This is a genomic window from Paenibacillus etheri (assembly GCF_001012825.1).
In the GTDB taxonomy this organism is placed as follows: domain Bacteria; phylum Bacillota; class Bacilli; order Paenibacillales; family Paenibacillaceae; genus Paenibacillus_AQ; species Paenibacillus_AQ etheri.
The window spans coordinates 531,807-589,477 of record NZ_LCZJ02000018.1; the positions used below are offsets into that span (position 1 = coordinate 531,807).

General features: G+C 41.9%; 49 protein-coding genes (2 of these 49 cut by a window edge). 40 read left to right on the forward strand and 9 right to left on the reverse strand.

All coding sequences use genetic code 11. The features are described 5' to 3' along the window. Both UQ64_RS07945 and UQ64_RS07950 read right to left on the reverse strand, forming a co-directional pair. On the reverse strand, positions 1-298 hold the 5' end (the start) of the coding sequence (locus UQ64_RS07945) for an AraC family transcriptional regulator (RefSeq protein WP_060622908.1). 476 nt of this gene lie to the left of the window's left edge; the window shows 298 of its 774 coding nt (coding positions 1-298); the start codon lies at positions 296-298; its stop codon lies off the left edge, out of view. A gap of 19 nt (positions 299-317) precedes the next feature. Then, positions 318-899 carry a LysE family translocator gene (locus UQ64_RS07950; protein ID WP_060622909.1) on the reverse strand — a complete coding sequence of 194 codons (582 nt, stop codon included), beginning with the start codon at positions 897-899 and terminating at the stop codon, positions 318-320. A gap of 86 nt (positions 900-985) precedes the next feature. Between UQ64_RS07950 and UQ64_RS07955 the strand changes: the two genes are divergently transcribed. From UQ64_RS07955 to hcp, 14 genes are all read left to right on the forward strand, one after another. Continuing rightward, positions 986-1,528: a GNAT family N-acetyltransferase gene (locus UQ64_RS07955; protein WP_060622910.1), complete on the forward strand. Its 543-nt coding sequence runs from the start codon at positions 986-988 to the stop codon at positions 1,526-1,528. Positions 1,529-1,676: 148 nt separating this feature from the next. Next, on the forward strand, positions 1,677-2,663 hold the full coding sequence (locus UQ64_RS07960; RefSeq protein WP_060622911.1) for a Gfo/Idh/MocA family protein: 987 nt from the start codon (positions 1,677-1,679) through the stop codon (positions 2,661-2,663). Positions 2,664-2,711: 48 nt separating this feature from the next. Continuing rightward, a complete protein-coding gene (locus tag UQ64_RS07965; protein WP_245237885.1) occupies positions 2,712-3,629 on the forward strand; it encodes a helix-turn-helix domain-containing protein in 918 nt (305 codons plus the stop codon). 17 nt (positions 3,630-3,646) lie between these two features. Then, positions 3,647-4,729, forward strand: a complete 1,083-nt coding sequence (locus UQ64_RS07970) for a Gfo/Idh/MocA family protein (protein WP_060622912.1) — start codon at positions 3,647-3,649, stop codon at positions 4,727-4,729. 397 nt (positions 4,730-5,126) lie between these two features. Further along, on the forward strand, positions 5,127-8,168 hold the full coding sequence (locus UQ64_RS07975) for an RCC1 domain-containing protein (protein WP_167348462.1): 3,042 nt from the start codon (positions 5,127-5,129) through the stop codon (positions 8,166-8,168). Between the two features lie 305 nt (positions 8,169-8,473). Further along, on the forward strand, positions 8,474-11,650 hold the full coding sequence (locus tag UQ64_RS07980; protein WP_060622914.1) for a GNAT family N-acetyltransferase: 3,177 nt from the start codon (positions 8,474-8,476) through the stop codon (positions 11,648-11,650). Beyond that, complete coding sequence (locus UQ64_RS07985) at positions 11,637-12,512, forward strand: amidohydrolase family protein (RefSeq protein WP_060622915.1); 876 nt, start codon at positions 11,637-11,639, stop codon at positions 12,510-12,512. Before UQ64_RS07980 ends, UQ64_RS07985 begins: the two co-directional genes overlap by 14 nt. Before the next feature lie 64 nt (positions 12,513-12,576). Continuing rightward, complete coding sequence (locus UQ64_RS07990) at positions 12,577-13,188, forward strand: LysE family transporter (protein ID WP_245237886.1); 612 nt, start codon at positions 12,577-12,579, stop codon at positions 13,186-13,188. 124 nt (positions 13,189-13,312) lie between these two features. Beyond that, a complete protein-coding gene (locus UQ64_RS07995) occupies positions 13,313-14,713 on the forward strand; it encodes an ADP-ribosylglycohydrolase family protein (protein WP_060622917.1) in 1,401 nt (466 codons plus the stop codon). Between the two features lie 72 nt (positions 14,714-14,785). After that, the gene (locus UQ64_RS08000) at positions 14,786-15,604 is read left to right on the forward strand and encodes a CAP domain-containing protein (RefSeq protein ID WP_245237887.1); all 819 of its coding nucleotides are present in this window, start codon (positions 14,786-14,788) and stop codon (positions 15,602-15,604) included. 410 nt (positions 15,605-16,014) lie between these two features. After that, positions 16,015-16,440 carry a MarR family winged helix-turn-helix transcriptional regulator gene (locus UQ64_RS08005; protein ID WP_042189684.1) on the forward strand — a complete coding sequence of 142 codons (426 nt, stop codon included), beginning with the start codon at positions 16,015-16,017 and terminating at the stop codon, positions 16,438-16,440. A 154-nt stretch (positions 16,441-16,594) separates the two neighbouring features. Continuing rightward, on the forward strand, positions 16,595-17,980 hold the full coding sequence (locus tag UQ64_RS08010) for an MFS transporter (protein WP_060622918.1): 1,386 nt from the start codon (positions 16,595-16,597) through the stop codon (positions 17,978-17,980). A gap of 166 nt (positions 17,981-18,146) precedes the next feature. Next, on the forward strand, positions 18,147-19,547 hold the full coding sequence (locus tag UQ64_RS08015) for an MFS transporter (RefSeq protein ID WP_060622919.1): 1,401 nt from the start codon (positions 18,147-18,149) through the stop codon (positions 19,545-19,547). 93 nt (positions 19,548-19,640) lie between these two features. Further along, on the forward strand, positions 19,641-20,933 hold the full coding sequence (hcp, locus tag UQ64_RS08020) for a hydroxylamine reductase (RefSeq protein WP_060622920.1): 1,293 nt from the start codon (positions 19,641-19,643) through the stop codon (positions 20,931-20,933). A 202-nt stretch (positions 20,934-21,135) separates the two neighbouring features. Here the strand turns inward: hcp and UQ64_RS08025 are convergent, their stop codons facing one another. Beyond that, positions 21,136-22,026: a LysR family transcriptional regulator gene (locus UQ64_RS08025; RefSeq protein WP_060622921.1), complete on the reverse strand. Its 891-nt coding sequence runs from the start codon at positions 22,024-22,026 to the stop codon at positions 21,136-21,138. Positions 22,027-22,183: 157 nt separating this feature from the next. Between UQ64_RS08025 and UQ64_RS08030 the strand changes: the two genes are divergently transcribed. Together UQ64_RS08030 and UQ64_RS30715 are read left to right on the forward strand one after the other, a co-directional pair. Beyond that, positions 22,184-22,768, forward strand: a complete 585-nt coding sequence (locus UQ64_RS08030) for a sugar O-acetyltransferase (RefSeq protein ID WP_060623266.1) — start codon at positions 22,184-22,186, stop codon at positions 22,766-22,768. 86 nt (positions 22,769-22,854) lie between these two features. Then, the gene (locus UQ64_RS30715) at positions 22,855-23,022 is read left to right on the forward strand and encodes a hypothetical protein (protein ID WP_156417488.1); all 168 of its coding nucleotides are present in this window, start codon (positions 22,855-22,857) and stop codon (positions 23,020-23,022) included. A 57-nt stretch (positions 23,023-23,079) separates the two neighbouring features. Here UQ64_RS30715 and UQ64_RS08035 read toward each other — a convergent pair whose 3' ends face one another. Then, positions 23,080-23,553 (reverse strand): hypothetical protein, encoded by a 474-nt coding sequence (locus UQ64_RS08035; protein WP_060622922.1) that lies wholly within the window; start codon positions 23,551-23,553, stop codon positions 23,080-23,082. After that, positions 23,550-23,843: a hypothetical protein gene (locus UQ64_RS08040; RefSeq protein WP_060622923.1), complete on the reverse strand. Its 294-nt coding sequence runs from the start codon at positions 23,841-23,843 to the stop codon at positions 23,550-23,552. The genes UQ64_RS08035 and UQ64_RS08040 overlap by 4 nt, the downstream gene beginning before the upstream one ends. A 152-nt stretch (positions 23,844-23,995) precedes the next feature. On the opposite strand from UQ64_RS08040, the gene UQ64_RS08045 reads away from it, so the two are divergent. The 20 genes from UQ64_RS08045 (at position 23,996) to UQ64_RS08135 (ending at position 48,232) form a co-directional block, all read left to right on the forward strand. Next, positions 23,996-25,264, forward strand: a complete 1,269-nt coding sequence (locus UQ64_RS08045; RefSeq protein WP_060622924.1) for a hypothetical protein — start codon at positions 23,996-23,998, stop codon at positions 25,262-25,264. Between the two features lie 413 nt (positions 25,265-25,677). Then, on the forward strand, positions 25,678-27,216 hold the full coding sequence (locus UQ64_RS08050; protein WP_060622925.1) for a flavocytochrome c: 1,539 nt from the start codon (positions 25,678-25,680) through the stop codon (positions 27,214-27,216). 165 nt (positions 27,217-27,381) lie between these two features. Further along, positions 27,382-28,989 (forward strand): DcuS/MalK family sensor histidine kinase, encoded by a 1,608-nt coding sequence (gene dcuS / locus UQ64_RS08055; protein WP_060622926.1) that lies wholly within the window; start codon positions 27,382-27,384, stop codon positions 28,987-28,989. After that, positions 28,986-29,693: a response regulator gene (locus tag UQ64_RS08060; protein WP_060622927.1), complete on the forward strand. Its 708-nt coding sequence runs from the start codon at positions 28,986-28,988 to the stop codon at positions 29,691-29,693. Before dcuS ends, UQ64_RS08060 begins: the two co-directional genes overlap by 4 nt. 179 nt (positions 29,694-29,872) lie before the next feature. Further along, a complete protein-coding gene (locus UQ64_RS08065) occupies positions 29,873-31,216 on the forward strand; it encodes a 2-hydroxycarboxylate transporter family protein (RefSeq protein ID WP_060622928.1) in 1,344 nt (447 codons plus the stop codon). 245 nt (positions 31,217-31,461) lie between these two features. Further along, positions 31,462-32,646, forward strand: a complete 1,185-nt coding sequence (locus UQ64_RS08070) for an NAD(P)-dependent malic enzyme (protein ID WP_156417503.1) — start codon at positions 31,462-31,464, stop codon at positions 32,644-32,646. A 209-nt stretch (positions 32,647-32,855) separates the two neighbouring features. Beyond that, the gene (locus tag UQ64_RS30720) at positions 32,856-32,996 is read left to right on the forward strand and encodes a hypothetical protein (RefSeq protein WP_156417489.1); all 141 of its coding nucleotides are present in this window, start codon (positions 32,856-32,858) and stop codon (positions 32,994-32,996) included. A 288-nt stretch (positions 32,997-33,284) separates the two neighbouring features. Next, on the forward strand, positions 33,285-33,839 hold the full coding sequence (locus UQ64_RS08075; protein WP_060622930.1) for a MarR family winged helix-turn-helix transcriptional regulator: 555 nt from the start codon (positions 33,285-33,287) through the stop codon (positions 33,837-33,839). 109 nt (positions 33,840-33,948) lie between these two features. Beyond that, entirely contained in the window at positions 33,949-35,757 is a 1,809-nt protein-coding gene (locus UQ64_RS08080) for an ABC transporter ATP-binding protein (RefSeq protein WP_060622931.1), read from the forward strand. Positions 35,758-35,769: 12 nt separating this feature from the next. Next, positions 35,770-36,978 (forward strand): MFS transporter, encoded by a 1,209-nt coding sequence (locus tag UQ64_RS08085; protein WP_060622932.1) that lies wholly within the window; start codon positions 35,770-35,772, stop codon positions 36,976-36,978. 438 nt (positions 36,979-37,416) lie between these two features. Beyond that, complete coding sequence (locus tag UQ64_RS08090) at positions 37,417-37,941, forward strand: GNAT family N-acetyltransferase (protein WP_060622933.1); 525 nt, start codon at positions 37,417-37,419, stop codon at positions 37,939-37,941. A 224-nt stretch (positions 37,942-38,165) separates the two neighbouring features. Then, positions 38,166-38,741, forward strand: a complete 576-nt coding sequence (locus UQ64_RS08095; protein ID WP_060622934.1) for a hypothetical protein — start codon at positions 38,166-38,168, stop codon at positions 38,739-38,741. A gap of 475 nt (positions 38,742-39,216) precedes the next feature. Continuing rightward, a complete protein-coding gene (locus tag UQ64_RS08100) occupies positions 39,217-39,672 on the forward strand; it encodes a hypothetical protein (protein WP_245237888.1) in 456 nt (151 codons plus the stop codon). A gap of 285 nt (positions 39,673-39,957) precedes the next feature. Further along, positions 39,958-40,788 carry a hypothetical protein gene (locus UQ64_RS08105; protein WP_060622936.1) on the forward strand — a complete coding sequence of 277 codons (831 nt, stop codon included), beginning with the start codon at positions 39,958-39,960 and terminating at the stop codon, positions 40,786-40,788. Between the two features lie 43 nt (positions 40,789-40,831). Continuing rightward, on the forward strand, positions 40,832-41,362 hold the full coding sequence (locus UQ64_RS08110) for an SMI1/KNR4 family protein (RefSeq protein WP_060622937.1): 531 nt from the start codon (positions 40,832-40,834) through the stop codon (positions 41,360-41,362). 308 nt (positions 41,363-41,670) lie between these two features. After that, entirely contained in the window at positions 41,671-42,270 is a 600-nt protein-coding gene (locus UQ64_RS08115) for a short chain dehydrogenase (protein WP_060622938.1), read from the forward strand. A 514-nt stretch (positions 42,271-42,784) separates the two neighbouring features. Further along, a complete protein-coding gene (locus UQ64_RS08120) occupies positions 42,785-43,495 on the forward strand; it encodes a response regulator transcription factor (protein WP_060622939.1) in 711 nt (236 codons plus the stop codon). A gap of 21 nt (positions 43,496-43,516) precedes the next feature. Next, positions 43,517-44,947, forward strand: a complete 1,431-nt coding sequence (locus tag UQ64_RS08125) for a sensor histidine kinase (protein ID WP_060622940.1) — start codon at positions 43,517-43,519, stop codon at positions 44,945-44,947. A 96-nt stretch (positions 44,948-45,043) separates the two neighbouring features. Further along, on the forward strand, positions 45,044-45,802 hold the full coding sequence (locus tag UQ64_RS08130; protein WP_060622941.1) for an ABC transporter ATP-binding protein: 759 nt from the start codon (positions 45,044-45,046) through the stop codon (positions 45,800-45,802). Between the two features lie 6 nt (positions 45,803-45,808). After that, a complete protein-coding gene (locus UQ64_RS08135) occupies positions 45,809-48,232 on the forward strand; it encodes an ABC transporter permease (protein ID WP_060622942.1) in 2,424 nt (807 codons plus the stop codon). 164 nt (positions 48,233-48,396) lie between these two features. Here the strand turns inward: UQ64_RS08135 and UQ64_RS31580 are convergent, their stop codons facing one another. Then, on the reverse strand, positions 48,397-48,720 hold the full coding sequence (locus UQ64_RS31580; protein WP_209445734.1) for a hypothetical protein: 324 nt from the start codon (positions 48,718-48,720) through the stop codon (positions 48,397-48,399). 673 nt (positions 48,721-49,393) lie between these two features. Here UQ64_RS31580 and UQ64_RS08145 point away from each other — a divergent pair. Together UQ64_RS08145 and UQ64_RS08150 are read left to right on the forward strand one after the other, a co-directional pair. Beyond that, entirely contained in the window at positions 49,394-49,999 is a 606-nt protein-coding gene (locus UQ64_RS08145; RefSeq protein ID WP_081388925.1) for a YkoP family protein, read from the forward strand. 30 nt (positions 50,000-50,029) lie between these two features. Further along, a complete protein-coding gene (locus UQ64_RS08150; protein WP_209445735.1) occupies positions 50,030-50,728 on the forward strand; it encodes a polysaccharide deacetylase family protein in 699 nt (232 codons plus the stop codon). Positions 50,729-50,749: 21 nt separating this feature from the next. On the opposite strand, the gene UQ64_RS08155 is transcribed toward UQ64_RS08150, so the two are convergent. Further along, positions 50,750-51,589, reverse strand: a complete 840-nt coding sequence (locus tag UQ64_RS08155; protein WP_060622944.1) for an AraC family transcriptional regulator — start codon at positions 51,587-51,589, stop codon at positions 50,750-50,752. A 276-nt stretch (positions 51,590-51,865) separates the two neighbouring features. Between UQ64_RS08155 and UQ64_RS08160 the strand changes: the two genes are divergently transcribed. Both UQ64_RS08160 and UQ64_RS08165 read left to right on the forward strand, forming a co-directional pair. Then, positions 51,866-52,738 (forward strand): chitosanase, encoded by an 873-nt coding sequence (locus UQ64_RS08160; RefSeq protein ID WP_060623269.1) that lies wholly within the window; start codon positions 51,866-51,868, stop codon positions 52,736-52,738. A gap of 88 nt (positions 52,739-52,826) precedes the next feature. After that, positions 52,827-55,415, forward strand: coding sequence for a metallophosphoesterase (locus UQ64_RS08165; RefSeq protein WP_060622945.1), 2,589 nt, complete (start codon positions 52,827-52,829; stop codon positions 55,413-55,415). 140 nt (positions 55,416-55,555) lie between these two features. On the opposite strand, the gene sstT is transcribed toward UQ64_RS08165, so the two are convergent. Together sstT and UQ64_RS08175 are read right to left on the reverse strand one after the other, a co-directional pair. Then, positions 55,556-56,785, reverse strand: coding sequence for a serine/threonine transporter SstT (gene sstT / locus UQ64_RS08170; RefSeq protein ID WP_060622946.1), 1,230 nt, complete (start codon positions 56,783-56,785; stop codon positions 55,556-55,558). Positions 56,786-57,019: 234 nt separating this feature from the next. Beyond that, positions 57,020-57,671: the 3' portion of a lytic polysaccharide monooxygenase gene (locus UQ64_RS08175; RefSeq protein ID WP_425339577.1), read on the reverse strand. The gene runs 638 nt beyond the window's last position; 652 of the gene's 1,290 nt are visible here — the last part of the coding sequence; its start codon lies off the right edge, out of view; its stop codon occupies positions 57,020-57,022.

A 57,671-nucleotide genomic window follows, 5' to 3' on the forward strand; every position in this document is an offset into this window, starting at 1 on the left:
AGTGTAGTTCTTTTTTTCCTAGTATCTCTTGTATTAAGGTTGGCTTGATATAAAGCATAACATAATCAATACCTGCTCTATCATACGAACTGCCGTCATGCGTTTGCTCTGGATTAAATAGCATTACACCATTTTTATGAGAGGATTGCAAGCTACCATCAAGGTTATATTGCTGGATGCCACGTAAGGTGACGCCGATTGCATATTCCTCGTGGCAATGCTTTTTATATGTGAAATCAGTAAGGCTGGCGGATAAGGACAGGATCTCTGCTGACTTTTTATAATTGAATTTCTCCACGTTCTTAACCTCCGCGACTTTATAGAATTCCTGATATCATAATGGCCGAGTATACTAAAAAAAGTGCCATCAGCGTATTTAGAACTTTTTGATGATTTTGCAGAAATCTTCTGAAGATCGTACCAAAAATAACCCACGTTGTGAATGCGAAAAATCCGATCACCGTTATAATTATAACAAATAGGGTCAAGGCAAGTGATGAAGTGTAGAAGGGCATTACGTAGCTGGGAATGACGGTTAGCGTAAATAACAGCACTTTAGGATTCACAAACTGCATGAGCAAGCCCGAGCGAAAATTGGCATTTGGGTTAGGCTGATCGTCCATTGCACCCATCTTAAAGATTTTATAAGCTAGATAGAGCATATATAAACTCCCAATGACTTGCATAATGATCAGGAGATTGGGGATGACCTCAATCAGAACACGGTTCAGCAGGGTAGAAAGAATAAGCAATAATCCAAAAGCCATCGTGGCTCCGTATACATATTTCATAGATTTCTTAGCCCCGGAATGTTGCACGGAAGAAAGAATAACAATATTGGCAGGACCGGGTGTAAATGTAGCTACAACGCAATAGATCAGAAAGGAAATTATATTCATGGTGACCTCCAGTAAAAGTTGTCTTATGAATATAAACCTCTTAACTAGATTGTTTATAGTATATTATTGCAGGGGTGATCAACATAATGATAAAGACAAATCATTTTAGCATAGCTGTACTTACCAAGGCTGATTATGAATCTACATGCCAGGTGTTTGAAGAATCTATATTAGATGCCTTTAACCAAGAGGGATTAGAGCACTTACAAGAGGATATTCAAAGTGAAATTGATGTAAAAAAGCAAAAGGCGCTATCTTCACTGGAACAGGCAAACTCGAATACTTATTTCTTTATCGCTAAAATAGATGGGACGGTTGTGGGTACGATTTCCTATGGTCCCTGTGGCGAGACTATTCAAATCTGTGCAGAACATCAGTTGGATCATTTGGGGGAATTGGGTAGTTTATACGTGTTGCCAAGTTATCAGGGTCAAGGGATAGGTTCGGCATTAATTAAGGAAATGATGACATTTCTAAACGAACAAGGGATCGGGCAATTTTGCTTGGACAGTGGATATAAACGCGCACAAATCAAGTGGCAGCATAAATTTGGGGAGCCTTTTAAGGTGGTAAAAGACTATTGGGGACCTGATTCCGTTCATATGGTTTGGTTGTGTAATGTAAGGTAGCCTTTAAATGGAAATCGTATATCATATGGAATGGTTGTGTCGTGATATTATATATCAAATGTCGCATTTTCCTACTAATAAAGGGTTATGTTATGTGATATTTTATTAGTAGATGTCAGAATAACATATATACGGGAGGCACAAGCAAATGACGATAAGAATGGGTAAGATTAGCTATTGGCATGTACATGCTTGGGACTATACGAAGCAAGCTCAAGAGCATGAGGATACTGTATTGGCAGCGGTTTGGGATGAAGATGCTGAACGTGGGAAAAAAGCTGCTGAAAGCTTAAATGTTCCTTTTTTCGAATCACTGGATGACCTGCTTGCGCAAAAGGATATAGATGCCGTCATAGTGGATGCGCCGACCAATGTGCATAGAGATGTAATCATTGCTGCGGCTAAAGCAGGTAAACATATTTTTACGGAAAAAGTAATTGCCCCCACACATAAAGAAGTTGAAGAGATCATCCGTGCAGTGGAAGAGAACGATGTGAAGTTGACCGTCTCCTTGCCTCGTCTAAATGATGGATACACATTAACGATTCAAGAAGTTCTAAGTCAAGAACTGCTCGGAGAGATCACTTACGTTAGAGTTCGCTTATCCCATAATGGGGCTACAGAAAACTGGCTTCCCGATCATTTCTATAGCTTGGAACAATGTGGTGGCGGAGCTTTGATTGATCTTGGTTGTCATCCTATGTATTTGACGAAGCTTTTCTTAGGTCAAGATGTGACCGGTGTAAGTGCTAATTTTGGTTATGTAACGGGCAAGGAAGTAGAAGATAATGCCGTGGTGACGCTATTTACGAATTCAGGAGCAATTGGTGTGGTCGAGGCTGGGTTTGTGAATAGTCATTCGCCGTTTACCATCGAGGTGCATGGAACCGAGGGAACACTACTTTACGGAACACCAGAGGATAAGCTTCTTCTTAGAAGTAATAAATCCGCTGACAAAGAGGAAGGATGGAAAGAAGTAGCGCTACATGCTAATCGTGAAAGCGCATTCCATCAGTGGGTTAATCACATCCAAAATAATACTTTCGCCACCCAGAATGTACAAACTGCTGTGGAGCTTACGAGATTAATGGAAGCGGCGAATCGTTCTGCTAAAGAAGCTCGTATGGTTCGGTGAGCAGATCTAGACGCTTAACCTGTCTCCACCTGTTAGGAGGATTTAACATTGAGTAACTTTCCCTATGAGATGATGTTTGAGAAGCATGATATGCTCGAGCGATTGGATATTTCCATCGGGTGGGGACATTACGAAATTACAGTTCTTAGATTTCATTTGATCTCTTTTCCGCCGGGGAGAGTCATAGATTTCCATAATCATTCTGAATTCGAATTTCATTTTATTCCACGAGGAAAGGGAGAAGTTATTCTTGGCGAACTAAAATACCCCTTGTCGGAGGGCATGCTCTATTTAACCGGACCGGGTGTCATGCACCGCCAAGAGGCGGATCCAGAAGAATCGATGGAAGAACTGTGTCTACATGTGGACATCAAAGAGAAGATTAGAGAGGACGTAGATCCTTGGGAGGTTGCGGAGGCTGAGACCTGTGTTCAGAAGCTAAAGCAGCTGCCACTAGTTCCAGCACAAGATTATCACAGCGCTATGAAATGTTTTCTTGAAGCCTATGAAGCTTGTGAAGGTAAACTGACGGGATATTATACTTCCATTAAACATCTCGTAATCAGCATTTTATTAAAGGCAGTAAGAGCTTATGATTCAGGTGGGATTCGAACAGAAGCGCCTGTTAGAGACATGTTAACTTATCGGTACCAATACGCCATTCAATATATGGAAGCTAATTATTCTGGAACCGTTACCTTGGAGAATGTTGCAGAAAAACTGAATATTAGCGCAAGGCAGCTGCAGCGAGTATTTAAGCAAGTGGATGCTGACAGATCGTTTAGTCGATCGCTAGAGGACATTCGATTACAAGCGGTCTGCCGAAAGCTAGAAGAGAGTAATTATCCGATAGAGCAAATTGCTAAATCGGAGGGATTTACGAATGCAACGTATTTGCATATCGTATTCCGCAAGCGTTTGGGCATGACTCCAGCAACTTATCGAAATACAAAACAAACCAATTAAAAGTGAGGGTGAATGATATGAGTAAAGTGTTTCGCGTAGGAATTATTGGATGTGGTGGAATTGCGAATGGCAAGCATCTTCCAAGTTTGAGTAAGCAAAGTAAAGTAGAGATCGTAGCTTTTTGTGACATTATTAAAGAACGTGCTGAAGAAGCGGCGGAGAAATACGGAACTAGCGAAGCTGCTGTCTATACGGATTACACAGAACTATTAAAAGATCATTCGATTGATATTATTCATGTGCTTACGCCGAATGATGCGCATGCAGAAATTTCAATTGATGCTCTAGAAGCAGGAAAACACGTCATGTGCGAAAAACCAATGGCGAAGACGGCAGCAGATGCCAAACGAATGGTGGAAGCAGCGAAACGTACAGGCAAGAAATTAACCATTGGATATGACAATCGCTACAGAGAAGACAGTTTGTATTTGAAAAAAGCATGTGAATCCGGGGAGCTCGGACATATTTATTTTGCAAAGGCACATGCCATCAGACGGAGAGCTGTACCGACATGGGGAGTATTCCTCGATGAAGAGAAGCAAGGCGGCGGACCGCTTATTGACATCGGAACCCATGCATTGGATCTAACCCTTTGGATGATGGATAACTATAAACCGAAAGTCGTGCTGGGTACCAAATATCATGAACTGTCTCAAAAAGAAGAGGCTGCAAACGCATGGGGGCCATGGGATCCGAAGAAATTCACCGTTGAAGACTCAGCCTTTGGAATGATCGTGATGGAGAATGGCGCTACGATTATGCTGGAAGCGAGCTGGGCGCTCAATTCACTGGATGTGCATGAAGCGAAATGCAGCTTAAGCGGGACGGAAGCTGGCGCCGATATGAAAGACGGGCTTAGAATTAATGGAGAGAAATTCAGCAAGCTGTACACCAATAAAATCGAGCTTGGTGCAGGTGGTGTAGCCTACTATGAAGGTAAAGCAGAAAGTGCACCTGACATCGAATTAAGAAAGTGGATCGAAGCCATCGAACAGGATAAAGACCCGGTTGTAACTCCTGAACAGGCTTATGTTGTTTCGCAAATATTAGAAGCGATTTATGAATCTGCACAGACAGGTAAGGCCGTGTATTTGGATTAGATTTTAACAAGTACAGCGATATAGAGTAATATCCACTTGTGATTTATTGATAGGGATTTGAGACAAGACTCTCTCTTTACTGGGAGAGTTTTTTTGTTTTTTTTTTGCTTGAATAAATACTGGGTAATAGGGGTGTAAATCATGGATACTATAGATCGTAAGACTCGACAGCTTTTTTATGAGTTACTCCATAGTTTTACAAAACCTTCTTTTTCTCAATAAGTTATTTATGGAAACGATAGTATAATATTCCTAAAGGGGAGTGGTGAAGTTTAATACAGCAAGAGGGTTCATGAATTAGAAATTGGTTAGAAACATTGCGTTTATTAAGGATGCGAAGGAGTTTAGAGAATATACTATGAATTTATTTAAGAGAGTGGTCCCAAGGAATATAACATTGATTGTTTTAATACTACTGCTAATTACCGGAACGTTTATTACCGCAGTTCCTTCTGCTAAAGCCTTAGAAGTAGGGAATCAGGATGCTAATACCGGTGTGAAAGTGCAAAAGATTGTTGCTAGCAATCTTCAATCCTATGCTTTAGATACCCAAGGAAATCTGTGGGCTTGGGGTCAATATAATAACTTTGGGGAGATAGGGAACGCAGTTCCTCAAGAAGTTTCTTTCTTTAAAGATAAGCCAATTAAAGATATTCAAGGTGGCAACCAATTTCTACAGGTGCTTCTAAAAGACGGTACGGTATGGGGACGGTTTAACTATTCAAAAGATACTGCATCATTTAGTCAGATTAAAGGCCTTAAGCAGATCGTACAGATCAGCGATGCCGCGGCGTATGTTTATGCCACACAGAGTGATGGTACCGTCTGGTTGTATGTGCCTTCTGAACCCGGCAAAGCAGCGGTAAAAAGACCTGAGCTTTCAAATGCTGGCTTTAAGGCATTCTTTGATACATACGCTATTAAAAACGATGGAACAGTCTGGAGTATCGGTAATAAATCATCGGTTCCTATCCAGGTTGAAGGTCTTTCTGGTATCAAAAAGATTATAGATGGACAAACGAATCAGCCCAATTATGCTTTGTCAGAAGAGGGACAGGTATGGGGCTGGGGTGTCTCAACCATTTATACTTCAAGTCCAAACACAGGTGTAATCAATCTCAAGCTTCTGCAGGGAGAAGAAGGTGCAGTTGAACGGATTGAAGGGTTAGAGGGCATTCAAGATATTACTTCTGGAGAGAACTTTTACACCGTTCTGAAAGAGGATAGGACAGTCTGGGCCTGGGGTTTCAATGATCGAAACCAACTGGGAGATGGGACTACCAAGTATTCTGTGCAACCGGTCAAGGTTTCAAATCTGAACAATGCCGTTGGATTGAGTAACGGATGTATGGCGGCTCATTCATTTGCGCTTCTGGCGGACGGAAGTGCTGTAACTTGGGGAGATAACTCCAAGCAGCAGTCTGGTACCGGTTCAGATCAAAAGACTATTCCTACTCCGCAAGAAGTTGCCTTTTCCGCGTTAACAGGGGATGCAGAGAAGCAGTTCACATTTACTTTTGATGGTGTTAAGGGAAACGAGCTAGGGCAAGCTGCAAGCAATGGTAAAGGTCTGGTTATTATTCCTAAGCTGACGGGATTACTTGTATCTAAAGATGGAGGTGCAACCTGGAGTACAAGGCCTTTACCGATCAATTCAAGCAAAATAAGTATCACTTATCAACATGATCGCTTCTTTTTAAGTGATCAGAATTTAAGCTTGCCTCATCTGTATTATTCTTTGGATGGAGAAAAGTGGATCGAAACAGCAGTTGAACTACAGTCATCGGTATTGAAAGCTCACACGATCACTTGGCAGAATAATCAATTTATTCTGTTGTCTTATCCGGATCAGACCATGAAGACGGAAGTTTACACTTCCACGGACGGAAGTATGTGGAACTTGCAAGGAACGGTTGGTGAACGTCTGGATCAGATTTACTGGAACGGTAAGCGTTATTTAATGACTTACGGGGGATATGCGTACTATGGCTCCGCGAGTACTCGAAATCAATTCCTTTATATTCCGAGTGATAAACGAAATGTTGAGCTGATTGTGTATACATCCGATAATTTAAGCCAGTGGACCCAACAGTCTGGTAAAGTAAATAACAATCTGAAATATAAAGCAACAATAAATGGAAAACCGATTCGTAACTATTGGTTGACCTTTGATGAGCTTCAGTCTGATGGCACACTTGTATTTTATGATACCGAAGGCAATAACCTCAGTACTAAGGATGGGATTAATTTCAAGCTTGTGAGAACTTCAGATATGTTCTCCGGTCTGTACAGCCGCAGCGAAATATTCTGGAATGGCAAGCAATACCTAATCTATGCTACTCGATTTCGCGAAGAGGGTATAGTGTTTGTATCCACTGATAAAGTGAATTGGCAGCAGCAGAAAATTCCTAATATGCCTCTGGGGATGATGGTGACCTATACCGGGAAATATTTTGTTGGTTATTCGGGTACCCGTCTGGCCGTATCCAAAGACGGTTTAAAGTGGGATTTAAAGCAGAGTGGGAAGCCAGATGCTTCCTTCAATCAGGTTGTAAAAGGGAACGGAACATATGTAGCCGTTGGATCACTCTATACGTATGCAGTTCCAACTGTTGCAACTAGTAAGGACGGAAAGAATTGGCAGCAGATTCTGCTGGGTAACAGGGAGGATACTACAGTAAACGGTCTGACCTCCGTGGCTTGGAACGGTAACGTTTTTGTAGCGGTAGGATTGCAATATGCCTGGACATCCAAAGATGGTATTGCTTGGAACAGAAACAATAAGCCTCTGGATGCCGAAATGAAACATGTGATTTGGACTGGCAAACATTATGTAGCTATCGGGCATGCTAAAGGCAATGATAAGAAGTCGATGATTTACTCTTCAGAGAACGGAACAACCTGGAAAAAAGTCTATGACTGGTCTGGTAAGCTGACGGACATTGCAACTCATAACGGAACCACTGTTGTAGTCGGAACTAATGGCAGCAAAGCCATCGTTGTGCAGAGTACTAATTTAACCAAATGGAATCTGCAGACCTTTACACTGGGGAATGACCTTCCTAATTGGAAGCAACAGCAGAACGACTATGAAGAAGCTTACACTTTCTTGAATGTACAATGGGCGAAGGATAAATTCATCATTGTATCGGATCATATTTATAGCTCAACTAATGGTCTGCAATGGACAGCAGTAAAGGGACAATATGATGAATATATAAAAACCCATGCCGCCAGCAGTAACGCTAGTAGATTGGTCTGGACAGGAATAGATTACCGGTTCATAAGCAGCAACAGAATTGGAGTCTCGAAGGATTTAAAGAGCTGGGACTTTTATGAGCATAATGAATTCTATAATTTTAATGAAATGCTTTGGACAGGAACTGATATGTTGGTGACTGGAGCTGGTGGATTGCTAGTGCATTTGCGCGAAAACTAATAGATTACGTAACGGGCGATTCTCACAAGTGATTTAAACTATTAGAAACCTTATGGAAAAGACGAAACGTATTACATCAACAACTATGCGTTTCGTCTTTTGGTATACATGAAATAAATAATCAGACCAACGAAATTTTGATGGAGCAGAAAGAATTTTTTATCAAGTTCTTTACCTCGTAACTGCCTTCCAATTAATAGTATAATAAGAACTCGTAGGAGTTATTTGAATAAAGTTGTAGAGATGTTATATAGACTAACTTTGTACGAGTACATACTCTATTTGAGGAATAAGGAGATGAGAACATGACTTTAAAGACTACAGCGGAACAAATCCGCATTATAGAATATGATCCCTCTTATGCCAAGGCGGTCGCAGAAATGTGGAACCGTAGCAACGAAAGCTGGGGTGGAGGCACCAATCAGAGAACAGAGGATACAGTTCGCCGCGAGATGGAGATCTCGTCCAATCTGAATGTGTTTCTCGCCGTTGATGGTGAGGAAGTGGTAGGCTTCTGCAGTTTTGCCCATTACCGTCAAGACGAAGGAGCTTTGTATGTTCCGCTGTTGAATGTACGACCTGATTATCACGGATACAAGGTAGGCCGTAACCTGATTTTGAACGCTGTTCGCAAAACAATTGAAGCAGGCTGGCCGCGACTTGATCTATTTACTTGGGCAGGAAATACCAAGGCCGTACCGATGTATAAGAAATGTGGATTCTTTTGGGAAAAAAATGAGGATTACGTTCATCTGATGAACTTTATTCCAACGGTTCTGCAAACGGAGGCACTCGCTCCCTATTTTGAGCAGCTGGATTGGTATGCAGATAGTACCCGTGAACTCCCCATTCAGCCGGATGGCCGCCGGGAGCATGGATTTGATTTCTTCGATTACACTTGGCAAAAGGGAGAACTCTCCTTACGCGCAGAATTCGAGAAGACCGGTCGCGGCCTGACGGCTCTTGATACACCTGACTATGAAATCTCCACGGAGATTGACGATCACGATCTTGTATTCGGTTCCACCTATAAGATTCGCTATCACATCAAGAACCGTTCGGCGTCTGATCTGGCCATTGAGATCAAAGGCCAAAATGACAAAAATATTCGTTTTGTCTTGTCTGCTGCACCAACGCTCGCGCCAGGAGAAACAGCTATCGTAGAAGGGGAGTTCGAGCTTGATCCGATTCGTGAAGAGCAAAACGACAAGAAGACTCACCCCGTAGTTATGAGCAAATGGATCATCGGCGGTAAACACGCTGAGTTCCGTATAGGTGTTGCTCCTAAATTCCCACTGAAAATGAATATGGAGCTGCCAACCCGTGAACTGTATCCGGGTCTTCCGGCTGATTTATATTTGAATGTTGAGAATAACTTTGCAGCGGAAGCGGAATTTTCTTTTGATTTGCCAGAGGAAGAATTTTTGACGTGGGCGGATCGGACGGTAAGCTTCTCGGTTCCAGCTAAGAGTAAGGCTTCCATCCGAGTACCCTTTACCCTAAATTTATATGGCCTTTATTCACGGGATATTGAGGTGACGGCCGTTCCGGCTGGAGAGAAGGTAGTCTCCTTCATCAGCAAAATATCTGTGCTAATGAAAGGAACACATGGCCGCTTTGGTGGGGAACACGGGGATCAGTGGGTGGCTGTAAATGGTGCCTATTCCGTTCATCTCAATAATAACGACAATGGGATGTGGATTGAATATCCCGGCTCGAGCCATAATTTCTGGTTGACCCATCCAAAGTTAGGTAAACCATTCGCCGAAGAATTCTCGAAGAAACAGGCTAAAGAAGTAAAGATCTATTCGGAAGGAGAGGGTCAAGTTCTAGAGACTCTTTATGAATCCGATGAATTCCCGGGTCTGGAGATAAAAAGAGTGGCTAAGCTCTTTGCAAACGGAATCGCTGAGTTTTATAGCGAGGTATGCAATACTAGTAACCAAACGTTGGAAGAGGATATGTATCTGTTAACGAATTTCGGATTTTTTGGTAAAAGGCTCATCCTGCCTTATCAAGGTCATTACGTAGATATGGGCGATGCTTATTCGGGTGATCCGAGTAGTTGGGACAGCGCTCAAATCACGGAAAATTGGTTGTTCAGCAAGGAAGAGAATGTCACATGCGGCGTTTGCTGGGACCCTTCGCTGAAGCTACTTCGTCCGGAATATCCACTTGGACTGGAGCATAATCTTGGTCAAATCTCTGCTGGAGATGTTGTACGAACAAAGACGCTGGTGTTCGCTTTAAACACCTTCCTGATGTGGTCGGATTTCCGCACCTTTGCACGGAAGCAGTTGAATCCGATCACACCGGTGTTGGATGATCATCTTGAATTAACGCTCGGCGGTGGAAATCCGTTTGCGGCAGGAGCCCTTCATGCAGAGCTAGTCGAACGAAAGATGACATCGCTTGATGGAAGCCTCGAGCTGTATGTACAAACGGATAGAGGAGAGGAGCAGAAAGTCGCTGAGATGGAGCTGCAAAGAGAGCAGAATCTGCACTCCGCGGGCTTTGAGCTCTCACCTGAGGAAGCGGAATCTTCTTCAGAACACAGCCAATCAAGTCAGAAGGTTCGAGTCGTCTATCGTGGAGAGGATCGTATTCAAGAGCGATCAGGCCTCTGGTTCCCTCAAACGGAAACAGGAGCCATTGTCTATGACATAGAAGAGGGATCCGCGGGTCCTATTTACACTGTGAGCAACGGAGTTCTTTCTATTGCAGCTGCTCCTGACTTCGGCAGTGTTGTGCATTCCCTGAAGCACCATGGTGAAGAATGGCTGGATAGCTCCTATCCGGAAGCAGCACCACGTTCCTGGTGGAATCCTTGGCACGGTGGACTCGGTGTGGATATTTCAGGCATTGGTGGATTTAGTCGGTTGGAGGAGCCAAGAAGCGCAGCTTGGACCGAGCAGAAGGATGTTCAGGGGAATGTATGGAGAGGATTACGTATCACTACTTCGATCGAGAAGCAGGAAAAGAACCGAGGAATTGTTGTTAATCAGCATTACCTTATGCTCCCCGGCGTCTCTGTGCTCTGTGTGTTGCATTCTGTGACTAATGACAGCGGAATGACCCTGCCGAATTATTCGCTGTCGGAGGAAAATTATATCAAACCTTCGCCAGTCTATGCCGAAGGATGGATGGAATTCTCCAAGGAGGGCAAGTTCTTATTAGGAACGGTAGAAACCTATCTTGAGGCCAAGGGACTATTGCGAATTGGTGCATCTTCGCGTAAGGATATGCTGCATATGGTGAGCAGTCATCCGAATCAGAGTGCCTCGGCGTATGTGAACAATAAGGTATTTAATCACGAGGTGCATCATCATCTTCCGCTTCTAAATGGAGAAACCGTTTGGACACAGCCGTCCTTCCTGATCATGGGAGAACTCGCTCTGAATTCAGAGGATGTCCGCAGTCTATTGAAGCTGACCTTTGCTAGACCTACTGACGAAAAGGAGATCTTAAATGCCGATCATTGATATTCACATTCATCTGTCGGACATCGACAGCTTTCATCAAACAGCACTGGATCTCTCCAAAGTCGATTACACTGCTGCTGGGCTCAAAGCGGAGTTTGATAAGAACGACGTTGTACTCGGCATTGGAATGGGGGTCACGGAGCAGACGAAGGGAGCTTTCCCAGACTCCACTTCCCCTAATCCGATGGGTCTTGACTTGGAAGATACTGTGCCGCCTTTCTTAATGGAATGCGTGGGGATCAATCCGAACATGCTTGGAGGAAAGGATGCTCTTGAGGAGCTGGACCGAATTGAGGCACGGCTGCAAGCGCCCGAGGTAGCCGGTATTAAGCTCTATGCCGGGTACTATCATCATTACGTTTATGACAAAATCTATTCGCCAATCTATGAGCTGGCAGCCAAGTATGGCACGCCTGTTGTCATTCATACCGGTGATACGTACTCGATGAATGGATTGCTAAAGTATGCACATCCTCTTACCGTGGACGAATTAGCGTTCCAACGACGTGATGTGAATTTTATGATCTGCCATCTTGGCGATCCGTGGGTGATGGATGCCGCCGAAGTGGTGGCCAAAAATCCGAATGTCTATGCTGATTTGTCCGGCCTTGTGGTCGGTGATCGACCTCATTTTGAACGGTTCATGAATGAACCTCTGTTCATGGATCATTTTCGCCGGGCGCTGGTGTACTCCGACCACTATGAGAAAATGTTGTTCGGCACGGATTGGCCACTCGCTCCTATTGACCTGTATGCGGAATTTGTCCGCCGACTTGTCCCTGAGCAGCATCACGAGAAAGTATTTTACGAGAATGCCTTCGCCTTATTTCCACGCATCCAGCAGCGGATTGCGGCGCTCTAAGGCTCTATAACGGTATAGCTGATTTACTGTTGATATCTTAGAAAGAAGTGATCCCAAGGTTTAAGTGCCTTGGGATTTTTTGAGATATAATTTAGTGTTTGTTTCTTTGTTTTTATATGCATTTGTTGCAAGTTTTACTCCGGGACCCAATAACATTATGGCAATGGCTTTTGCAAACCAATTTGGGCTGAAAAAAACAATGAAATTTTGTTTAGGAGTGGGTACAGGATTTTTTATAATCATATTGTTATGTTCCTACTTTAATCTACTTTTGAATAATTTTATTCCACAAATTAAATCTATTATGACTGTAATAGGCGGAGTCTACATGCTGTATTTAGCAGTTAAAATGATTAGAAGTAACCAACCAGAAAGTGATGCAGCCGGAGATAAACACAATAGCTTTATTGCGGGAATGCTTTTACAATTTATCAATCCAAAAGGGATATTATATGGGATCACAGTTACATCAACATTTATCCTTACCTATCATTCTTCATCTTTTAGATTATTGAGTTATTCTTTAGTTCTTGCTCTCATCGGTTATATGGGCACTTTTTGTTGGTGTTTGTGTGGTACTCTTTTCAAAAAAATGATATCTAAATATAGAAGTCAATTTAATGTACTGATGGGACTATTGTTAGTGTATTGTGCAGTTTCGATAGTGTTGGGATGAAGAATAGTTAAGGGAAAATTAAATTTGACCAATACTTTTTTATACAGCATCTTTTACTTCTTAAGCTTATGATATTGATGTATTGTGAATTGTGGATAGATAAGGAGACAAAGGAGGATACAATATGTTACCATCACTCACATTTCTTAAACTTCAATTGGAGGGGATTCTGCGTAATAAATTCGAGCAGGGGCATCAAACCTCCGGTTATTTAGCCAAGTTGGAAAAGCTTCCTGCAAGCTATGATGCCTATCTAGAATTCGCCAATAGCTTGGCTGTCATTCCAATGAGGGACAATTGGCCATATTATGAGCCGAACGATTTAGATGAGATATGGCGGGAATGTGATCCGGCTCGACCTCTAGGTCAGGTCGGAATTTTGAATCTGAAGGATAGCTCCAAGCGTGTAGAGGCAGGATTCCTCGCTTCAGTCTGTGGCTCAATGTTAGGTAAACCGATAGAGGTAAATCCTAGCTTGTCGGAATTACGTCAAGCGTTAACTTCTGTAGGGGAATGGCCACTGAATGATTACATTTCTGAAGAAATTCTCCATGCGCTAGATCGTCGTCATTGGTCTTGGTTTGAGACGACACGGGGACGAATTCGTTATGTGGCACCTGATGATGATATCAATTACACATTAATGGGAATGATGGTGCTAGAACAATTCGGTGATGGTTTTACGAAAAGAAATTTAAGAGATTTATGGTTAAATCATCTTCCGATAAGTACAACTTGGGGTCCGGAAAGGGCTATTTTGATGCGATCAGGGATTAGCTATTTGGAACATGATAAGGAACTATTCAATCATTCTGAAATAGAGGCTTGGCCTGATTTTATGGTACAGGGGACGGAACTATGCGGTGCGGCGATTCGTGCAGATGCTTACGGATATGCCTGCCCTGGTCAACCTGCTCTGGCTGCTGAGCTAGCTTGGCGGGATGCAAGTTTTACTCATCGCCGGACCGGCATTTACGCCACGATGTTCATTGCTGCTGCGATTGCTGTCGCTCAGGTGCTGCGCGATCCCATTGAAATAATCAATACTGCTCTGCAATTCGTCCCTAGAAGAAGCCGATTCTATGAGATTACTAATGATTGCCTTGAGATGGTAGCGAATGCAGATGATTGGCTGGAAGCGTATCAGAGCATTAACCATAAGTATGCGAATTATTGTCACTGTGATGTTTATCAGGAAATAGGAACCTTAATTAATACCCTGCGATTTGCAGACAATGTTGGCGATGGAATATGCAAGCAGGTGATGCAAGGCAACGATACGGATAGTTTCGGGGCAACGGCTGGCTCTTTGCTCGGGGTTTATTTCGGTCCTGATAGTTTGGAATCAAGATGGCTTAAGCCTTTTCAAGATCGGATTCATACGGGTCTATCTAATTTTCATGAGCAAAGTCTTTCCTGTTTGACGGAGCGGATGGGGCGTTTACCAGAGCTGCTGCAGACCGGTCAATATCAAGTTCAACCTAGTGAGCTCTATGTGAACAAGAATACGGATCTCGATACATAAAAAACTTACAAAAAATCCACCGCAAGCAATGTTGCGGTGGATTTTTTTGCTTTTTCTTTTTTTGAATTAAAGATGAATAATTCAATCGTGCTTTACAAAAACTTTATTCGATTAAGTCAATACTTTGCCAAATCAGGAGGGGTCGTTATTAAACCATTTATCGTAATAGTAGCGCTATTGCTCGTTACAGCTTGTTCGGGTAATCAATCAGCCAACAACCAAATGACCACTCAACAAACGAAGGTTGGACATCATGCTGGCAAAACAGCTACAATGTCAAACTTAACTCAAGCGTCTTCTATTTCCACAGAGAATGCAGGGAATTCTACGATTAAGACTAAACAAGTACCCGGCGATGTATCGAAATGGCTGGATGGTTTTATCCGTACTACTCCACCTACAGGTGGTACAACAGCGGATCAAAATACTTATCCGCAAACATCCGCTAAGCCACAATACTCTGCTAATCCGCAACAATCGGCCAATCCACAATATTCTGCTAATCCGCAAAGCTCCACCAGTTCATCGGCATCTGTGCAGAAAGTGTTGGAATTGGTGAACAAAGAAAGAACAAACGCAGGTTTGAAACCCCTTAGTTTGAATAGTGAGCTGTCGAAAATGGCTTTGGCCAAAGCGCAGGATATGTCCGACAACAATTATTTTGACCATCAGTCACCAACTTATGGATCTCCGTTCGATATGATGAAGGCCTTTGGGATCTCCTATAATACAGCAGGGGAAAATATCGCCAAAGGCCAGTCGAGCCCGGAAGAAGTAATGAATCAATGGATGAACAGTCCTGGTCACCGTGCCAACATCCTGAATAGTTCCTTTACTGAAATTGGAATAGGTTACTACAACAGCGAGTGGGTTCAAGAATTTATTGGTTAGTACGATCAGCAATATAAACGTCACATGTTAAAGTTAATTTTGAAACCCCATGTCATCACACATGGGGTTTATTAGATCAAAATAGATGTAGTTAATCACTATTTGGTCTGGTACCATACTGGAAAGTATCGATATTAGCAGATGAATGAATTCTTCATAAAGAGGAGGGGGGACATTGGAAATAGCAAAGATCAGTCTCTGTCAGTTGCTTATCCTTGTGTGAATGTTTGAAATCGTGAGCGCGATTATCTCGGGATTTGGTGCGGAAGCTAAACAAGATGCGTGGATTACCGCAATCCCAGGGATGCTCAAATGGGAGCCTTGTACAGTTTTACGTTGCATTTATCAGCCTTTACAATTATACTCGTCATAGCAACTATAATCATGTCTATTATCTGGGGGCCATACCATTGGAATTAGAAAAATACATAGGCGTAATTGTACACCGGGCAGATTTGAAGCTTAATAACTATTATCAGAAAGTGGTTAATCCCTTTGATATTACGGTGGACCAGTGGGAGATCCTCGTTATTCTTTGGGAGAGTGAAGGGATTACTCAAAAAGATATTGCTGAAAGATTATATAAAGATCAAACGAACATTGCACGTATGCTCTTCAAGCTTGAAAAGAAAGGCTTTGTTCATCGTGTAACCCATGAGACGGATAGAAGATCTTTACGCGTATATCTAACTTCTAAAGGTCGCGAAATAAAAGATGAGATTCTTGCGCCCTCTCTTGAAGCCTATAGAAAGACCATTGAAGGGTTAACTGAGGAAGAGGTTGAAACCTTTAGAAGGCTACTTTCTGTCATTCATAATAATGTAAAGGATTTATAGTAGATCTTGTTTAAAAATTGAATGGATCGACACAACCCAATTAGTTGCTATGACGATTATCGTCAAGACTATTTGTTTTGGATCATTTGTTTTGTTATTGTCTGATACTTGCTATAGCAACTAATGCTTCGACAATTATAAGGAGGACACAAAGATGAGGACAAACAATAATAAAATCGGGATTTTTGATGCCCAGTACAGAGCGTTGACAATCGGTATTATTCTGGCAGTTACAACAGTAGCATTCGAGGGGTTGGGGGTTACGACGATTGCACCAAAAGTGGCGCAAAGTTTGAATGCGATCCATTATTATGGTTGGATTTTTAGTGCATTTCTTTTATTCCAAATCATTGGCACAATGGTCATTGGACAGCAGATTGATAAGAATGGTGTATATAAATCATTTGTCATTTCGATTCTAGTTTTTGTTGGAGGTATCGTTATTGCAGCAACTTCCTTCAATATGTACATGTTGATCATAGGCAGAGCTTTACAAGGTTTCGGAGCGGGTGCGCTTATAACTTGTGTATACTCCAGTATTACTTTAAGTTACCCTGACAGTCTAAGAACAAAAATACTTGCAGCATTCTCCAGTGCTTACGTTCTTCCTGCATTGATTGGTCCATATATCGCAGGGCTTTTAGCTGAACATCTTTCATGGAGGTTTGTGTTCTGGCTTGTTCTGCCGTTCATTGTTCTATCTGTATGCTTAACGCTCCCATTATTTCGTAAGTTACAAACTGAAAATACTAATACTTCATCGACTAAAAGAGGGAAGTATAAAGAAATATACGCAATTTTATTAACATTAGGAACGGGGCTGCTATTAGCTGGATTAGGGTTTTTACCTTATTGGAAGGGGATTGTGATTTCAGTTTCAGGGGTCTTGATTATGATTCAACCTTTACGGAAACTGCTGCCAGAGGGTGCTTTAGTAGTTAGAAAAGGTTTGCCGGCAACCATTGTTACTAGAGGGCTGTTTGTTGCGTGCTACTCTGCTGTTGAAAGCTATGTTGTTCTAGCTCTAACAAATGTTAAAGGGTTATCGGCAGATGTTGCGGGCTTAACCGTTGCTGCTGGGGCTATAAGTTGGTCAATAGCAGCGTGGTTGCAATCCAAGCTTGATGAACAAGACCATGGGAAGGGCCGTAAACAACGGGTGATGATCGGCGTTGCTTTTATGATTGTCGGAGTTGCGCTGGTCATAACCGTGATAGGAATTTCAGGTAATGGAATCGTGCTCGCAGTGTTCTCACAAATACTTACCGGTTTTGGAATAGGGTTGGCACATCCAACCACGGGAGCTATTGCGCTCCAGCATGCCGAAGAAGGCGAAGCAGGTTCAATTTCAGCGAATATTCAATTTATTGATGCGTTTAGTCCTGCACTTAGCATTGGATTAGGCGGGGCCTTAATTACCATTAGTGATACCTTTGGATGGGGTGTAATGACAGGAATCATGTTGGCTTTATCCATCCAGCTTCTTTTCGTAATTTTAAGCTTTATAGCTACTTTCCGAATTGCGAAGAAGGCAACCTGAAGCAGAGATAATATATGACTGTGGAAGCAAGGGGGAAGACAAGGCTGTACTGGCTGGGGCCTATTTAAACATCTCATATCCCATCTTTATGGGATTGGTCCTAGCAAGGGATCTACTTATAATTGTTAGTAATTCTTAGACAAATATAAGTGGGGACGGGATCAGCATGAATATTGCAAAAAATACAGAACTAACAGGCATGCGGAGGCAGCGGCTGGGGATGATGGCGGCTATTTGTATGGGGGCTTTTATTTCCCATTTTACAGCCGGAATTATGAATGTATCGCTTCCTTTTTTTATAAATCATTTTCAGACAGAGCTGGCAAAAGGATTGTGGATTACAACAGGATACTTACTAGTGATTACTGCACTTCTCCCTGTAATGGGGAAATTGGGTGATCGCTATGGGTTTCGTCGTATTCACAATCTCGGATATGTGATTTTTACGGTTGGTTCGATCTTGGTCGCTTTTTCACCTAATCTGCCAATATTGCTTGCGCTTAGAGTTGTGCAGGGTATAGGTGCTGCGATGTTCCAAGCAACGAATATTGCACTCATCACCATTCATATGCCGAAAGAGCAGAGAGGACGTGCGCTCGGAATTCTGAGTACGGCTGTCGCACTGGGCGGGATGACCGGTCCAATTGCGGGAGGTCTGATTGCGGAGTGGTTCAGTTGGCAATGGCTATTTTTGATCCATGTCCCTGTGGCGATTGTGGCTACAGTTATGGCCTATAGGTACATTCCGAGCCGCGTGCAAGAGCGTAAGTCGGGAACTGTCAGCATCGTGGGGGCTGGCTTGTTCATGGTATGGATCACCTTGCTGCTTCTCGTTATAACAAATGGGAGCAAATGGGGTTGGATGTCTACGCGGACAATGGCGAGTTTGATGTTTTTTTTCCTGCTTTTGGTCACGTTTTTATTATGGGAACGGAGACAAAAGACACCTTTTCTACCTCTTCGGGCTCTGAGAATTCCTGCTGTGGCGGGTGGTTTGATCGTTAGCTGTGCCTCTTTTATACTTTCTAATACATTGCTAGTCCTTATTCCATTCTATTTGATGGGAACAACGGTTCAATTTTCATCCTCCACGACGGGTTACATTATGGCGGCTTATCCTATTGCATTGGCCTTTGCAGGTCCTCTTGCCGGTTACTGGTCCGATCGTTATGGCTCTCGTCAGCTGATGCTTATGGGGCTGAGCTGCATGGGAAGCGGGTTCGTCTTGTTGCTATTATTTTTAGAGAATATCCGGGTGTATGGAATTGCTGCGATTCTATGTCTTATCGGACTCGGGATGGGGCTCATTGCTTCTCCGAATAATAGCTATATTATGCAGCAGACGCCTAGGGAACACGTAGGTTCGATTGGAGGAATAATTGCCTTAACACGAAATGCGGGTATGGTTTTTGGCTCAGCGCTTGGACTTGGGATGGTGAGTGGAGAGATAGGGCAGGAGAGTCCGCTTCAGGCGTTCAAAATGGTTTTTGGGATTAATATTTTCATTTGTATGAGCGTTATTATATTGATGGTTGTTATTAATAGACGGCCATTTAAATCTGCTTGATCTAAAAAAATGTGTGTGTAATCACAACTCAAGGTTTGGTGTTCTGTTACGTTGAGAGTAACGAAAGATTATCTAGATATGGGGGATAACGATATGTTTTGTTACCAATGTGAACAGACACCGACTGGCGGATGTACCGTTGTTGGAGTATGCGGAAAAAATGAAACCATTGCGAGTTTGCAGGATACGATTATTTTTGCCTTAAAAGGAATTGCAGCTTATGCGACACATGCCCGGCAGTTAGGATACATTGATCCCGAGGTGGATCGTATTACCCACGAAGCTTTGTATATGACCTTGACGAATTCGAACTTTAATACGCAGGAGCATTTGGAGATGGCGATGAAGGTTGGAGATGCGGCGGTTCGTGTCATGGATCTGCTGGATCGTGCGCATACAGATCGCTTTGGGATTCCACAACCAATCACAGTTAGCCAGAATAAAATAGAAGGTCAATGTATTGTGGTGACAGGCCATAATTTGTATGCGCTGGAGGAATTGCTACAGCAGACGGAAGGAAAGGGCATCAACATCTATACTCACTCGGAAATGTTACCTGCCCATGGTTATCCGGCGCTTAAGAAGTATAAGCATCTGAAGGGCAACATCGGCAAAGCATGGTATGATCAGCGCAGACTGTTCGAGCAGTTTCCTGGTGCGATTCTTGCAACTACAAACTGCGTGATGCCGATTAAAGGCACGTACGCAGATCGCTTTTTCTCATATGAAGTAGCAGGACTAGAAGGTGTAGCGAAAATTACGAATGAGGATTTCTCCCCTCTGATTAATCGTGCGTTGTCATTACCTGCAGCTGATGTAGAGTCAGATCTGGTACTTACGACAGGATACCATCATGAAACAGTAATCGGGTTGGCACCAGAGATCATTCAGGCTGTCAAAGACGGGCATATCCGCCGGTTTTTCGTCATTGCAGGCTGTGACGCGCCAGGTAAAGGTGGGAATTACTATCGCGAGCTGGCAACTTCCTTACCGAACGATACCGTCATTTTAACCACTTCTTGCGGAAAGTTCCGCTTTAATGATGTGGATTATGGAACCGTTGGGGACACGGGCATTCCTCGTTACATTGACCTTGGGCAATGTAATAATTCCGGTTCTACGGTGAAGATTGCGTTGGCTCTGGCTGAAGCATTTGAGTGTACAGTGAACGAGTTACCTGTCAGCATCGTACTATCTTGGTTTGAGCAAAAAGCAGTAGCTATTCTGCTGGGCTTGTTCAGCCTTGGCATTCAGGACATTCGCATTGGGCCGAAACCGCCGGAGTTCATCTCGGATGGGGTGCTAGATGTGCTAGTTGATCTTTTTGGGTTGAAGCTGATTACTACTGCCGAGGAAGATATGAACGCGATGTTGGCGTTGTCATAAGTTAATAGAGGCGCCAAAAACTCGAGAAATATGAAGTGTTGCGTGTCACTGTTTAAGGAATAACATTTAATATTGCAAGACTAAGCTCAAGCTGAGGATAAAGCTTGGGCTTTTCTTGCGTCTTAAAGGATCTTCTCAGTCGAGCTAACATACAACAAACGTTACGACTAGGAATTCGCTTTTAAAGAGTTATTGTCTACAATTAAGAATTGTATATTTTTATATTGTTACGAAGCTGATCTAAAAATTTATTTGCTGCTTTAGAAAACACTTGATGTTTTTTCCAGATAATATTTAAATTAGCCTCTAATTTGGGGATTAAAGGTTTAAAGCAAAGCTTGCTATCTCCTGATGTATTAATAAGTTTATCCAAGCATAATGCATATCCAATATTTTCTTCGACCATTCGTGCAGCATTGAAAAGCAGATTATAAGTTGCGACAATATTGAGATCCTCAATATTCGCTCCAAACCATCCTGTGAATTCGTTACTGACAGCAGTTTGACGTGAAATCAATAGTGGTTTATCTATTAAATCTATTGGCTGAATGAACTGCTTATACGCTAAAGGACTATCTTTGAGCATTAATACACCCCAAACATCAGTAGCTGGTAATTTTATGAAATCGTATTTTTGTTTATCAGTGGGCTCTATGACAATGCCGAAATCTAATAATCCAATGTCTAGCCTGCTAGTAATATCGTCAGCATTACCACTGTATAAATCAAATCGAATACTTGGATAATGTTCAAGTAATTCTTTTGATGCTCTCGCAATAAAATTCATAGCTTCAGTTTCACCACCACCAATGTAAATTTCTCCGCTAATCATTTCTTTGGATTCCTTAAAATTGGCTTCGGTTTTATCCACTAGCTCAACGATTTCCTTCGCTTTTTTAAATAAGTATTTGCCTTCATCTGTTAAAGTGATTTTTCGATTTCCTCTTTCAAATAAAGTTGCTCCTAATTCTATTTCAAGGTCTTTTAATTGTCTTGATAATGTAGGTTGAGACAAATGTAGCAGTTTTGAAGCAGCCGATATATTCTCTTCATTCGCTACAGCTATGAAATAGCGTAACACTCTAATTTCCATAACAATCTCCCTGTTTTATCTATGCTTGAAAGGCATGATAACGTATTTGATATAAGTATTAGATATTCGAATCATATCAACTTATGATGTGAATGAAAAGGTTGAACTTTTAAAGGAGGATTTATAGATGGTTATAAAGGATAAAGTGATTTTTAAAATGGATATGAAAGATTTTATAGATTTTTGTAAGAAAGGAAATCCAATTTCGGGTGAGAATAAAGAATTGCATGAATTATTAACTCAATGCAGTTATCAAGCTCAAAAGATTACAATGGAATTGAATACATCCTATCATTCAAAAGAAGAAATTGTGGAGATTTTCAGTAAACTTACAGGCACTGAAGTTGATTCGTCTTTTATGTGTTTCCCGCCGTTTTATACAGACTTTGGGAGGAATATTAACATAGGAAAGAATGTGTTTTTCAACACAGGCTGTTCCTTCCAAGATCGAGGAGGAATTAGTATAGGGGACGGTACAATGATTGGTATGAATGTCACAATTGCTACACTTAATCATGGGTTACCTTTAGAAACGAGAAATGTAACTTACCCCTCTCCAGTTATCATTGGGAAAAATGTATGGATTGGGTCAAACTCAACCATACTGCCCGGGGTGACGATTGGAGATAACTCTGTTGTTGCTGCAGGAGCAGTTGTCACTAAAGATGTTCAAGAGAATACTGTCGTTGCAGGAGTACCAGCAAAAGAGCTTAATAAAATTATCAATAATTTGGAAAACTAAATATGTATAGTGGAGTGCACCCCTTAGGATAGACATTGGAAAAACTCCTGGGTAAATTTCGATGTAATTCTAGGGGGGCATTTTTTATGCCAGCAATGAAAGGTCAGAAGTTTAAACATTATCCTGAGTCACTAAAGGCGGAGGCCGTTCGGCTTTTTATCGAAGATGGATTGGTGTTATTGCAAGATTACAGAGCGCAACGAAAACTAAACAAGCTGACTCCTGTTGAGTACAGGAGCCAGCTTAAACCCTAGGTCTTTTTTGAATGTCTACTAAATGGGGGCTTGACCAATTATACTGACGGGGTTTTGCTATAGGATCATCCCCATTTCACGGAGTCTATCTTTAATTTTCTTTAAACGAGCTTCTTTTTCGGTAGCTTCAGTCAATACCTCCACTGAAGTTTCGTTATACTTTTTAATAATCCTCTTTAAAGTTAATTCTTTCATTTCCCTTTTACTGTGCATTGTAACACGAGGGACAATGATGTAGTTTTCTATGGACTTGGGATCTGCAGAAATTCGTTCTAGTAAATGAAGTAGAAGCATCAGTCTTTTGTGTCCCAACCCCCGAACCAGGTATAGTTCTTTCCATGTGGAATTTAATAGATGATCAAGGTCTGTATATCCCTTGGAGTATAGAGCATTTATGAGGCCCGTTAAATTTGGTCCCCGTTCTTCTACATAAGCCACAGCTACAATACAAGCAATATCCTTACTATAAAGATGCGCTGGAAGTGGGAAAAATTGTATTAATGCCGCATTTCCATCGATGATGTCATTCATGATGATTTACCCCAATAAAATATATGGTCACTATACACGTTTAGTATTCTGGCAAGCTCCTTAGGAACAGGTTCCAGATGTTCTGGTAGCTCACAAATGAGTAATGGTTCGCCAATATCGAGAAGAATAGTTTGTGTTCCTTTTGCTAGCACAATGCCGATCTTATCGGTATGTAAACCGGAGGTTATACGAGTGCGAACGCCTGGTGTTAAATCTTCAGTTTTCAAAATTCCCATCTCCCCTAAGGTGAATTGTCCTGACTTGGTACAATCGATTAATGTACTCTGCATTATTAAACCCCAAGCTACTGATCATTTTCTGAACACCAGCAAAGCACATTACATAAGCTCGTAGAATATGTAGCATATATGATCCGCTGCGCTTCATAATCACCGCTATGTAATGGTATGATGTAGGCATTAAATTTGCGGGGTGCACTGATATGGATATCCGAATTAAAGAACTAGTTAATGCTACACAGCAAACCTATGGATTGGACAACTACTACTTACATACAAATGAAATTTATCGCGAAGTTACGATGCTGGGAGAGACGGATTATTTGTTTAGTATGGAATGGTTTCCTTCTCATATTAAGGAATGGAAGGAAGATTATAATCCGGAGGGAACTGCTGTCATTACGCTTGACTTGCAATCCCGTAACTATAAAAGTGTAATTTTTGTTGGAGGGAAATCTTATGCAAATGGGACACCGTTCCAAAACATTGAAATAAACGGCGTTATTCAGTGGATGGAAGCTGAAGTAGGGCTAGAATATGGTAAACAATTCTACCTAGTGAAGGAAGAAAGAGGAGAATATCTTTTTGCCGAATGTATAGACGGTGTACCCATCTCCCCCAGCGGGCGAATGGAGCTCCGCTTCGATGCGGAAGGTAGGATAATTTTTTATAGTGTATATGGCCAGTTTCCTTCCAACTCTCTTGTGCAAAAAGAAAATTATTCTCTCACGCTCCAAGCGGTAGAGTCATTGGCGAGAAAGCAACTACAGCTTATAGAATATCCAGTGTACGAGATGAAGCATCTCCTGCCGATCTATGGAATAGAAGAAATCCACATTACAAATGATGGAACAACCACAATCCCATTTGAGATGATATCAGGTACGAGAGCACGACTGAATATTGATCAAGTAATACATTGGGAGCAAGCGAACACGGAACCGTTTGAAAGGACGGAGATCCGTCTGCAAGAAGTAGTTACAATCGAACAGGCAGTAGCACGTGAGCCGCATCCAGATTCATTTTCAATCACAGACGTAGAACAAGCCCAATGTATAACTGCAGTTGAAACAGGTTTAAACCAACTCTATCCGGATGAATCCGGACAATGGATACTGAAGGCTTTACATCGGGAAAGAGGACATATTCAAGCAACACTGAGGATGAAGGCGCCAAGTAATCGTATTTTCCAGCGTAAGATCCTTTTGTTCATCGATGAGAAAAATTATAAGGTTATAAATTTTATGGATAACAAGCCAATGCTCGATACGTTTGATGAGTTCCAGAGCGAAGGAGAAATTGCTGTGAGCCATGACGAAGCTTATGACAAGCTCAAGGGATGGTTCGAATTAACACCCGTCTATGTGTATGATCCTGGGCAGAAGAAGTATGTGCTGTGCGGGAAGCTGGATTGTAATTATGCCGTGAAGGCCACTAGCGGAGATGTGGTGGAGTTGGGTAGTTTGGAATGATGGTGAAGACACTTTTATACTGAGTAGGACGAATAAAGATTATGGGAATGAAGTATAGTAAGGTGATGCTAATATAATAATATGATTAGAACTTATTAATTTTGTGAGTTAACTAAGTAAAGTACTTAGCTTATTTAACTTCTCCATAATTCTACGATATATCAAACCTTCTTCAATATGAAGACGTATAGCACCTTTTTCTTCCTGTTAAATATAAGCGACTGACGTTGTTTGAAGGAGAGCCTAAAGGCGCTCATTTTTTTGAGCCATGCCCCCAACCTGTGGTCTTTCACACACATTGCAGTGGTTATTTTAGTTACAAAACGTTTTTTTTAGTTACATAAACTTTCAAGGGTAGCGCCTTTGCCGTTAAGCTGATTGTAAAAATATTCACAAGGGGGCAAAGCTATAACATGAATAAAAAAGTAACCACTGCTCTTATTCTCGTTCTCTCAGTCATGCTTGTTATCACAGGATGCGGCAATAGCAACAGCAGCAACGGAAACGGGAACAAGAACAAGAACACCAGCAAGAACAACGAGACAAAGGAAACTGAAGCCGTTTCGGGAGCATCCAAAGCTAGCTATACACCGTACGATCAACTAAAAGAAAAATATGACATCATCATTGTCGGTGCAGGCGGTGCCGGTATGTCTGCTGCACTTGAGGCGAGAGCAAAAGGCATGAACCCGGTTATTTTTGAAAAAATGCCGGTTGCCGGCGGAAATACAACAAAATCATCTTCGGGAATGAATGCTTCTGAAACGAAATTCCAAAAAGAGCAAGGCATTGAAGACAGCAATGATCTGTTTTATGAAGAGACCTTAAAAGGCGGTCATGATACGAACGACAAAGAGATGCTTCGTTTCTTCGTAGACAATTCCGCAAGTGCGATTGATTGGCTGGATTCTATCGGGATTAGATTGAACAATATCACGATTACAGGCGGGATGAACGAAAAACGCACACACCGTCCTGAAGATGGCTCTGCAGTAGGACAATACCTTGTCAAAGGTTTGGTGAAAAACGTACAAGAACAAGGCATTCCCCTTTTTGTGAACGCCGATGTCAAGGAAATTACCGAAAAAGACGGCAAGGTCAATGGCGTCAAAGTCATCTTTGACCAAACAGAGGAGAAAACGATTACAGCGGCCGCTGTCGTGGTGACAACCGGCGGTTTTGGCGCCAATATAGACATGATTTCAGAAGTTAGACCTGATTTGGAGGGGTACGTTACCACAAACCAGGTGGGCAGCACCGGTGACGGTATTAGGATGATTGAGAAGCTCGGCGGTACCACCGTCGATATGGATCAAATCCAAGTTCACCCGACTGTGCAGCAGGAAAAATCCTATCTCATTGGAGAGGCTGTTCGCGGGGAAGGAGCGATCCTGGTTTCAAGTGAAGGCAAACGTTTCACAAACGAACTGGATACCCGGGATAATGTCACCGCTGCAATCAATAAACTTCCTGAGAAATCTGCGTTTCTTGTATTTGATTCCGGCGTAAAATCCCGCGCTAAAGCGATTGAACAATATGAAAAAATGGGCTTTGTTATCCAAGGAGATTCGATCGAGGCTTTGGCAACAGAAATGGATGTCCCGGCAGATCAGTTGAAAACGGCACTGGACACCTGGAACAGCGCGGTGACGAATAAACAGGATGCCGAATTCGGCAGAACAACCGGAATGGACAATGACTTGTCCGGCGCGCCATTTTATGCAATTAAAATCGGCCCGGGGATTCACTACACGATGGGTGGCGTGAAAATCAACACCAACACAGAAGTTTTAAATAAAGACGGAGAACCGATACCAGGCCTTTTTGCTGCAGGTGAAGTTACCGGAGGCTTGCATGGTCAAAACCGGATCGGCGGTAACTCTGTTGCGGAAATCATTATTTTCGGCCGCCAAACGGGTATGAAATCGGCTGAATTCGTAAAAGCTCAATAAGATATCCCCCCTGCCTCTTTTCTGCTAGGCAAACAAACGCTTGGGCTCATCTTAGCCATGCGTTTGTTGTTTTATTATAACGTTATAGCGAATAAGGTAATTGGCATCATAGCCATCCTTGTGAGTATACGGTAGAATGAATAAAAATTCCCGGAGGGACAGCTGATGAAAATTGGCAAACATACACTTCGGCTGCAAACTACAATTACTTTGATGATTGGTGCAGTTCTTATCATAATGCTGCTAGTGGTCTATGTGCTATTTAGTATAAAGGTTTCCTCACAAACAAAATCCTCGTTGGAACAAAAGGCTGTGATCATTTCCCGTACTTTATCGCGTAACCCTCTAATTATTGAAGCGTTAAACAAATCACGCAGCTCGTCTGAATTGCAAAGCTACACTGAGGAAATCCGATTGTTGAACGATGTGGAATTTGTTGTGGTCATGGATATGAATGCGATCCGATATTCCCATCCGGACAAGGACAAAATTGGCAAGCATTTTATCGGTGGCGATGAAGCCGCAGTCTTGCAGGGACGGGAAAGCATCTCGGAAGCCGAGGGTTCTTTGGGCCCATCTGTAAGAGCGTTTTCACCTGTCTTCTCTGCAAGCGGGAAACAATTAGGAGCGGTGGCAGTAGGGATATCACTGGGAAACATCAGACTTGCCATAAGAGAGAACGTGGGAATCCTATATTGGGGATTGCTTATAGGCAGTCTAATAGGGGCTGTGGGAGCATTTCTGCTGGCACGTGTTATCAAAAAAATGATGTTTGGCATGGAACCGGCCGCTATTGCTAAGCTTTTGGAAGAGCGCAACTCCATGCTACAGTCAGTTAGGGAGGGAGTCATTGCCGTTGATAAAGAGTCACGTATTACTTTGATTAATACAGAAGCCAGGCGATTGCTTGCAGCCATTGGCATGCAGGATGATCCCTTGAACCAGTCGGTGGAGAGCTTTTGGCCATCACTGCGGATGAATACAGTGCTCAAAACCGGTGAAGCCAGCCAGGACTTGGAGGTGGAGCATAGCGGTGTTACGTTACTGGCAAACGTGGTTCCCATTCATGTAAAGGGAGCTGTAGAAGGTGCAATTGCCACATTCCGTGATAAGACGGAGATCAGTATACTTATGGAAAGGTTATCTGGCATCTCCTTATATGCCGAGGCATTGCGTGCCCAGGCGCATGAGTTTATGAACAAGCTGCATGTAATATTAGGATTAACACATATGAAAAGGTATGATCGGTTGGAGGAGTATATAACAAGTACTGTCACAACAACACAGGCAGAGATGGGAACGGTGGTGAGACAAGTGAAGGACCCTGTGATGGCCGGATTTCTATTGGGTAAGCTGAGCCGGGCCAGAGAAGCCGGAATTCGGTTGGTGCTTCTGGAGGATGGGGTTCTGCCGGAACCTAGCGATCCGGAGCGGTCCTGCCAACTCATTACGATAGTCGGTAATCTTTTGGATAACGCTATGGAAGTACCGGAAGGTAGGGGCAGCAAATATATTCATTTCAGCTTTCAATATCAGGATAAGACGCTGATAGTTACGGTTAGCGATAATGGAAGCGGTATCCCAGATGAGAAATTGCCGTATATTTTTCAACAGGGGTATTCGACAAAAGGAAATGATCGAGGCATCGGCTTGTATCTGGTTGAGCGGAGCCTTAAAGCGATGGGAGGCACGATTGTTTGTGAAACGGGAAAGGGAGAAGGGACCCGATTTACGGTTAGTTTACCCTATCGAGCAAAGAGTGATGGTCAATGATTAGTGTACTGATTGTAGAAGATGATCCGATGGTAGCCGAGATGAATAAATTCTATCTGGAGCAAGTGGAAGGTTTTCAGTGTAAAGGCTGGGCCAAATCAGTGGATGAAGCACTGATCAAATTGGCAGACGAGTCCTTCGAGCTGATTCTGCTGGATATTTACATGAAAGAGAGCAATGGATTGGAACTGCTGTCCGCTCTCCGTCGAGGCAGCATACGAATAGATGTGATTATCATTTCAGCTGCGAGCGATAAGGACAGTATCCGAGACGCGCTTCAGAACGGTGCAGTCGATTATCTCATCAAACCGTTTGAGTTCGAACGCTTTCTCGCAGCCCTTTCCGCCTACAAGGAGCAGCATTTTCTGTTCCGCAGTCAGGATTCCCTGGATCAGTCTGAATTGGATAAGCTAACCGGGTATAGGAAAGAGTCCTTAGCCGTTCAGGATTTATCCAAAGGCTTTACCCGGCACACACTGCGGACTGTCTGGAAAGCAGTGGAGACCCATAATGCAAATTCCTTTAGCACTGAAGAGATTGCAGTTAGTTCCGGAATCTCGCGGGTTTCGGTCGGAAAATATCTTGCCGTCCTGGCGGATATGGGAGCGCTGGACAGTGAATTGACCTATGGCACCGTAGGAAGGCCTGTACAGCGATATCGTATGTCTTCGCGTGGCAGTTCTGTGATTTCTAAATTTATATAACCTTTTGGAGTGGGCCGCCGGTTACGTGTTTTCTACGGAACCGGCGGTTTTTGATTACCTTTTTTTGATAGCGCTTACTTTAATAATTTTCATAATTCAATCAATATTTACGTAAAAACAAAAGCGCTTTCATTTCCGCTACTATAAGGCTATAAAAGAGTTTAGGAGGTAATGAAAAAATGCAAAATGCTATTCCATCACCTGTTTCCAAAGGAAACGAAGGTCCCCTGCCAGAAAAGGCTGCCTTCATTCAAAAATGTAAGCAATTTAAGGTGGGTGTCCTTCCACTCCCTGTGTATCTAGCTCTGGCAGCGGTCATTCTTCTCGCAAGTGTGGCCGGGAAGCTACCTAATGACATGATTGGAGGGTTCGCTGTCATTATGGTTCTGGGTATTCTGCTGAGTGATATCGGAATGAAGCTTCCCTTGTTGAAAAATATAGGCGGCCCCGCTATCATGGCCCTTATGATCCCATCTCTGCTGATTTACTTGAATTTGTTCAACTCTACCGTGACAGACGCTGTCACCACATTGATGAAAGAGGCCAACTTCCTGTACTTGTACATCTCCATCCTGGTGAGTGGCAGTATGCTCGGCATGCACCGCAAAACACTGGTAGCGGGTATTACGCGGATCTTCATCCCGCTGATCGTCGGGACGATTGCCGCGGTTCTGGGCGGACTACTGGTAGGAACGCTCACAGGTTATAGCATGTATCATACTTTCTTCTTTATTATCGTACCGATCCTTGGCGGTGGAATCGGTGAAGGCATTCTTCCTCTCTCCATTGCTTACTCAAGCATTCTGGGTGGACACGAAGCCGGGTATTACGTATCGCAGATGATCCCGTCGGCAATTATCGGCAACGTATTCGCCATTATTGTGGCGGGCTTCCTGAAACGTCTGGGCGAGAAAAAGCCTCATCTAAGCGGTAACGGCACACTAGTCAAATCCGGTGACGATCTACAGCATGACAATCCGGATAACAAACCCAAAGATTTCATGATGATGGGTGCGGGACTTCTGATCGCATGCAGTTTCTTCATTGTTGGGGCCTTGCTTGCAGATTATGTGGGGATACCCGGACCGATTGTCATGATTCTGATGGCCGTTCTGATCAAATGTGTCAAGGCGCTTCCCGAAAGATTCGAAAATGGGGCTTACCAGTTGTATAAGTTCGTCGCTGGTAACCTGACATGGCCGCTCATGGTAGGTTTGGGCATGCTGTACGTTCCTCTGAAGGATGTAGCTGCCATCATCTCTGTACCTTATGTGCTGACCTGCCTCGCCATCGTCTTCAGCATGGTGGTTTCCGGCTATTTTGTGGGAAGAAAAATCAATATGTACCCTGTCGATGCGGCAATTGTAACCGTCTGCCATAGCGGCTTGGGTGGAACCGGAGATGTAGCCATTCTCTCTGCCTCCAACCGTATGCAGCTCATGCCTTTTGCCCAGATTTCCACCCGGATCGGCGGCGTCAGCACCGTTATTGTGGCAACTATTCTATTGCGGTTTTGGAGCTGATTAGGATGTCAAGCATCGATCTGAAGCAGTTTAGCCTGACGATCCGTGTGCAATACCCACATGAAAGCACCTATCTAGGTGATATGGTGCAGGTGATCGAGTGCTACGGCGGTGAGATTTCGGTTGTTGAGCATGTTGTCGAAACTGCAGAACATATCACGAAAGATATCGTATTCAAGCTAGACGATAGTACGGCCAGAAAGCTTATAGAGAAAAACACACTGCAATTAACAGGAGGAACAGTAATGAAAATAATGGATGAAGTAATGAAGATGCATGTTGGCGGCAAGCTGGAGACCGGCTTGAAGAACCCTATTCGAAGCATGGAGGATTTATCCAAGGTATATACTCCCGGAGTAGCCAAAGTGTGCCAGGCTATCGCCGCTGACCAAGATAAAGCATACGAATATACGATTAAGAAAAATTCGGTGGCTGTCGTTAGTGACGGAACGGCTGTACTCGGACTTGGCGATATCGGTCCCAAAGCAGCCATGCCGGTCATGGAAGGCAAAGCAGTGTTGTTCAAACAGTTTGCCGATGTGGACGCTTTCCCAATCTGCCTGGATACAAAAGATACCGAGGAGATTATCGCGATTGTCAAAGCAATCGCCCCTACCTTCGGAGGCATTAATCTCGAAGATATTTCTTCGCCGCGTTGCTTTGAAATTGAAGCGAGACTTAAGCAGGAGCTGGATATTCCAGTCTTCCACGACGATCAGCATGGAACGGCGATTGTGGTACTGGCTGGAATTTTGAATGCGTTAAGAGTATGCCGCAAGGACATTAAGAATGTGAAGATAGTAGTGAACGGTATTGGAGCCGCCGGTATCGCCGTATCCAAGATGCTCCTCCATGCCGGTGCTGTAAATTTGATCGGTGTGGACCGCCAGGGTGCAATTAACCGTGCTGTCCATTACGACAAACCGCATTGGAGCGAGTTCGCACTAATTACGAATCCTCATCTGGAGATGGGTTCCTTGTCTGAAGTTATTCAGGGTGCCGATGTATTTATCGGACTATCCGCTCCCGGTGCCTTAAAGCTAGGTGATGTAAAAAGAATGGCTGCTGATCCGATTGTATTTGCCATGGCCAATCCTACACCGGAGATTGATCCTGAAATTGCCGGGCCTTACGTCAAGGTTATGGCGACCGGGCGCTCCGATTTTCCTAACCAGATCAATAATGTTCTCTGTTTTCCCGGTATTTTTCGTGGAGCCCTTGACTGTGGTGCCACTGAAATAAATGAAGATATGAAACTGGCTGCTGCCGAGGCGATATCTTCGGTGATTGACGTCAGTGATCTTCATGAAACTTATATTATGCCGAATGCGTTTGATCCACGGGTAGTGGAGCGTATCCGGGAAGCGGTTATCCGTGCGGCGCTCAAGAGCGGTGTGGCAAGAATAGGCGCGTTAATGGAAACCAATTAAGCTGGATATACATTCAAATAGAGCTAAATAGATATACAGAGATAAATAGAGACAATACGTTCCGGTTCGGACTGATGTCGGCGATAAAAAGGAGGGCATGAAGAAGTGGCCTCTGGTGAAAAGATAGAGTCATGGAAGGAAATAAAATTGTATATTGTCAAAATAATAATTTATAACATATAAATGAGCTACTACTTCGAAGAAAAGAATTGAAAAATCAAAAAAAATATTTGCTAAGTATTGGGGCTGATATCGGTACAGGTGATACAACATCATTAATGGATTATTCAGAAGAAGAAGAAGTAAGAATTATTGAAGAAGAAATAAATAAAATAGTAAATGTTCGTTAGCATTTCAAAGACGACCTGACCCTCATATAACATTATATTCACGCGTTGGGCATACGCTCTCGATCCGGCAGAGGGATTTCGGGGAAGTAGGAGTATCCGGACACATCCGATCCAGATTATTCAAGAATTAGTTTTTCGGAATTCTGTACATTTCTCGAATACATGATGTTAGGTAACTCTGCCTCTAGGGTTACCTTTGTTTCTTAATATGGTTTGCAAAAATAAAAGAAATCAGTTATATTCAATGTAATTAGATAATCTAACTATAGGAGTAAGGAGGTATACAAATTGAAAAGAAAGCCTGCCAAGGAATATACGACCGAGCAACAATTACCGAAACTTGGAACATCACCTTATTTGAAGTTGATGGAGCGTACAGCCTCATCCGATACCAATCTAAATTCAGCGCATCTGGGACTAATTATGCTCTGGCTGGGAGATAACATTTTAGACATGGTGGATATTGATTTAGCTGCTTTTGACATCACGGAGAGCAAGCTGGATCTATTACTCCTATTATCCCTTCACGCAGATCAGGAGTTGGTTACACCTTCATCCATAGCAGACCGATTGGGGATTCGCCGATCGTCCGTAACGGCCTTGTTAATATGGCTGGAGAAAAAAAATCTGATTGTTCGTGAACCGTATGCCAAGGATGGCCGCATGACTCACGTTCGTATTAGCGCTGAAGGCAGTACGCTTGTGAATCAAATATTGCCTACGTTCTGGTCTACTTGCGCATCCCTTGTTGATGAATTAGATAAAGAGGAGCAAGCGGTGTTCCAAAAAGTGTTGGTTAAACTAAATGCAAGCTTAGAAAAACGACTTGGATCGGGGAGATAATTTTTTTTGGTCATATAGTTAGATAATCTAATTACATGAAATCAGAGATGGATATAATCTGATTTGATAACCGTGATGGACATTACAACATGAAGGTATGTGATGCATAATGAAACAAACTCGGCAATCCGGGGACCAGCAGCAGAGTCGTGAACAGCATTTTATATCGCTGCGCATGATGTTTAAGGAGATGTTCTTGCACACAAGGACACAATGGGTCTTGCTTATGCTTGGTGCCGTCACAGTGATAGCCATTTCCATTCTTGAATTTATGATCCCTCAGTTAACTAAAGAGATCATAGACCAGATTATCCCTGAAAAGAGGTATAACGCGCTACTAGAAACCGGAGGTCTTATACTGCTAGCTGCATTGCTGCTAGGGATATTTAACTTCAGTAGCAGTTATGTAATGACAATTGTTAGTCAGAAGGCAATTCTCCAGTTGCGAAACAAATTGCACAAACACACATTAAGTTTGGATTTGAAATTTTTTGACCGTAATCGGACCGGGGATCTTATGGCAAGGTTAACGAGTGATGTAAATCAACTACAGGAACTGGTTTCGGCCGATAGCCTGTCCCTCATAGCGGATGTCATAACCTTCGCTGCGATCGTGGGGTACTTATTATATACGGACTGGCAACTAGCATTAATTACACTAATTACCTTGCCTTTCCTATTTATAACCTCACGATATTTCAGCCAACGCATTAAGAGTGCCTACAGAGCGGTACGTCACATATCAGCTCAGATAAACAACTCACTTCAAGATACGTTGTCAGGCATACGGATGATCAAGTCTTTTGCAAGTGAAGATGCGGAAGCTAAACAGTTCGAGGCATTGAGCGAACAACATCGGATCGCCACAGTCTCTGCTTCACGGTTGTCGGCGACTTTCTCTCCAATTATCGATTGGCTGAATTATGTAGGTATGACGTCGGTGCTCCTGTTCGGAGCGTGGGAGGTAATGCATGGGAACATGTCCGTTGGTGATATCGTAGCTTACTTAGCTTACTTGCGTTTGTTGCAAGCGCCCATCCGCTCCTTTAGCAGAATGATTACCAAAGTGCAGCAATCGGCAGCAGCATTCGAGCGCATTCAAGAAGTCTTAGCAACCGTTCCAGAGGTTTACGATAAGGAAGGAGCGATTGTTCTACCGCCAGTAAAAGGACAAATTGTGTTTGATGATGTTGAGTTTGCTTATGAAGAAGGACATCCCATTCTACAAAACTTCCAATTGCGGCTTCCATGTAACCAAACTACGGCTTTGGTTGGTTCGTCAGGATCTGGAAAGTCAACGATTGCTTATTTGATTGCCCGTTTGTACGACGTTCAGCGAGGGGACATTTTTATTGACAGTTATCCGTTAACGGAAGTGACGGTGAAGTCGCTTCGTCAGCAGATGGGGATCGTATCTCAGGACGTAATCCTCCTCAATGGCACAATACGTGAGAATATTGCGTACGGTAGACCTCAGGCCACAGATGATGAGATTATAGCGGCCGCCCATGCCGCAAACGCCCATGAGTTTATTTCAGCTTTTCCAATGGGCTATGATACACCCATCGGCGAAAGAGGGGTCAAGCTTTCCGGAGGACAAAAGCAAAGATTATCAATAGCCAGAGCTTTCTTGACCAATCCTCGCATTCTTATTTTGGACGAAGCTACGGCTGCTCTGGATACCGAATCTGAACAACGTATTCAGCATGCGTTATCTGAGCTTCTTCCAGGTCGTACTTGTCTGGTTATCGCCCATCGTCTTTCAACGATCCAAAATGCCGATCAAATTGTTGTATTGGAGCATGGAGAGATTGTGGAGCTGGGAAATCATGAAAACCTGCTCCGCCGGAATGGGCGATACAAGGAACTATACGAAATGCAATTTCCAACGAAATCTAACTTCGAACAAATTTTATAATTGAGGTGTAATATGAACAATCCAATCAATGCTACGGATGCAACTAGAAATTATCCACTTATGACCATCATTCTTTGCTGGACCGGCCTTGTTGTCATGTCCAGTTTATACGTAACGATTCCGCTAATTACATTGTTTTCACAGCTTTTTGAAATTTCCACAACGAATGCTGCCGCTGCGGGAAGTGCTTTTTCGATAGGCTTTGCCATTGGTTGTTTAATCTATGGCGCGCTGTCTGATAAATACGGACGGAAGACTGTTATATTTGCAGGGCTTCTTTTCCTGGCATTGATCTCATTAATTCTGGGAACCGTTCACAGCTTTGCATGGATTTTGGTTTTAAGAGGACTACAGGGAGCAGCAGCAGCAACCTTCTCTCCAGTAGCGCTTGCCTATGCGGTGGAGATGTATCCAGCGGAAAAACGGGTAACTACCATTGGTTTTATCAGTACAGGATTTCTGATTGCAGGTATTGTTGGTCAAGTGGTTAGTAGTATGCTCAGTGAGCATTATGGCTGGAACGCTATTTTTTATATTCTTGCCGTTGTTTATGCGGTGACCGCCATATTAGTGTTCTTCTTCCTTCCAAAAGGAGGTATCCAGCAGGCACACGCCAATATCTGGGAGCCGATTAAGCAAATTGGCAAAGTGTTTGTACAAAAACAATTGGTGTTATGTTATCTGGTGGCATTCGTTCTGCTTATGTCTTTTGTAAGCATGTATACAGTACTGGGTAACTATCTAAGCTCAGCTCCATATGAGCTAAGCAAGCAAGAAATTCTTTCTGTCCGTTTTATCGGCATATTAGGCATGCTCGTTTCTCCATTCGCGGGAAGAATATCCAAGCGTGTCGGCGTAGGTATAACGCTTCGCGGTGGATTGTTGCTAGCGATTATTGGTTTGGCGTCTATGGGGATGATTTCTAATCTGCCACTTCTTATTGTGATGAGCATCCTTTTTGTGGGGGGGATCGCACTAGCCGTTCCTTCACTTGTTTCGCTTGTTGGGCAATTGGGCGGTAAGATGCGCGGGATAGCTGTATCCGTATATACTTTTATATTGTTTACCGGCACAAGCTTTGGTCCGATTATCTCGCTTCAATTGATGAATCATGCAAGTTATTTAATTACGTTTCTTCTATTGGCATGTATTCTGTGCATTGGATTGCTAGCAGCATGTCTTATTCATCATGAGGAGGCAGGGGAGTTAAAGAGCCAGTAAATTTGTGATCAATAAACAAAAAACGATGAAATGACATCATAACGATTGTTTACTCTTAAGTCACGTGGGACCCGCAATGTAGTCTGGAGAAGCTCATGTCCAAATAGACATGGGTTTTTCTTTTTATTGTAGAGTATATCTATTGGGTATAGCTATTTATTGACCCACACGTACCTCTCATTGATGAGATGTTCCCGTAAATCAATTTTAAAATGCTTTCGCCATTGAATTGGCGGAGGCTTTTTGTTTGAAAGTAAAAGATTATCGTTCGTCATATTTTTCCATTTCATTGTATAATAAGAGCATAGTCTATAGGTACAATTTGATTCTCGGTAGTTCGTTTAATCGATTGTACTGCTTATATTTACGAACTTCGTGAATATTACGTTATGCGCAATACCCTAAGGTCACAAAAACCGTCAGAGGACGTGGAAACATATGGAAAATTTAAGATTAGTAAAGCCTCAAATAGAGCTTAAAAATGAGTATTTATCATTTTATCAAGAGTGGAAAGAATCTGGTGAGGATATGGTTCCTTGGGTCATAAGTATGGATCCAAGTGATTATCACGGGATGTTGAAGTCACTGTCTAATAATGAGGAGGCTGTTGGTTTACCTGAAGGTTGGGTCTCAGATTCAACGTTTTGGTTGGTCGATAAACATAATAGAGTATTAGGTGCGGTTAATATTAGACATCAATTAACCGAACATTTGTATAATGCTGGTGGGCATATAGGTTATGGTATCCGACCGTCAGAGAGATTAAAAGGCTACGCGACAAAACTATTGGAAATATCCTTGGTTGAGGCCAAGAAACTGGGAATAAAAGATGTATTAGTTGTCTGTGATGCTTGTAATGTAGGATCGGAAAGTACCATTATTAAGAACGGTGGGAAGTCCGATACAGATTACATAGAAGAAGATGGAAACGTAGTTAAGAGATATTGGATTAAGAATACTTGAAATTAATACGAAGAAGAGGGTACAACGCATAACAACGTATCTACGCTGCTGGCCGTTCGGCCCTTGGTCTGCAAGAGGCGTTTCGAAGAAGCGACACAGCAGACAACCCTGCGAGGCTAAGTCTGTTGGACCCGGTCGCTGACGCTTCCTTAAGCCTCTCGGGTTCGTAGATACAAGAACGTTAGATGAAATCAACCAACTACAAATATTAAGGAGATTAGGAAATGGAAGATAACAGTTTGGATTGTGGTTTAACAATAAGTAATATGTCCCATGAATTATTCAATGATGCTTTATATTATAAAGAACAATCTGAAAGTTTCACGGATTTCTTTATTCAATGGAGATATAAGAGATCAGCTATTATAAGTTTCTGTGCCTCAGCAGAAGCATGGATGAGTTCTTTAATCAAATGTAATTTAAAGGATAAAACTATAAGTTCAAGAGAGCAAGAAGTATTAGACTTTATTAATGATCATAATGCAAATATGCCAATTGGGTATAGCAATGTAAGACGAAAACTTTATAATTTTATCCCAGCAGCAATAACTGGTTCTACAATAAATTGGACTACTGACCCTAATGAGATTTTCGAAAGATATATAGATCTGAGTAACATGCGAAATAATATAGTTCACTATGCTACAAGAAATGGCAGTGTAATAAGAAGTAATGAATTTTCAGAGTTGCTAGATCAAGCAGCACAGATTGTTGAAGATCTCTTTAATGAGTATGATATTTTGGGGAGCAAGGTCAAAACTCCATCTTGGTTCAAAGAACGTAATTCTAAAGAAATTTAAGAACAGGTTGGAATATTCAAAGAAGGGCAGACATCATCTAACATAATATTCAAGCATCGGCTCCGTTGGAGCCTGGGTCTGCTGGAAGGATTTCGATGAGGCAATTCAGCAGACACACCCAGCATACGCTGAGGTCGTGAATACAGGAACGTTATCGGAAAGATAAGGCAAAGACCAACACGTTCTGAGCGGATTTTGAAAGAATTATAATAAAAGAATATGCCATATAATATCTGTAAAATGTAGCTAAACTGGAATTTTTGGGGGGATTAAAATAGAAGAATTAAAACCAAACGAAAAAGAGAAAGAAGTATTATCATTATTTTATAATAGATTCTATGATTTATATGAAGAAGTTGTAAATGATGATTTTATTAATAAGGATGCTAAAATAAGATTTTGTAAACTAAGAGAATCATTTTCGATATATAAAGAATTATTGAGTTATGAGCCGATTAAAGAATATATTAATTGGATGAAAAAAGGTGGACGACCTCATTTTGAAGGGATAATTGCGGATGATTTGTTTAGTTTTATAAGAAATTTATTATTACATTTTCCTATTTTTGATACATGGGATGAAGTTTATATAAATAAAAACTTAGCCACGTGGAGTAAAGTGGGACAAATAGATAAATTTCTAACTAAAGGTATTGAAGGGAAATTTGATGGTAAAGGTACGGTGAAATATAGGATATGGGAAGAAAAAAAGAAAAAAATGACATATTTTTGTATTGATTTTCCCGAGAAATATGATAATACAAATATTTACTTAAAGGATATAATATCTGAAGAAGTTGGAATGAAATTTTGTATGGCATTAATGAGAGCGATATTAGATACTCAGGTAGAGGATTCAGAAGTACCAGATATAAAAATAATGTCTCAAGTATATTTACCAATAAAACAAATAGTATTTGAAACTGCATAAATTCCAATATATCAGTGAGATTATGAGTGCAATGGGTATTTTGAAAAATGATAATTCAAGCTCGTATTATCCATGTTATGCAAATAGATTATAGGTATGTAGATAGGCGAACTTTAAGACTCTAACGTATAGTCCTACTCAAACTTGGGGGCCTCATCCATCCGATAACAATGCACGTTAAAAATTTAGTGATAAAAGACTGATTACATCAAAGTCGGGTAAATAATCAATACAATCCCGTCAAGGGATTAATACTACGTTAGTGTTTGGAGGTTTTCCAGAGGAATGAATATAACTACACAATTAATTAGACCTTTCCCTTCTTATGAAGAAGTATTTTATGAAGATCTTGAAAATCACCGAAAGCATTTTTTACCTATTTGTTCAATCAATCTGCAATGTATCTATCCTGATCAGGATGAGTGGTTACATATTGTATCTGTAAAAGAAATACATGAAGGGTGCGTAGGAGAGAATACTCAGCAATTCCATACATTATTTACTAAAGAAGATATGGTAGGCTTTAATGTTATTGATGGAAAATACAAATTTGAGGCAGACTGGAATTACTTTATCCTCAATCAAAAACAGCAGTTGGAAGAGACCCGTGAGAATTTGAAAGCTGACGGAGACAAAAAGCATTTGAGAATGCTAAGGGATTTAGCGGAATTGAATGACTTGGAGAAAGCCTATTTATTGAATGAAAAGGATTATCAAATCCGAAAGGAATTCTTTCATCAAAATAACATGATCTATCCTTATTCCAGTTTTGGTAAAGATTTAGTATCAACAGAAGCATTATATCGTGATTTTGAAGAAAAACAGTCTAGTGGTTGGGGACTTGAGTTTCCTGAAGTAAATGGTATTTTAGATGATGTAGCGTTCATGTCTGATAAGGCTCAGGAGTTTATGAAGGAAGAGGATGAGTCCGTAGAAGACATGCTCAAGTTCGAACAGACAAATCTCAGCAATGTTCCTAAAAATATGAATGGCGAAGTGTTTACATATGTTGGCTCATTGACTGGTTATTATTTTCAAGCGTATGGAGCCGATTGTGCGTATTTATTTTATGACAAGGATTTAGGAAAAGCTGTAATGTGTTTTGAATATACTTGATTCGAGATTTAGAAAAAAACAGATATTCATGGGAGACTTTATAATGTGGGTTAATGTCTTTGAAGATGTGTTCGAAAAAAATCAAGGAGCAGGCCATGATGAAGTAACGGATTTTCTAAAGACGTGGAATGTCCAATTGTCTGAGCTAGAGATTCAGGAAATGAAGAACAGACAGGTACAATATAATCAATACATAACATTTGATCCATCTCTCTGGGATTTTCCACAGAGGCAGCTTCCTTGTAGTTATATTGAATTCATACAATACTCAAATGGTGGAGAATTTCAAACGGGAGATCGATATTTTCAATATTTTAGTATAAAAGAGTTTAGAGAGTATAATCTAGCATATGAATTTCCTGAGTATATGCAGCTTGCTGTTTCCTTTGGTATGGATGGTTGTGGTAATCATTATATTTTTGATATGAGAGAAGATATGAAAAACAACGAATATCCAATCCTTGTAGCTCATTCAGGATATTTAGACTACGAAGGCAGTGTAAAAGTAGCTGATTCTTTTTTGGAACTCTGTAAGGGTAGAACGTCAATGGATGATGAAATGGATAAATGTTGAACCATATTTCCTAAGCCTCAGTCCGGAGCAAATTGTAGGGATAGAGATTACAGCGGAGTCGTTTATATAGGAACAGATCGTAACTTGGGAAAGGCAAAGCCCTTAAATGGACTAACTATTCATTTCAGAGAGTGCAGTGGATGAGTGATGAAGTATTGTTTTGCTTGTGGAACGTGTTACAAAGCAGTTATATCGTGAGCAAGCTGCAGCCTACTAGATTGGAAGTTTGTCATGAAAGCTCTAAGCAAACTTCTTGATATAATAGCAGTCACATAAATCTATACATGCTGTATAGGGAGGGTTTTAAAATGAGAATTCTTATAATAGGCGCAACGGGTACAATTGGAAGTGCTGTTCGTAGTGAATTGGCATCGCGGCATGAAATTATTTCGGCTGGACGAAATGGAGCGGATATTTCTGTTGACATTACATCCTCCGAAAGCATCACAATAATGTATCAGGCAGTAGGCAAAGTGGATGCAGTTATTAGTACAACAGGGAGTGCCTACTTTGGCTCTCTTCTTGAACTGACTCCAGAAAACAATGAAATTGCTATTCAAAGCAAGTTAAAAGGACAAATAAATCTCGTCTTACTTGGACTTAATCATGTGAATGATCAAGGTAGCTTTACTTTGACAACAGGGATTATTATGGATGATCCAATAGTGGGTGGGGTATCATCCGCGATGGCTGGTGGAGCTATTAGAGGTTTCGTTCAGTCGGCGGCAATTGAGATGCCTCGTGGGATACGTATAAACAATGTGAGCCCTAATGTTTTAGTGGAATCAATGAAAAAGTATGGTCCATATTTTCCTGGCTTTGAGCCTGTGCCTGCCAGCAGGGTAGCACAAGCTTTCCGAAAAAGCGTCGAAGGTGCTCAAACAGGGCAAACTTATACGGTTTATTGAGAGGTTCAGCAAGATTTTTATCCTTTTGGTGTTTAGCCATTTTACTTCGTTGCACAGTTGAACTAACGGATAACAATAGTGGAGGAGCTTGCTACGCGGCAGCTCCTCTTTTGTTTCTTGAAATAAAGAACAGAGCCTAATTTTCGTATGTTCTTTAAAAAAATTATCTTTTTGCATGAACGAATAGCCCCGGTAGTCAGTTTCTAGGAGAGATAACTATACGGACAAGAAAATTAAGCGGTATAAGCATTCGTGACAAAAACGCAATATTCCCTGAAACACCGAAAGTATCAGAATTAGTTACAGCCTATCATACAAGTATTGAATCTTGTTTGATGAATTGGTTGCGAATGGCTACATTCAACGGCTGCTTAATAGGATCGTAAGGGGAGTGAGCTAGAGAGGTAAACGTTCATTGAATTCGATATTGAGCATTTCCAAAGGAAAATAGGCTTTTATGGAGAATATACAAAGGGTTAAATGCTCAATTAACTATAGCTCAGGAGAATAACTAATGAATACACACAAGAAAATTCTTATTATTGAAGATGAACAAGATATTGCTCGAATAATTAGAGATTATATTAACAAGAACGGATATGAGGCTATCATTGCTAACAATGGTAAAGATGCATTACATTTAATTGAATTATTGAATCCAGAGTTCATTATTCTGGATATTATGCTACCTGACATTGACGGTATTGAGCTCTGTCGCCAAATTCGTGAAAGAAACAATACTCCTATACTTATTTTAAGCGCAAGAGGTAGCGACACGGATAAGGTTCTCGGGCTTGGATTTGGTGCGGATGATTATATGACGAAGCCCTTCTCATTAACCGAGTTATTGGCAAGAATCAAATCCAATTTACGTAGAGTTGAGATGATAAGTATACCGACGAACCTACCGGACAATGAAGATATTCTACATATTGGAAATATCACCATTGATAAAAAGGGTTATAAAGTAACGAAGGAAAACAAGGAAGTTTCACTATCCGCAAAAGAACTTGAGCTGTTATTCTTTCTATCCAAGCATAGAAACCAAGTATTCTCAAAAAGCCAGCTATTAGATGCTGTATGGGGCTACACTGCATATGGAGATGAAAGTACGATAACCGTGTATATTCGAAGAATACGAGAGAAGCTGGAGGATGATCCATCAAACCCCTTGTATATTAGAACAGTCTGGGGGATTGGTTATAAATTCAGCTTCGATGAATGATAAGTAAGATTGGAGAACCATATGTATTTAAGTGATTGGGTTAGAAAATGGTTTAAAGTCGTTCTTGTTTGTCTACTCATCATATTCGGATGTGGGGCAGGTTTGCTCTGGGACAACTACAGAAGTGAGCGCGAGGCTGATTCTCGGTATGTAATTAATCAAGTACGGCTCCAAGTGAGCGAGATGATGCTGTATCTAGAGCAATATAATCAGAAGCTTTATGATGATCCTATGTTAAAAGACACCCTCCAAGCCATGTCTCAAGATCACCAAGTAAGCTTAATATATGTGCAACTGGATGGCCGTGTTATGTTCAATTCTTCACCGAACAACACCCTTCAACAAATAGATCTAAAAGCTTCACTGCATTATGATTTATATCATGCAAGAGTAGAGAAGAATACCTATAGCATCGCTTTTCCAGTGGTGGATGAGGTAACCCAAGTTCAAGTTGGAAATGCGATATTTGCAATGCCTGCAAGTACGGTCTTTGTTGAGGAATCTCACACTATACCCCTGTTGCTATTTATAATGATCACTTCGTTGCTACTCATCTTATGCATGCTGATGTTTCTTCTTAGGAACAAAGTCAAAAGAGATATCATCCAGCCCATTCATCACTTAAAGGAATACTCAGAAGCTATTCTGAAAGGGAACTATGAGCAAAAATCCACATACAAAATCATGGATGAGATCGGCGAGGTCTATGCGACGTTTGATCAAATGAGAATGGAAATTATGTACCTTAGCCTTCGAAGAGATGAACAAGAGAAAGCACAGAAGGAACTCATCTCCAATATTTCTCACGAAATCAAGACACCTCTGACAACGTTAAAGGCTTACATTGAAGCCATACGTGAGGGGGTGTGTCCTGATATGCCAGCGGTTATGGAATATGTTGAAGTCATGCATAACAATACGGATACAATGACGAGATTGATAGAAGATCTGCTGCAGCATGCATTAAAAGAATTAGGACAGATCTCAGTGACGCTTACCGAGCAGTACAGTAGGGACATGTTGTTTAGGATTCTACAACCAATCGGGCATTATGTTCGTACAACAGGAGTTACTTTCATAGAGCCGCAGGACATTCCTAATGTGTTGATTCAAGTGGATGCCAATCGGTTGGAACAGGTCATTTCTAATCTCATTACAAACGCGTTGAAACATACATCTGCGGGTGATTCTATTCGTGTGAATATAGAGCTTACGCTGGGACAATTAAAAATAACGATAGCAGATACAGGGAAGGGAATTATTCCACAAGATATGCCTTTTGTTTTTGATCGGTATTTTAAAGGGAAGTTGAACTCTAATCCTAAAAATGAGGGGTCTGGCTTAGGACTCTCGATTTGTAAACATATTATTGAAGCGCACCATGGGTCCATTTCTTTCAAAAGTGTACAGGGTCAAGGAACGGTATTTCATTGCTTGATTCCGTTAGGTTAGGTTGTGGCTGTAATATTTCATTAATATTTAGATAAGAGTCTATACATAAGTGCCCTTTACAATGAGAATATGACATAATTTCAGGAGGGCTTTCAATTGGTTAAGAAAGTAATCATTCAAGCTACGAATCTTTGCAAAACCTATTCCACGGGCAGCGAACAATTTCATGCGATCAGAAATTTAGATTTAGAAGTTTATGAAGGGGATTTCACAGTTATCATGGGGAATTCAGGCTCGGGTAAGTCTACGCTACTGTATCTTCTTAGTGGGCTTGATTCCGTTACGGTAGGCGAGGTTTATTTTAAAGAACAATGTATCGACAGCTATAAGGAGAAGCAACTAGCAGATTTTAGGGCAACTAGAATCGGATATATTTATCAAAGTATTAATCTGGTGCCTGACCTTACCTTATATGAGAATATCGCATTGCCTGGGTACATTGCCGGACACTCCAAGAAGAAGGTGAAGAGCATAGCGTTCTCACTTATGAAAGCAATGGAAATTGAGGGTCAGCAGCATCGACTACCCTCCCAGACCTCAGGTGGTCAGCAACAAAGAGCGGCGATTGCCAGAGCATTGATCAATACTCCAGATGTAATATTTGCGGACGAGCCAACCGGAAGTTTAAATTATGACCATGGTGTGGCGGTCCTAGATATTCTAACGGATATGAATCGTAAAGGGCAGTCCGTGGTCATGGTAACCCATGATATTAAAGCGGCTTGCAGAGCTGACCGTCTTATCTTGATAAAAGATGGAAAAATCGCGGACGTGCTGGAGTTTGATAAGTTTGACAATACCCAACTCCATGACAGAGAAGCGATCATTTTCTCTTGCGTCTCAGGAAAGGGGTAAGCGCTTATGTATGCAGTCTACTCTCTTTGTTTAGCTAATTTAAGAAAAAAGAAAGTACACAATGGCCTGATTGGCATACTCATCCTCTTATCGACATTACTCCTTGCTACATCGGTTACGGTTATATTGAATACAAATAATTTATTTACGGATATGCACAATAAAACACATGGCTCTCATGAGATGTTGACGTTAGGCGATGAGCTACATGACCCGCAAAAGGTACATCAATGGTGGAATGAACAAGAAGGGGTTACATCGTCAGAATTGATCCCGTTTAGAACCTTATCCGGAATGACCAATCAGGGGAAAGAGCCTTCTACAGCACTTTCAAGCCTAACTTTATATATGATGGATACGCCTGTGCGTCCTTATGCGGTAGATGAGCTTATATTTGCACAAGGAGATGAGAGATTAAAGCCAGAGAAAGGGACGATATGGCTTCCTACGTCCATTGCCTATTTATACGATATTTCAGCAGGGGATACACTTGGATTTACAACAGGTGAGAAGAATTTTGAATTGAAAGTATCAGCCGTCATTGTGGATATGCCTTACGGAGCCCCCTTTCCGACATCTGTACGCATATGGATGAATCAGCAGGACTATAATGAGCAATTTGATGCCATGCAGGGTAAAGATCAGTACATGATGGGACTTAGATTTGATGATTATAGTCAGAGCATAAGTTATTGGGAACAATTTGAACAAGACATGGGTATGCCTTATCTTGATTCAAAAAGAACTTTTGAGGGAATGTCTTCTTTTTATCTGATTATGAATAAAATGATTGGTTTTATTATGATCTTTCTAGGTTTCGTGATGATGCTTGTGGCTTTATTTACGATTGGATTTACGATATCAGACGACATCATATCCAATTATAAAACGATTGGTGTAATCAAAGCATTGGGGTTATCCGCAAGGAGGTTAATAGGGGTCTATTTAACGCAATATGCAATGATTGCTATGGTCGCGATTATCCCTGGATTAATTGCTAGTCAATGGGTATCGAGCTTTATCGTAGAAAGTGCACTTTCATCCCTGAAGACCGGAATCATGGAGATCAATCTGGAAGGGAATCTTATAGCCGTAGCTGTCGGAATCTTTGTACTTATCCTTGTCATATTGTGTGTGTTGTTCTATTCCAACAAAGCTCGGCGTGTACAGCCTATGCAAGCCATCCGATATGGGATGTCCGAAAGTGCTAATAGCACAATGACCAAACGATTCGCTGCTAAAGAAAATCATAGCATTTCTTTCGGTAGATCACCGCTACTTGTCGTTATTGGGTTAAGAAATATGTTAAAGAATAGGAAGGCTTCCCTTCTAATGATGCTTCTAACCACCATTATGTCAGCAGTGCTTGTGCTGGGGTTTGTCCTATTAAACAGTATCAGTTCTATTAAGCAGACAGCACCATTATGGGGGTATGATTCATCCGATATTGCACTACAGATTAATAATAAATCAGCCTTTTCTCGAGAGGAGTTTGATAAAGCGATATTGTCTGATCCCAGGATAAAAAATATAGGGTGGGCTGGATTTGTAAATGGTGTTGTTTCCTCGGAAAGGAACCTTAATACTGAACATTCAATGGTCCAACCCATGAACTTTCAGATAGATATTTTAGATGGAACATATGATGAGTTAGGATATACCACATTAAGAGGAGAGAACCCTCGCCATAAAAATGAAATCGCGATTGGAATCAATGTAGCTAAACAACTGAACAAAGATGTAGGAGATATTGTAGAGGTGTATCTCGAAGGATATAAGCATATGCTTACGGTTACTGGAATCTATCAGTCCATAGCTAATATGTCCTACTCAGCAAGAATTGCAGTGGATGTGATCAAAGTGAATCAAACTGATTATAACGGTTTTATTATAGCTAATATTAATTTGAAAAATAATCGAGATGCTGATCATGTAGTAAATGAAATAAATGTGAAATATAAAGACTCTGCATCAGCAGTTGCTCAGCAAACCTTATTAGATGCTACAATTAAACAAGCTGTTGCATCTTTAATTCTGCCCATGAGTATCATGGGATTGTTATTCACTGGAGTTACAATCATCATCATATACAGTACTAGTCGGATTAACATCAGAAAAGAGAGCAAAACCTATGGCATATATAAATCCATAGGACTAACTTCAACTAAAATTAGATTGTCTCTCACGCTGGGGACCTTAGTTCTTTCTACGATCGGAGCCGTCATAGGTATATTGGTGGGAGTGTATCTTCTGCCTAAGATTCTAGGAAGTATTCTCTCGGATTATGGCATAGCTGAATTACCTTTAGTACTGAATTGGGGAGGGATCATTGCCTTTGCCTGTGTGGCTATGATTTCAGCAGGGCTTGGTTCTTGGGCTTCCTCAAGAGTGATCGCGAAAGCTTCCCCACAAATTCTTGTGATTGAGTAAACATTATTTTTCTATAGTACTCCATCTGAGATATGGAGTTCCTGATGAATATACTCACTTCCCTTGCTAGTTACTGGCCAGCGTCTGAAGACGCTGGCTTTTTATTGAATATGGATTTAGTCTAATATCGCTTGATAAGTGTATAGGCTAGCGGAGTTCATACACTAACGAGAAGAAGTTGGATCAACGGTGATCGCCTTATTTAAAGGTTTATAGAATGGAATAAAAAGGAGCGGACTTCTAATGCTCAAGAATAACATCAACGGTACTTCTTTATTATTGTATAATAATACCATGTGTATAATGTTTTGATCTTTGGGGAGTTGAGTAGCTGTTATGTTGCGAAAATTACTAATTGTTTTGATATTGAATGTAATTAGCATTTTAGCTGTAGACAGGATGACTTTTAAGTATAGTTCTGGCGGGAGTATTTCAGGGAATGGAAATCCAGGTTTTATCGCATTGGCTGTAGGATTATTTTTGTTCATTATTTTATTATTCTATGTAGGTGTATTAATTAGGGGGTTCATTAGTAAGAGCAGAAGCAAATTCGTTAATATCACACTCCCATTAACCTCCATACTTATTTTAGGAATAATGATCATGGGAGAATTATCTAAAATTCGTTCGTTGTCTAAAAATCTCAATGGATTTACTAACAATAAAGACTCGGTAGTGTATCGTTTCGGTTGGATTAACCAATATACAAATAACCTGTTTTTTAATGGATACATTCTTTTCGCCGGTGTGGCATTAACGTTTTTCATCGTTTGGGTAGTGACTAGGGGTTTCAGGTCTAAGTTATAAAATAATGTTTAAATGCCCCACGACAACTCAAAAAGTACCTAATAGAATAGTCAAGGAAAAGTTGCTTTATCTATTGCATATCCTCATAATCCTGTGAATAGCTTTCCGTTATCAGAGAACTGGATACCAAAAATGTAGATCCTAATGAAATAGTTGTATAAAAATTTGATATACGCGCAGAGAAATTCCGGTGAATAGCGTCAAATAGAAGTAGCCGTTAAGAAAGATTTATTGGGGTCTTAAGTTCCTTGTTGCAGTCGAACAGTTCTTAAGCTTTTTGTAAGAATTGGATAAGAAAAAAGAAAGTTCCGTTATGTACAATGTATGAAATGAGAGACTATAACCGTATTAAGGATGGTGAATGAGTTGGGCTTCAAAATACGTAAAACTACGGTGCAGTCCGTCTGGATGATGTGGGAAAAAGCTTTTGCGTTGCTATCACATTTTCGCGGATCGCATAAGTCGCGTTTTGGTATATGTACCGTGATGCTAAAAAAGCATCGGGGACAGCCTATTGTATGCCAGGACGCCACGGTCATCAATCAGGGAGAGTGGGTGGGAGAACTCCACCTTGACAATGAAAGAATCCTGAAGTTGATCCGGTCCGAAGGATCGGATCGTGCCGCACTCCAAACGGCTCGCATGCTGCGTAAATCAATGCAGCAAATCAATGAAGCCTTCGAATCGCAGTCTGAGTTCAGGCAGGTCAAGGCTTTATTGGGGATTACATTGCTCCATCGGGGATTAACACACGGTCTTGGTTTTGAACAACAAAATATAAAGTCCGGCGTTTTTGAACGCATCACCACCATCTATCTTCGATTACTGCTGTCTGCCATGCACCCGGAAGGGAGACAAAGAATCAATCGGCGAACAGAGCAACTGGTCCCGATGTTACTGATTCATTCACGTGCCTCACTGAAGAACCGGTTCTCACCCGGACAGAACTACTCTGGATAGGTCTTACGCTTGTTATATGGAGGTGTAATCATGCTTACATATCTGATAGGAGGAATACTATGTGCCGCCGCTCTTTACATGTTTATTCCGAGCTTGATTACACGAGTGAGCGGATTTGGTGTCTTTCGCAAAGGAACGGTAAAAAAACAGGTGGCATTCACTTTTGATGATGGGCCACATCCGAAGTATACGCCGGAATTGCTGGATTTATTGAAGTTACATCAAGTGAAGGCTACTTTTTTCGTGCTTGGATCGCGAGCGGAGCAGTATCCAGATCTGATCAGAAGAATGGATCGGGAAGGCCATCAGATTGGCATCCATAATTATTGCCATACATCTAATTGGCTGATGCTGCCCAGTACGATTAGGCGAGAACATCTGGACCGCTCCGCTGATATTATAGAGTCTATTGTCGGAATCAGACCCAATCATTACCGTCCACCCTGGGGATTAATCAATCTATTTGATTTCTTTCGGCACAAGCAGTATCGAATTGTTCTATGGTCACTGAAGGCGGGCGACTGGAACATCCGGGCCTGTCAAACCCGGATGCAGGCCATTCTGTTAGGAGGAATCACCGATGGCTCCGTTGTCTTACTTCACGACAGCGGTGAGACTGCGGGCGCGGACCGGCATGCTCCTCATTTTATGCTGCAAGCTTTAGAAGAAGTGCTAAACCAACTGCAGGCAAGAAACCTGCAATTTGTTCGCCTTGACGAAATGTCTTGACGTATTCCAGTGATGTTGCTATTAAGACTTAAATTGTTTGCGGAAGCAAAGCGGCGAGATGCCCATCATTAATTTGAAGGTTCGTCCAAAATGGGAAGTGTTGTCAAATCCTACCATACCTGCAATTTCAGTAACATTAAAGGAAGAGCCGACCAGCAGATCACGCGCTTCTTTGATACGGATATTATTGATGTATTCAATGAAGTTGAAGCCGGTGGCTTCTTTAAAAGTTCGGCAAAGGTAGGAAGAGCTTATGTCGAATTGCCGTGAAATCTCACAGAGCTTAAGGGGTTCCATATAATGTTGATTTACATAATTAACGATGCCCAGAACTTTTTTGTGGATACGATTGGATTCCACCAATGGAGCTACACGGCTGTCAAATAGTTTGCGATTAAGATAGAGCAGTAATTCCACCAGTAATATTTGTTGGTACTGTTCATATCCGCGGGCTTGCTTCTTCCCCTCCTGGATCATCTTCTGAAAAAGCTGTTCGATGAAATACTGATCCTTGCCGGTCATCTTCAAAGCGCGGTAATCACTTTTGAAGAACTCGAGCAGTTCCTCAGATTGACCGCCAGTGCAGAAATGCTGCAGGAATTCTTTCTTGAACAGCAGTGTAACCCGTTCATACATATTGCAGCCGGAATTAACCAGTTTGTGCATTTCGTTAATATCCATAAACAGTAGTGTTCCGCCCGCAACCTGGTAAGTTCTTTCCCCAATAAAATAATAAAAATCCCCGGATATTAAATACAAAATCTCATATGCATCATGATAGTGTCTTGAAGGCATGCTGGTGTATACCTGTTTCTTTCGGCTGATATCAAAAAGAGTAGACTCATAAAATACCGGCTTCATACAGCACCTCCTAAAAATATTGTAGTCTTAATCTCTGGTTTATAGCAACATATGTATAAAAATTTAATCATTACAAGAAAATACGTGCTGTTTAGACAAACTGTTTAGGATAAGCTTGAATTGAATTTACCAAGTGTTGGGAAAAAAGGAGGGTTGTCATGCTCAAATAGGTTTGGGGATAAGGTTCACTGCTGTTCAAAGTTAAAGCGCTTACACTATTCAATTAAAGGAGAGATTGCGGTGCTTAATTCAACGAATAGGAAGGTTTCCAAGAAGATGAAATTTTCATTGCTGATCCTGCTCAGTTTTTCAATGATTTTTTCTTACGGCTATCTGTTCAATGCGTCTCAACAGAAAAGTTATGCGGCAGGGAACCCTGATTCTAATTTCTCACCGGCAACACTTCAATTCTTGCATGACAACACAGGTCTGGATGGTGAGCAGTGGAACAATATTATGATGCTTGTCAACAAACCGGAGCAGGACGATCTGAACTGGATCAATTTTTACGGATATTGTGAAGATATTGATGATGACCGCGGGTATACGATTGGAATATTCGGTGCTACTACAGGCGGTTCAAATGATACCGGTCCCGACGGTCCGGAACTGTTCAAGGCATATGACGCTGCCAAAGGCGCGAGTAATCCTTCGGTCAAAGGCGCATTGGCCCGGATCGGTGTCAAGGGTTCGATGAAAGGGAAGATCCTCGAAATCAATGAAAGCGAAGAGAGCTTCTGCAGTAAGATCGGCAATTTGCAAGATGATCCCGAGTGGAGAGAGGCTATGTGGAAAACGTTCTACAATGTCTATATTAAATACAGTGTGGATCAGGCCCGCAAACGCGGCTTTAACTCGGCAGTGACTATTGGTTCCTTCGTGGATGCGGCGCTGAACCATGGAGCTACCGGCGGCTCCGAGACCCTTCAAGGGCTTTTGGGTAAATCGGGAAGCAGCACGGATGAGAAGACTTTCATGACCAAATTCTATAAAGAACGGACCAAGATTGTCGATACTAATGAGTACAACGATCCGCCTAACGGCAAGAACCGTGTGAAGCAGTGGAGCAATTTGCTGAACATGGGAGAGACAGACCTGAAGGACGCAGATTCGGCAGTGCTTCAAGTCACCGACTGGGAACTCCAATAACAGGAATGCAGAGGTAGACAGAACCGCCGTTCTTCTCGGTGACGGGGGTTCGATGATAAGTGAGATTAATGAAGAGGAGATGGGCTGAATGGATAACAACCAATCTTATCTCAAGAACAGATTTTCCAAGGTAATTAGTCTAATGGTTATAGGTTTGCTGCTTGCCATGGATTTGACCGGTTTTGTCTCAGCAGGAAGGGAGGGAAATGAGGAAGATCCTGTAAGCGAAGCAACTGCAGTCCAAGAAACGATTGCCCAGTGGATATTTAAAGACAAAGGCGAGAACGGAATATTTCCGGCTACAGGCGGGGTATATCAAACGGCTTCATCCATTCAAGATGTAGGAACAAATACGGATGCATACACCTATGAGTCCGGTGAGAACAGCGTACGCAACCAGGGCTGGCATGAAGGAACGGGCATTAAATACTGGCTTGCCACGCTTTCGACCAAAGGCTTCGAAGGTATCTTCCTCTCTTCACAGCAAACTTCTTCAAGTACAGGACCCAGGGATTTTAAGGTGCAATACAGTACGGATCAGCAGGAATGGACAGATGTTACGGGTGGCAATCTTGTTCTTGCCCAAAATAATTTTAATTGTTCCAATAATTCCTGTAAATTAACGAACCTCTCATTGCCTGCGGGAACAAACAATCAAGATGTACTCTATATCCGCTGGGTGGTAAACTCTGCGAAAAGCGTAAGCGGGGGAACGGTATCCAGCTCAGGCTCAAGCAGAATCAAAGATGTGGTAATTAAAGGCACACGCAGCAGCGGCGAACCAGGAGACACTCCCACACTTGAGGTAAGCAAAACTCCCGCTTCAGGGGCTGCAGATGTTTCCCTTAACGCAGAGATCACAGTGAAGTTTAATAAAGCCATCAGTCTCGACAGTGGCTATCAAGTTGTAATCACGGAAAACAATGTCCCTCTTAACAACATCTCTGCCTCGCTCCTCGGTCAAGACACGGTTAAAGTCAGCCACCCTAATTTTACTGCCGGCAAAACTTACAAGGTGACCATCCCTAAAGAGCTTGTTAAGGGGACTACGGACGGCCGGACACCGGACAACGATATTACCTGGAGCTTTAAGACGAAGTCTCCGGATACCGGCAACAAAACACCAACGTTGCTGAACATGACTTTTAATGGGGATCCAAAGACAAGTATCGCCTTTGACTGGTATACAGCCGAAACCGTCAGAGGTACAGTAGTGCAAGTGGTCGAGGCCTCTAATGCGGGAGGAAGCGAGTTCCCGGAACAACTGGCAGCTTCTTATGAGGGCAGCTCCACAGTTATTGAGACCTTAATGACATCAGGAGACAGAAGTTCCAAGAAGTATAAAAAGTTCGCCAGCCACAAAGTTATTGCAAGCGGTCTCAATCCTGGAACCAAGTATATGTACCGGGCCGGTAACGGTGATGCGGACGGCTGGAGCGAGGCGGGTTCTTTTACCACGGACAAGGCGGATAATCAGGATTTCAATTTCCTCTATGTAACCGACACCCAAGGCTCAAGCAAATCGAATTTCGATTTGTGGCAGGATACTTTTAAGAGAGCTATTGAAAAAACAGTAGATCCCAAGTTTGTTCTTCTCACAGGGGATCTAACGGATGACGGTGATCTGGAGCAGCTGTGGCAGTGGTTCTTGGGTGTGCCGAAAAAAGAATTTGCCAATGTGCCATTTGCACCGATTATCGGCAACCATGAGATAGAGGATTATCCGAATAACAACTTCTATAACCATTTTAATCTTCCAAAAGATGTCGGGACAGGCGCTCATGATGGGTCGGTATATGCTTTCGAATACGGTGATGCCCTGTTTATGCAAATCAATTCCCAGTACGAAGGGGAGGTCAAGCCGTACAAAGCGGATATTCAGTTCACGAAGCAATTGGAATGGATGCGGAATCAGGTGGCAAAGACCGACAAGAAGTGGAAATTCGTCTCTATGCATAAGGGACCGTATTCTTCAGGGGATAATGCTTCGGCAGAAAGCGACCGGGTAGAATTTTACCGGAAATATCTGATTCCAGTATTTGATGAGCTGGGTGTGGATATGGTGTTTGAAGGACATGACCATATGTATATGAGGTCTTTTCAAATGCTGAACAACGTTCCGATTAAGAATGTTACAACCGATGAGCAAGGAAATGTGCTGAATCCCAAAGGGACCGTGTATCTAATGGGCAACTCGGCCGCTTCGAAATTCTATGCTCTTAATCCAGATGCAGACACTTTTTTTGCAGCAAAAAACGATCAGCCCAACAAGAAAATGTTCGTGGATGTTTCCATTACAAGCGACGTACTGAAATTTACATCCTACACAGCAGTTAAAGATAAACCCCTTGCCGTTTATGATGCTTACAGTATTAAACGGACTGACGTCAAACCCGGTATTGTCGAAAATCCAAGCGGAGTAAGACAGTCAGGGAACCGTGCTGTTCTTTCGTGGAAAGCACCAGCAAATAGCTCTGAGCCGGTGCGAGGTTACCGGATTTACGAGAAGAATGATAAAGTCAGCACGAATTGGAGCGTATATGTGCCGGCGGTAAGCGGTCAGACGAGTTACAGCTATACGTTAAACGGCATAGATTCTGCCAAAGACTACAATTTCGTTATTAAGGCAGTGGGGACAAGGAATAATTCGCTTCCAGCAGAGGCAGGATTGCAATGAATCCTCAATAAACAAAATGACTACCCGAAATTATACCCTAGTTAAAAGACACTAGCCCCGCTAGTGTCTTTTTCCTTTCAAGGGCAGTCTCATAAGGATACCTCATATTCAATTGCACGCCTGCTTATTTAACATTTCCTCTAGACTTTAATCATATATTCCTTGCCTTCCTTACGTTTTTTGGCATATTCAGCTGTTGCTGTAAAAAGTACGTCGGAGGATGAATTAAGTGCTGTTTCAAAAGAATCCTGCAAAACACCTATGATGAAACCTACACCAACGACCTGAATCGCAATATCATTCGGAATGCCGAATATGCTGCACGCCAGCGGAATGAGTAAAAGCGAACCGCCGGTAACACCTGAGGCACCTGCAGCAGATACAGCGGATAGAATGCTAAGAATAAGCGCCGTACCAAAATCTACTTCAATGCCAAGCGTATGAACAGCTGCGAGAGTTAAGACAGAAATCGTAACCGCTGCACCCGCCATATTAATCGTCGCACCTAATGGAATGGATACCGAATACGTATCTGTATCCAGTTCCATTTTTTCACATAATCTCATGTTGATAGGAATGTTTGCAGCTGAACTTCGAGTAAAGAATGCGGTAATCCCACTTTCCTTCAGGCAGCTAAAAACAAGTGGATATGGATTTCTGCGAATATTCAGGTATACGATCAAAGGATTGACAATAAACGCTATAAATAGCATACATCCAATAAGAACGAGAAGTAATTTTCCGTAATCGAGCAAGGAAGAAAGCCCATTTGTAGTAATGGTATCAAAAACAAGTCCCATGATTCCTAACGGTGCCAAATTGATTACCCATTTGACGATTTGTGATAGAGCATCTGAAAAATTAGCAAGCAAGTTTTTTGTACTGTCATGGGCATTTCTTAAAGCAACGCCAAGAAGGATAGCCCAAGTCAGGATACCGATATAGTTGGCATTCATCAGGGCGTTTACCGGGTTGTCGACAACATTAAACAGTAAGGACTTAAGTACTTCTACAATCCCATCAGGTGGAGTCAGATCTTCAGCACCCTTTACAAGTGACAAACTTACCGGAAATAAAAAACTTGCAATAACTGCTGTCAGCCCCGCCAAAAAAGTACTTAAACCATAGAGGGCAAGAATTGATTTCATATTCGTTTGATGGCCCTTTTTATGTTTAGAGATGGCAGTCATTACTAGGAGCAAGACCAATAAGGGCGCAACCGCCTTTAATGAGGATACAAATAAGGAACCGAAAATGGTGATCCCTGTTGCATTAGGAATCGATAAAGCCAAGATAATCCCCACGATAATCCCCATAAATATTTGTTTTACCAGGCTCAATTGGTTCCATTTGAGTATAAATGTTTTCATGTATTCCCTCCGATTTCAATATGGAAATATTACTAAGCCCAGCCAGCAGTTGTAATGAGATAAGTTAATATTTAACGTTAGTTTATCATGAAAATTGTCGGCCGTGTACGAGTGCCAAAATTTATGAAAAGGTAATTGAACGATATGATCGAAACAGTAAAAAACCACGAAGTACAGTTTCACTGTATCTCGTGGTTTTTTAAGATTTAGGTATTCGATGTTTTTATTACATCATTACTTCAACAACCATAGCGCCGCGGAATTGGCAGGCTCCCAACTGGTTATCGATGTATGGGCTTGAAGACATTCATACACAGAACCATTATAGGTTACCAATGTACCGACTGTGTAAGAGGTATTAGGTGCCCAAGCTGGGGTTGTAGACGCTGTAGCGGTTGTGCCATTGATGGTGCTGGCCATTGATTGATTGCCTGCGGCGTCGAAGGCATGCACGTTGAACGTATATGTTGTGCCGGCGCTAAGTCCTGTTACCGTATAATCCGTTGTGGAGCCGGATACAGAGGTGACTAATGTTGTTCCTTTATAAATTCGGTAGCCTGTAACACCAACATTATCCGTTGAAGGGTTCCACATCAACTGAATACTGGAGGAAGTAGGGGTTCCCATAACGTGCAAGCCGCCAGGAGCTGTCGGTGCTTGCGTATCATTTCCGACGGGTGCATTGGTAGTAACACTGACGGAATTACTTCCACTTGAGACATTACCAGCAGCGTCTATTGCCTTGACACTAAAGGTATAAGCAGTATTCGCGGTTAATCCAGATACGGTGTAATTTAATGTTGTGCCGGATACGGTAGCGACCAAAGAAGATCCGTTAAATACTTGGTACCCTGTTACACCGGTATTATCCGTGGATTCGTTCCAG

Bases quoted from the DNA above. Each gene is read 5' to 3' on its own strand.
- UQ64_RS07950 (WP_060622909.1), bottom strand. From the start codon at position 899: ATGAATATAATTTCCTTTCTGATCTATTGCGTTGTAGCTACATTTACA.
- UQ64_RS07955 (WP_060622910.1), top strand. From the start codon at position 986: ATGATAAAGACAAATCATTTTAGCATAGCTGTACTTACCAAGGCTGAT.
- UQ64_RS07960 (WP_060622911.1), top strand. From the start codon at position 1,677: ATGACGATAAGAATGGGTAAGATTAGCTATTGGCATGTACATGCTTGG.
- UQ64_RS07970 (WP_060622912.1), top strand. From the start codon at position 3,647: ATGAGTAAAGTGTTTCGCGTAGGAATTATTGGATGTGGTGGAATTGCG.
- UQ64_RS07980 (WP_060622914.1), top strand. From the start codon at position 8,474: ATGACTTTAAAGACTACAGCGGAACAAATCCGCATTATAGAATATGAT.
- UQ64_RS07985 (WP_060622915.1), top strand. From the start codon at position 11,637: ATGCCGATCATTGATATTCACATTCATCTGTCGGACATCGACAGCTTT.
- UQ64_RS07995 (WP_060622917.1), top strand. From the start codon at position 13,313: ATGTTACCATCACTCACATTTCTTAAACTTCAATTGGAGGGGATTCTG.
- UQ64_RS08000 (WP_245237887.1), top strand. From the start codon at position 14,786: ATGAATAATTCAATCGTGCTTTACAAAAACTTTATTCGATTAAGTCAA.
- UQ64_RS08010 (WP_060622918.1), top strand. From the start codon at position 16,595: ATGAGGACAAACAATAATAAAATCGGGATTTTTGATGCCCAGTACAGA.
- UQ64_RS08015 (WP_060622919.1), top strand. From the start codon at position 18,147: ATGAATATTGCAAAAAATACAGAACTAACAGGCATGCGGAGGCAGCGG.
- hcp (WP_060622920.1), top strand. From the start codon at position 19,641: ATGTTTTGTTACCAATGTGAACAGACACCGACTGGCGGATGTACCGTT.
- UQ64_RS08025 (WP_060622921.1), bottom strand. From the start codon at position 22,026: ATGGAAATTAGAGTGTTACGCTATTTCATAGCTGTAGCGAATGAAGAG.
- UQ64_RS08030 (WP_060623266.1), top strand. From the start codon at position 22,184: ATGGATATGAAAGATTTTATAGATTTTTGTAAGAAAGGAAATCCAATT.
- UQ64_RS30715 (WP_156417488.1), top strand. From the start codon at position 22,855: ATGCCAGCAATGAAAGGTCAGAAGTTTAAACATTATCCTGAGTCACTA.
- UQ64_RS08035 (WP_060622922.1), bottom strand. From the start codon at position 23,553: ATGAATGACATCATCGATGGAAATGCGGCATTAATACAATTTTTCCCA.
- UQ64_RS08040 (WP_060622923.1), bottom strand. From the start codon at position 23,843: ATGCAGAGTACATTAATCGATTGTACCAAGTCAGGACAATTCACCTTA.
- UQ64_RS08045 (WP_060622924.1), top strand. From the start codon at position 23,996: ATGGATATCCGAATTAAAGAACTAGTTAATGCTACACAGCAAACCTAT.
- UQ64_RS08050 (WP_060622925.1), top strand. From the start codon at position 25,678: ATGAATAAAAAAGTAACCACTGCTCTTATTCTCGTTCTCTCAGTCATG.
- dcuS (WP_060622926.1), top strand. From the start codon at position 27,382: ATGAAAATTGGCAAACATACACTTCGGCTGCAAACTACAATTACTTTG.
- UQ64_RS08060 (WP_060622927.1), top strand. From the start codon at position 28,986: ATGATTAGTGTACTGATTGTAGAAGATGATCCGATGGTAGCCGAGATG.
- UQ64_RS08065 (WP_060622928.1), top strand. From the start codon at position 29,873: ATGCAAAATGCTATTCCATCACCTGTTTCCAAAGGAAACGAAGGTCCC.
- UQ64_RS08070 (WP_156417503.1), top strand. From the start codon at position 31,462: ATGAAAATAATGGATGAAGTAATGAAGATGCATGTTGGCGGCAAGCTG.
- UQ64_RS08080 (WP_060622931.1), top strand. From the start codon at position 33,949: ATGAAACAAACTCGGCAATCCGGGGACCAGCAGCAGAGTCGTGAACAG.
- UQ64_RS08085 (WP_060622932.1), top strand. From the start codon at position 35,770: ATGAACAATCCAATCAATGCTACGGATGCAACTAGAAATTATCCACTT.
- UQ64_RS08090 (WP_060622933.1), top strand. From the start codon at position 37,417: ATGGAAAATTTAAGATTAGTAAAGCCTCAAATAGAGCTTAAAAATGAG.
- UQ64_RS08095 (WP_060622934.1), top strand. From the start codon at position 38,166: ATGGAAGATAACAGTTTGGATTGTGGTTTAACAATAAGTAATATGTCC.
- UQ64_RS08100 (WP_245237888.1), top strand. From the start codon at position 39,217: ATGAAAAAAGGTGGACGACCTCATTTTGAAGGGATAATTGCGGATGAT.
- UQ64_RS08105 (WP_060622936.1), top strand. From the start codon at position 39,958: ATGAATATAACTACACAATTAATTAGACCTTTCCCTTCTTATGAAGAA.
- UQ64_RS08110 (WP_060622937.1), top strand. From the start codon at position 40,832: ATGTGGGTTAATGTCTTTGAAGATGTGTTCGAAAAAAATCAAGGAGCA.
- UQ64_RS08115 (WP_060622938.1), top strand. From the start codon at position 41,671: ATGAGAATTCTTATAATAGGCGCAACGGGTACAATTGGAAGTGCTGTT.
- UQ64_RS08120 (WP_060622939.1), top strand. From the start codon at position 42,785: ATGAATACACACAAGAAAATTCTTATTATTGAAGATGAACAAGATATT.
- UQ64_RS08125 (WP_060622940.1), top strand. From the start codon at position 43,517: ATGTATTTAAGTGATTGGGTTAGAAAATGGTTTAAAGTCGTTCTTGTT.
- UQ64_RS08135 (WP_060622942.1), top strand. From the start codon at position 45,809: ATGTATGCAGTCTACTCTCTTTGTTTAGCTAATTTAAGAAAAAAGAAA.
- UQ64_RS31580 (WP_209445734.1), bottom strand. From the start codon at position 48,720: ATGAACAAAAATAATCCTACAGCCAATGCGATAAAACCTGGATTTCCA.
- UQ64_RS08145 (WP_081388925.1), top strand. From the start codon at position 49,394: ATGGTGAATGAGTTGGGCTTCAAAATACGTAAAACTACGGTGCAGTCC.
- UQ64_RS08150 (WP_209445735.1), top strand. From the start codon at position 50,030: ATGCTTACATATCTGATAGGAGGAATACTATGTGCCGCCGCTCTTTAC.
- UQ64_RS08155 (WP_060622944.1), bottom strand. From the start codon at position 51,589: ATGAAGCCGGTATTTTATGAGTCTACTCTTTTTGATATCAGCCGAAAG.
- UQ64_RS08160 (WP_060623269.1), top strand. From the start codon at position 51,866: ATGAAATTTTCATTGCTGATCCTGCTCAGTTTTTCAATGATTTTTTCT.
- UQ64_RS08165 (WP_060622945.1), top strand. From the start codon at position 52,827: ATGGATAACAACCAATCTTATCTCAAGAACAGATTTTCCAAGGTAATT.
- sstT (WP_060622946.1), bottom strand. From the start codon at position 56,785: ATGAAAACATTTATACTCAAATGGAACCAATTGAGCCTGGTAAAACAA.